Origin of the sequence: Winogradskyella sp. PG-2, assembly GCF_000828715.1 — a bacterium.
GTDB lineage: Bacteria > Bacteroidota > Bacteroidia > Flavobacteriales > Flavobacteriaceae > Winogradskyella.
The window spans coordinates 3,217,545-3,275,215 of record NZ_AP014583.1; the positions used below are offsets into that span (position 1 = coordinate 3,217,545).

The following is a 57,671-nucleotide window of genomic DNA, read 5'->3' on the forward strand; positions in this document are numbered from 1 at the left end:
CAGCAACAAAAAGAATTTGCAAAATCATCAGGAGAAGAGACGTATTGGACAAATAGTGCTTTTGGTGGTATGCCAACCTATCAATTAGGTGCAAAATACCCACATAACTATATTAAAAAGCTCGATTTAAGTTTGCGTTTTTTGCCAAGACCAGCAGATTACTTATTCCTTTATTTTATTGGCTTTTATATCTTATTATTATCCTTAAAAGTAGATTTTAAGCTCGCAGCATTAGGTTCACTGGCTTTTGGTTTTTCAACTTACATGATAATTATATTGGGAGTTGGTCATAACGCCAAGGCTCATGCAATCGCTTATATGCCTTTAGTTTTAGCAGGAATTATTCTCACTTTTAGAAAGAAATATATAGTTGGGTTCTTGTTGACTACTGTTGCTTTAGGCTTGGAAATTGTTGCGAATCATTTTCAAATGACCTACTATTTAATGCTACTTGTTATAGTTTTAGGTATAGCGTACTTGATTGATGCTTATCGTAAAAAACTAGTTCCTCATTTTTTTAAATCTGTTGGTTTATTATCTATTGCTGCTATCCTAGCTGTTGGATTAAATGCGACGAACATTATGGCTACACAAGAGTACGTCAAAGAAAGTTCGCGTGGTCAAAGTGATTTAACTATTAATGTAGATGGATCACCAAAAGAAGTGACATCTGGTTTGAGTAGAGATTATATTACAGAATATAGTTATGGAATTTTAGAGACTTTCAATCTTTATATTCCTAAGTTTATGGGAGGTGGAAATAGAGAAGATGTCGGAAAAGATTCGGAAACATATAAAGCCTATATAAATCTTGGAGCTTCACCTATTGAAGCATTAGATGCATCTAGGAATGCTCCAATGTATTGGGGCGATCAAACTATTGTTGAGGCACCAGCTTATGTAGGAGCCGTAATTATTTTTCTTTTTGTTCTTGGGTTATTTTTAGTTAAAGGAAGATTGAAGTGGTGGCTTGTTGGTGGAACGATTTTGTCTTTACTCTTGTCTTACGGCAAAAACTTTGGGTTTTTAACGGACTTATTTATTGACTATATACCACTTTATAACAAATTTAGAGCAGTAAGCTCTATACAAGTCATTTTAGAATTATGTATTCCTGTGCTAGGTATTTTTGCTTTAGTGCGCTTGTTCAATGATTTTGAAAAAGATGAAGAAAAATTTAAAGCTTTAAAGCATTCTGTCGCAATTACTGCAGGTTTGGCATTAATTTTTTTAGTATTTAAATCTACTTTATTCGATTTTGAAAGTTTCAGAGATGATCAATATATTCAAGCTTATGGACAGCCATTTATTGATGCTATAATTGAAGACAGGAAATCTCTTATGTCTGCTGATACACTTAGGACTCTGATATTAGTCCTACTTTCAGCTGGCACTATTTATTTATTCTTAAAAAAGAAATTGTCAGAAAAATTAGTAGTTATTGTATTTGCAGTTTTATTGCTTTTCGATTTAGTTAGTGTGGATAAAGAATATGTGAATAATGATAATTTTGTCTCTGCAATAAAGGTAGATAAACCTTACCAAGCCAATTCTGCCGATAAAGAAATTTTAAAGGACAAAGGCCATTACAGAGTCTTGGATATGTCGTCTGAAGGGCAAGGTAAACCAGGACGTGCAGCTTACTTTCATAATTCTTTATTTGGTTATAGTGCAGCACGAATGGGACGTTATAATGAGTTATTAGACTTCCATGTCTATAAGAATAACATGAATGTAATTAATATGCTTAACACTAAGTATATCATTGCTGAGGAGCAAGGACAGATTTTTCCATATACAAATACAGATGCAAATGGTAATGCTTGGTTTGTATCTAATACTAAAGTCGTAAATACTGCTAATGATGAGATAGTAGCTTTAGATAGTTTAAATACCAAAACTACTGCAGTATTAATACAATCAGTATTTTCAGAGAATGCATTAAAGTCTGCATATCAAGTTGATTCTACAGCATCAATTCAATTGAAAGAGCATAAACCAAATTATTTAAAATATGAATCGACTAATCCTAGTGATGGTCTTGCAGTATTTTCTGAGAACTATTACAAGCAAGGTTGGAATGCTTACATAGATGGAAAACTTGTACCTCATCTCAGAGTTAACTACGTTTTAAGAGCATTAGAAATCCCACAAGGAAAGCATACTATAGAATTTAAATTTGAAGCTCAAGTTGTTAAAACTGGAAGTAAAGTTGCTTTGGCAAGTTCAGTTATATTTGGGATTTTGCTATTGGTTGGGTTATTTTTTGAGGTTAAGAATAGTAGAACATGATCTTTGGCAAGATTTTTAACATGATTTTTGTCAATATTTTTTTGAATGAATAAATCTTCTGAAGACATATTAATCATAGAAAAAAAGATTTTTGAACTAAATAGTTTAGATAAAACTTTTAAAATTTTTGGCTCAGAGGATCATAAATATGAATTCAGTTCAAGTATTTCAGAAAATGAAGTTATTGAGTTTGAAAAAACACATAATATCATATTACCTAGTTCTTATCGTGAATTTATTTTGAAATTTGGAAATTCAGGTTGTGGACCGTATTATGGATTAATAAAGTTTAAATACGGTATTTTGAATATTCCTCATTCCCCTAAAGAATCTGAAATAATCAAACTTTCAAAAGAAATGAGATTTAATACATTTTGGAATCTTGAAGACTATTCAACAGAAAATTATCAAGAATGGGGGAATGAATATGATGATTCTAAATGGTCTGATGGAATGTTAAAAATTTGTCATGAAGGTTGTGGGTATTTTATAAATATAGTTATTACTGGAAAGGAGAGAGGTAATATGTGGTTAGATGCTAGAGTTTATGATGGAGGAATTTTTCCGGTTAATTATTACAAAGGGAAAGAAAAAACTAATTTCACGGTGTGGTATTTAGATTGGCTAAATCATTCTATAGATGAACTTTCTAGTAAAAAATAGATTCCTGATTTCTTAGGGATAAGAGAAATGAATAAAACAAAGGCTTTAATAATCTGTTACTATTGGCCACCAGCTGGTGGACCTGGTGTACAACGTTGGTTAAAATTTGTGAAGTACTTACCAGAGTTTGATGTTGAACCTATTGTATACTGTCCTGAAAAACCTAATTATCCTATTGTAGATGAGAGTTTAGTTGATGAAGTTCCTAAAAGCATAAAGATTTTAAAGCAACCAATTAGCGAGCCTTATGGTTTGGCAAGTTTATTTTCAAGAAAATCTTCTAAAAAAATTAGTTCTGGTGTGATTCCTAAAGTAAAAAGGCAATCTTTAATCGAAAAGATGATGCTATATGTTAGAGGAAATTATTTTATACCAGATGCTCGTAAAAATTGGATACAACCTTCAGTGGCTTTTCTTTTAAACTACATTAAAGACAATGAAATTGAAACAATTATAACTACTGGTCCACCTCATAGTTTACATTTAATAGGTTTGAGTTTAAAAGCACAATTAAATATAAAGTGGTTAGCAGACTTCAGAGATCCATGGACTACAATTGGTTATCATAAAGACTTAAGATTAACAGAATCATCTAAAAAAAAGCATAAAGAATTTGAGTTAAAGGTTTTGAGTACTGCAGATGAAATTATAGTGACGAGTAATCATACTAATTATGAGTTTCAGTCTAAAACAAAGCAGCCTATTACGGTTATAACCAACGGTTATGATTCGCAGAGTGTTGAAGTAGAAGGGAAGGATAAAAAATTCACACTATCTCACATAGGTTCTTTATTGTCCGAACGTAATCCTAAGGTGTTGTGGGAAGTTCTTTCAGAACTAATTAAAGAAAACGAAGAATTTTCAAAAATAATTCAATTGAATTTAGTTGGTGTGGTTAGTGATGATGTCTTAGAATCTATAAATGATAATGGCCTGCAAGACTATGCTAATGTTGTGGGTTATGTTAGCCATGATGAAGCTATTAAATTTCAAATAAAATCTCAATTGTTGCTACTAATCGAAATTGATTCAGAAAACACAAAAGCGATAATTCCTGGAAAAGTATTTGAGTATCTAATTTCTGAAACACCAATATTGGCAATTGGTCCTAAAGATGCTGATGTGGAACAAATTATAAGATCTACTAATACAGGAACTTACTTTAATTATAATGATAAGCAACTTATAAAACAGCAAATACTTAGTTATTATAAGGCATACCAAGATGGTGATTTAAAAACAGATGCAATTGGTTTACAAGCTTATAGCCGTAAAGCTTTAACAGAAAGGTTGGCTCAAATAATTAATAAATAATAATAGGTTGGCACCTTTTGGAATTTAATAGTTGTAATTTGTAACATCATGGGACTAGTATTAAACCAATCTTTTAAAAATACCATAACGACCTATTTGGGATTTGGTATAGGTGCTATTAATACACTTTTTCTCTACACCAATTTTTTATCAGACGAATACTTTGGCTTAGTAGCCTTTTTACTTTCAGCTGCTAATATTATGATGCCTTTTATGGCGTTTGGTGTACACAATGCTATTATCAAATTTTACACATCTTTTAAAACTAAAAACAGTACAAATAGCTTTTTGAGCTTTATGCTATTTTTGCCTTTGATATTTATTATTCCTGAAACTTTATTAGGATTTTTAGCTCATGACTCAATAACTCATTTACTTTCTAAAGAGAATTCTATAATCGAAAATTATGTATGGTATATCTTTATTCTTGCTATAGCCATGGCCTATTTTGAAATTTTCTTTGCTTGGTCAAAAGTACAGATGCAAACTGTTTTTGGTAACTTAATGAAAGAGATTTTTCATCGCGTTTGTATTATGGTAATGCTTTTTGCAGTTTATTTAAATTGGTTATCTGTGGACCTATTCATTTTAGCTTTAGTAATTATGTATGTTGCACGAACTTTTATAATGATGCTTTATGCATTTTCAATACGTTTTCCAAAGTTAAAGTTTCAGAAAGTTGAAACTGTTTCGTCTATAATAAAATATGCATTGCTAATGATTATTGCAGGTTCAGTAGCTACATTAATTCTTGATATTGATAAGTTTATGATTGGATTGATGCTTGAAGATATTGAGCAGGTTGCATATTACAGTGTTGCTATATTTATTGCAACAGTAATTGCTGTACCACAGCGTGCTATGCATCAAATAATGATGCCTTTAACTGCAAAATACCTTAATGAAAATGATAAACCAGCATTAGAGGATTTGTATAAGCGTAGCTCAATGAGTTTGTTAGTAATTAGCGGGTTTATTTGTTTACTTATTATTTTGAATATTAATCAGCTCTATCAGATAATTCCAGAAGAGTTTGCTGGAGGAATTTTTGTAGTGTTAATTGTAAGTTTAGCCAAGTTGTATGATAATAGTCTAGGAAACAATAATGCTATTTTGTTTAATAGCGACTACTATCGTATGGTTTTGTTTTTTGGAGTTTTATTAGCCATTATGGCTATTTTTTTGAATACTCTTTTTATTCCAATTTACGGTATTGAAGGCTCAGCATTTGCGACTTTCTTAGCAGTTTCGGTTTATAATACAATTAAAGTTTATTTTGTGAAGCGAAAATTTAATATGCAGCCATTTACTATGGCATCATTTAAAACAGTATTAGTTTTAATTGTTCTGTCACTCGTATTCTATTTTTGGGAATTTCCATTTCACCCGATTACTAATATTGTTTTAAAATCCTTGTTAATTGGTTTATGTTATTTTGGATTAATATATAAAATGAATATTTCTGAAGATATTACAACTCAGATTAAGAAGTATTTAAGGCTGAAATAATGTGAGATTATTGCATACGAGAAATCCCGCAAGGTGCTCTGAGGCATACATCATGCGGGATTTCTACTAACCAACCAAAAAAATCATTTTATTTTATCCTCTCGATCGTCTTGAGCTAGATCTTGTAGAACTTTGGTTACTTTTTCTACTTGTATTAGATCTTGTCGTTTTAGACGACGATTTTCTTTTATTTTGAACTGTACTACGTTGAGTTGACCTTTGCGATTTCGCTTTATTATATGTACGAGATTTAGTCGCGTTTGGTTTTCTTACTGATGTACTTCTCTTATTTGACACAGAAGGACGTGTTTTAGTCACATTTCTGGTACTATTTCTTGAAGGTGCTACAGTTCTAGTACGAGTTGTTCTTGTCGGAGACGTCGCTCTAGTATTTCTAGTCGGAGTTGATGTGCTCGTCGTATTACGAGGCGAAACAGATCTGCTATTAGTTCTAGTGCTCGTTCTCGTTGGAGTTGTAGTTCTTGTAGAACGTGTAGATGTTGCTGATTCAGAACCTCGTGTCGTACGCGTACTAGTAGCTCTTGTGCTTCTAGTTGGAGTATTACCTTCTAAACGTGTTGCTCTTGTTCTTGTTAATTCAGCATTTCTAGTTCTTACAGTTCTCTCAATTCTGCGCTCACTTCTAGTTCTAGGAGTCTGTGCATAGTTATTGTTGCGTCTTGTTGTTCTATTGTTTCTCACCGCATTTCTATTTCCACCTCTTCTGTTAATGTTATAATATCTAACATTATTCACATAAGGTCTGTAATAAATATGTCTAACTGGTGTGTAAAATTGTCTATATGGATTCACATTAACAATACAGAAGTTAACTGCTGGTATTGCATAAAATCTGTGCCATGGTCTGTATACATATGCTCTATTATAACTATTGATAAACCCATCATATCTCCAAAAAGCATTATTTCTGTAATAAATATTTAATCCTCCAAGTCTAGTTATTCTACCACGACTGTTATAGTTTATAAAAATGTCTCCAATTTGATTTACACGACCATAATAATCGTAAAATATTGGTGTGTTTTCTACTTGAATAATAGCTCCGTAGTTGTCATACTGAACATATGGGTTATAGTTATAACCCGAATTGAAACTCAAAGAGAATCCGGGTGAACCAAAACCAACGCTTACATCTGGTCCATAGTTTGGCATGTAAAAATCAAACTGACCATCTGCATATACCGAAAATTCGATACCAGCTTCAGTAAATATGAAAGAATTACCGTAACCTCTCACGTATTTATTAATTGAAGCTTCAGCTTCTGATATTGTCGTAGTGGTTGCAAATGCGGTAGTGCTCATAGCAACTAATCCAGCAAATAAAAATAGTATCCGTTTCATACTAAAGGGTTTTAAATATTAATTACTAACTACAAAACAAACAGCGTGCCAAAATTTTAAATTACTGATAATGAGTGGTTAATATTGATTTTACTAACTGTACGTAGATTTGAGCAAGAAAAATCCCGAAGTTTTGGGGAAAACTCTCGGGATTCTAGGGTCTCAATATTTAGTTAGGCTAAAAAGAGATGTTAAGATTTATTTTTTTTCTGTTTTTTTACTTTTCCATTCTTTCGATAGTAGTAATAATCGTCATCATCATTCCAATCGTCATTCCAATCGTCATGCCAGTTATCATTATCAGAATAATCTAAGGCAAAACCTCGATTCCTAGAGTTTACAAAACCTCTAGTTCCAATAACTCTACCACGTCTATTATATTGAATTTTTAGGCCTCCAACTTGCTTCAGTTGACCTCTTCTGTAACTCATATATACAGATCCAATACGTTTAATTCTGCCATTTCTGTCATAGTTCACAAAAACATTACCGACGCGTCGAACACGTCCAAGTCTATCATGGGTTATAATCACATCTCTATCTCTTTTGTGATAAGTATGACCAGGTGCTCCGTGAGTTCTATTGGTGCTTCTTAGTGTCCTAGTATTTGGACGTCTGTAGTAATGATGATCACCTCCTGGTTCCGTTGAAAATACATCTGTATTAAAATCGAAACTACCATCTGAAAAGATTAGAAATTCTACACCACGTTCTACAAACACAATTGGCTGTGCATAACGATAGTGTGCATTGTTAAAATCTTCCCCATTTAAAACAGCATCTCCTGCTGTTGTTTTTGCTGTGGCTGATGTTATTCCTAATAACACCACTGCCAAAAAAAGTACTTGCCTTTTCATAATTTATAGGTTTTTAGATTTGCCTAGTCACTAACTCGTTTAGGACTTTTGGGCTTACGCTATTTGATTTTTAGAAAACCAATTAACGTGCCAAGATTATTAAACTGCTGTTATTTAGGTGTTTATGTTGATTTTAAATGATGCGCTTGTAACAATATTCAAAACCAATCTTCTAATAAGTAACCAGCAGTATTATAAATTTCAGTATTTTTATTGAAGACTAACCATCAGTTATGAGTACCAATCAAGTTAATTGCCAAAATTGTGAAAAACCTTTTGAAGAAGGTTTTGAGTTTTGCCCACATTGTGGACAAAAGACTAATGAAGATTTGACTATTGGTGTACTTTTCTATAACACCATTAGTAATTATTTTTCATTTGATGCTCGCTTTTTAAAGAGCTTTATTCCTTTAATGTTTAGGCCAGGTTATTTGGCTAAAGAGTTTATCAGAGGAAAGCGATTGATGTATTTGCATCCTGCACAGATGTACCTTTTTATATCAGTTGTATTTTTCTTTTTGTCTTCTTTTACTATTGCAGAATGGGAAAAGGAAGCAAATAAGATTGATGAAAAAATATCTAATGCAATACCTGTAGTTGATAAGGATGAAAAATCTCATATTAGTTTAGATTCCATAAAGAAGAAAGAATTATTAAATAATTTAAAGCAGAATGGACCAAAGTTTGGTTTAAATGATGAAGATCTAAGAAAAGCTGATTCTATTATTCAATCAGATACAAATAATACCGATTTCACCTGGGATTTTAATAAAGTTAAAGTTGATTCTTTAATTGCTGTAGGTGCTAATGAGGATATTATTTATAAAGAAATGGGTATGGCTGATGATGCAAGCTATTTTAAACGCAATATTGTTTATAGAGGTTTATTAAATTTAATTAAAGGTTCTGATTCTGGTGTAGGAAATATGTTGAGACGTGCATTTGATGCAATACCGATAACTATGTTTATTCTACTTCCTCTTTTCGCTTTAATACTAAAACTGTTTTACTTTAAAAGAGGGAGATATTCTTACCATTTAGTATTTACATTCTATTTTTTCTCTTTCTTATTCACATTATTTGCAATATTAATGGCAATTAATAGATTTATAATACCCATTAATGGATTTATTATAGCATTAATTGTATTATCTACCTTTTTCTATTTCTATTTAGCGTTATTAAAGTTTTATGGACGTCATTGGCTAACCACTTTAATAAAAAGTGGTGTAATTACCTTTATATTCTCAATACTTGTAATGATTTCATCAATATTTTTAATACTCTTTGGGATAATGAATGCTTAGAGTTTTTTGTACTTTAACCTTCAAAATTTATTGAAATAGAATGTTTTGAAGATTTTTTATGCCAAAGAGGAACATTAAGATACTCACTTAATAGCTCAGCATCATCTAATATCCCTTACAAATTGTTATGATCTATAACATGAATCCGCTTTAGGTCTTTTAAGACTAAATTTAATTCAAAACTATTCCGCTTAGCTTTAGATTTTACTTCTATAAGTTCTTCACCTAATACTTGTATCGCTAATATACCATTCAATGCGCATTTTTTATAGGCTAGTTGATATGGGAATAAAGGGAAACCTTTATAGTAGTAATTTGTAACTTTACTAAAAGTGTAATACTTTAAATTACCAAATACACTTGCTATAAGAGTTAAACTAAAGTAAGCAAACACTAGATAAAAAATAGAGCTATTTAACAAAAATTTGAAGGAGCCTTTTGTACTGTACATGTAAATTATGAATGTAATGTATGCAAGCGGTATACCAAAAAGAATAACTGTTTCAAAACCAAGTCTAGAGCTCGTTTTAAAACATAAATTATTAGTTCTTGTTTTATCTAGAAAATGAGTTTCGTAGTTTGGTCCACCACGATTTAATAGATATGTTGATACTTTTTTTCTGGCATTTTCTCTAGCCTCAATCACTTCTTTATGAAATCCTTTTGGAAGTTCCATGTTATAGTTTTTCTAGAAGATATTTACCAGTAACAGATTTCTTATCCTTTACAATTTCTTCTGGAGTACCAGCTGCAACTAATTGCCCACCATTTTTGCCACCTTCTGGACCTAAATCTATAATATAATCAGCACATCTAATTAAATCAATATTGTGCTCAATAACTATAATAGAATGTCCTTTTGCAATTAATGCATGTAATGATTTTAATAACTTCTTAATATCATGAAAATGTAAACCAGTAGTTGGTTCATCAAAAATAAAAAGTGCATTATTATTTTTACTTCCTTTTCCTAAAAATGTTGCCAACTTTATACGTTGTGCTTCACCACCAGAAAGGGTAGAAGAGGACTGACCTAAGGTGACATAACCTAAACCTACATCTTGTAATGGTTGTAGTTTGTTTTCAATTTTAGTTTGCCCATTTATTTTAAAGAAGTCTATAGCATCATCTATAGTTAAATTAAGAATATCATCTATGGATTTACCTTCAAAATTAACTTCAAGAACTTCTTTCTTAAAGCGTTTCCCACCACAAGTATCGCAAGTTAAATGCACATCTGCCATAAACTGCATTTCTATAGTAACTTCGCCTTCACCTTTACAAGTCTCACAACGTCCACCATCTACATTGAAGCTAAAATGCTTAGCAGCATAATTTCTTATTTTGCTTAATTTTTGAGAGGCAAATAAAGCTCTAATATCATCATAGGCCTTTATGTATGTCACAGGGTTTGAGCGTGATGACCGTCCAATAGGATTTTGATCCACAAATTCTACATGCTGCACAATACTGTGATTACCTTTCATTTCGGTAAACTGACCAGCTTTATCACTAAATCCAGTTAACTTTTTTTGTATTGCAGGGAATAATATTTTCTTCACTAAAGTACTTTTTCCACTACCAGATACACCAGTAATAACGGTAAGCATCTCTAATGGAAATGTTACATCAATATTTTTCAGATTGTTTTCACGAGCACCAACAATATCGATTTGATACTTGGAAGTTCGTCGTTTTTTAGGCACTTCAATTTCTAACTGACCATTTAAGTATTTCGCCGTTAAAGTATCCGAAACTAAAATGTCTTTAAAATCACCAACGGCAACAACGTTGCCTCCAAAAGTTCCTGCTTCTGGTCCAATATCAATAATCTCATCTGCCGCTTTCATAATGTCTTCATCATGCTCAACAACAATAACCGTATTGCCTAAATCTCGTAATGACTTTAAAACATTGATTAAACGCTCAGTATCTTTTGGATGAAGGCCAATACTTGGCTCGTCTAATATATACATTGAGCCAACGAGACTACTACCAAGAGAAGTTGCTAAGTTTATACGTTGACTTTCACCACCAGATAAGGTGTTAGATTTACGGTTTAAGGTTAAATAATTTAAACCAACATTAGATAAAAATTCTAAACGTGTATTAATTTCTGTAAGAAGACGTTTTGCGATTTTAGTATCATATGCATTGAGTTTTAAATTATTGAAGAACTGAGATAATTCATCTAAAGGTAAATCTACTAAATCAGTAATAGTAGCATCATTTATCTTAACATAGCTAGCTTCTTCTCTTAACCTTTTTCCTTTACAAACATTGCATTTTGTTTTACCACGATAGCGCGAAAGCATTACACGATTTTGAATCTTGTATGCTTTAGATTCTAATTCTGAAAAGAAACTATCTAGACCTTCAAAATACTGATTGCCTTTCCAGATAAGTGCTTTATGCTCATCATTTAGTTCAAAAAAAGGTTTGTGAATAGGGAAATCAAATTTATGAGAGTTATTGACCAGTTGATCTCTATACCAGCTCATACTTTCACCTCTCCATGGAAAAATTGCGTTCTCGTATACTGATAAAGCTGTATTTGGTATTACCAAATCCTCATCTATACCTATAACATCACCATAACCTTCACATTTAGGACAAGCTCCATAAGGATTATTAAAGCTAAATAGGTGTGCGTTTGGCTCTAGAAACACCATATTGTCTAACTCAAACTTATTATTGAATACACGTTGTTTATTATCTGATAACGATTCTATAATACAAGTGCCAACACCTTCAAAAAATGCTGTTTCTATGGCATCTGCCAAACGGTTAATAAAATCTTCATCATTTTTAAATACAATTCTATCGACAACAATGAAAAGATTTTTGTCAGATTTTATCTTTGTTTTTAGGGCATCATCAATTCTTAAAACCTCATTTTTTATTTTAATACGTGCATAACCCTGTTGTTGTAGTGTTTGTAATTTATTTTCTACACTCCTACCTTCTTCTAAGATAATTGGAGATAATAATAAGAGCTTAGAACCTTCTTCAAAATTTGTGATATGCTCAAGAACATCTTTGGTTCTATGCTTTTTTACTAAATCTCCAGAAATAGGAGAGTAGGTTTTGCCGATTCTAGCGAATAATAATTTTAGATAATCATAAATTTCTGTAGTTGTACCAACAGTTGAACGTGGATTTGTGGAATTCACTTTTTGTTCAATAGCAATAGCTGGTGCAATACCTTTAATATAATCTACTTTTGGTTTATTAAGTCGTCCTAAAAACTGACGTGCATAACTCGAAAGGCTTTCTACATAACGCCTCTGGCCCTCTGCATATAAGGTGTCAAAGGCTAAACTAGACTTCCCTGAACCAGATAAACCAGTAATAACTACTAATTTATTTCTAGGAATTACAACATCAATATTTTTTAGGTTGTGCAATTTCGCACCTTTAATAATGATGTTTTCCTTTGGGTTAACGTCTAAAACAGTAGTACTCATGGGTTATTGTAGATATCTAAGTTTGCAAAGATACTATATCTATTTTATCTATTAAAGGAACATTTTATCCGATTAAATGTTAAATTTTTGCATTAAATGTTGTTTTTGTGGAATGATTGTTGTTATATTTACCACATAATCATTTAAAAAACAACCGCGTATAGCATAATATTACTTTAGAAAATTTAACCCCTTGTTAAGAAGTCCGCTTCTTACTACTAAGAGTAATATTATGAAAAAAGAACTTATCCAAGATGCAGAGTTGGTTAGCAACTACATTAAAGGAGACGAAGGATCACTTTCAATCCTAATTAAAAGGCACAAGCAAAGAATCTACAGCTTTATTTATTCTAAAGTTTATGATAGAGATATTACTGAAGACGTATTTCAGGATACTTTTATTAAAGTGATTAGAACACTAAAAAGAGGTAAATATAATGAAGAAGGTAAATTTTTACCTTGGGTAATGCGTATTGCACATAACCTAGTTATAGATCATTTTAGAAAGAACAGTCGCATGCCTAAGTTTGATAATGCAGGTGAATTTAGTATTTTTTCTGTGCTAAGTGACTCAAGTCTTAATGCAGAGAAGAGTATGATTAAAGATCAAGTAGAATCTGATGTTAGACGCGTTATAGAAGAGTTACCTGAAGATCAAAAACAAGTCTTGTTAATGCGTATGTACCAAGATATGAGTTTTAAAGAAATCTCTGAGCGTACAGGTGTAAGTATCAATACAGCATTAGGACGCATGCGTTATGCACTTATTAATATGCGTAAGGTTATTGAGCAAAATAATATCGTTTTAACAAATTGATACAATAAAATGTATTGAGTTACGTTAAAGTCTTAGAAATAATTATAAATTGTTAATATGGCAAAAATTTACTCTAAGAAAACCCCAAAAAATGACAACCTAATACCAAAAGATGAAACTGTGAGTTTCCTTTTGAATTATTCTAAGGCTTTAAGTGTTATAAATTATAATAAATTGAAGTTTGAAGCACTTCTAAATTAGTTTTAAAGAATCCTGATGTAAAAGCATCAGGATTTTTTTGCTAATAATAATTCTTCATAATTCTGAGTGCTTAAATACTCTTGCTTTAGGTCTTTTAAATATTGAATAATTGATGATTTCTTTGGATGATTGTCTAATAAACAATTTCTTACATCTTCATCGTATACAGTTATAATAAGATACCAATGCCCTTTTCTAGAACTGTAATTATCTTCAAACACTGTTAACCCAGCTTTTTCACTTAAAACTAAATCGACTAAGGCTAGACCAATATTTGCCGTTTCATCATCTTTTCCAACTTCATGATACGATAAGTAAAAGGTTTCTCCATTTAGTTGAAATGGTGTGTTTAATCCAACATCATTATTATTTAGATCATATTTCTTATTGATGTAATAGTAGAATTCATCAGCGTTTTTTGGGTCTTTAAAAATGAAAGATGTTTCTCTTGGAAGTTTTCTTTGAAACTTCTTGGCGACCATTATTTTATAATCTTGCTTCTTAAATTTTGGAGCAACTTTTACAGGAATGCACGATGTAATTGCAAAAAAAACAAGTAAAACGGTTAGTTTTTTCATTGTTGATAGGTTTCTTTCCTATGTAACAATAATCAAGCCAAAACCCTTTAATTCTTTTTTTTATAATAATCATCTAAGACTGATTTCCTTCCTATAGTTTTAGTGATAATGTCCTTTTCTAAATCCCAACCACGAGCAGGTGAATATTCTCTTCCATACCAAATAATTTGAAGGTGTAAATCGTTCCATAGCTGTTCTGGAAATAAACGCTTGGCATCTTTTTCGGTTTGAACTACATTTTTACCATTGGTAAGGTTCCAACGATACATTAGACGATGAATATGAGTATCTACTGGAAATGCAGGAATACCAAAAGCTTGTGATAACACCACAGCAGCTGTTTTATGTCCTACCGCTGGTAATTCTTCTAAGTCCTCATAAGTTTTTGGGACCTCACCATTGTGTTTATCAATTAATATGTGAGATAAACCATGAATCCCTTTGCTTTTCATTGGAGATAATCCAACAGGTTTGATGATTTCTCTAATTTCTTCAACGCTTAGTTTAATCATGTCGTAAGGGTTATCAGCACGTTCAAATAATAAGGGTGTAATTTGATTAACTCTTACATCGGTACTTTGGGCAGACATTAGTACAGCTATTAATAAAGTATATGGATCTTTATGCTCTAAAGGAATAGGGATTTCTGGATATAATTGATTTAACGTATTTATAACAAACTTAACCTTTTCTTGCTTAGTCATTTCGTTGTATTTTTACAAAAACAAATTTAAGCAATTATGACGCATTTAAAAGTAGGTGATAAGGCACCAAATTTTTCAGCAAAGGACCAAGATGGAAATGCTATTTCATTATTAGATTATAAAGGAAAAAAATTAGTGGTTTTCTTTTATCCTAAAGCAAGTACACCTGGATGTACTGTAGAGGCTTGTAACTTAAACGATAATTACGATAGATTTAAAGCCCAAGGCTATGAAATCTTAGGAGTTAGTGCTGATAGTGCTAAGCGACAGTCTAATTTTAAAAATAAATATGGATTTCAATATCCTTTATTAGCTGATGAAGATAAAGCCGTTATTGAAGCTTTTGGAGTTTGGGGACCTAAAAAGTTTATGGGTAAAGAATATGATGGTATTCATAGAACAACCTTTATCATTGATGAGAATGGTGTTTTAGAGGATGTTATTACTAAGGTAAAAACTAAAACGCATACAGATCAAATTCTTACGGATTAGAAATTTATAAAAATAAAAAATGCGACTAACTAGGTCGCATTTTTTATTTTTCTTTTTTAGTTTAAATTTTTATGCATTACCTCTTCAGATTCACAACCAAATAAACTTTTCTCTTTAATTAATTTAGCAACACCTTCAGGCAACATTGTTTCCCAACCAGTCTCACCATTTGCAATCATTTTCAATACTGTTCTTGAGAATACAGATAGGTTTGATGTGTCAAAATCAGTAATATCGACAACTTTACCGTTGTATTTAAAGAACTTATATAGCTCTTTCATTCGTGGATGCACTTTAAGATTTTCACTTGTTGTTAAGCTACCATCTTTATTTTCCATTGGGTAAAGGTAAACACGTAAATCTTTATAGAATAGTTTTCCAAAGGCTTCAAGAATTCCACCACTTAAATGGCGATAGTACTTCTCATCAAAAATATCAATTAAGTTATTTACACCCATCGCAAGTCCCATTCTTGCTCTAGAATATTGAGAGAAGTATTCCACAAGTTTGTAATACTCTTGGAAATTTGAGATTAATACAGTTTGACCTAAAGAACATAGTAATTTTGCACGATCCATAAAATCTTGCTCATCAATTTCACCTTCCGCTCTTAGGTTAGATAAGGTAATTTCAAAAATTACTTGCGTCTTTTCTTTATCAACTTTATTCTCTTTTATGAACATTTCGTAAGATTTCTCAAACATGTCCATATTCACTTTAGTAACAGGTCTAAAACTTCCTCTAAGTGTTAAGATATTTCTTTTGTAAAGCACACGAGCAGGTAAAACATTATTACCATCTGGTGCAAACATAACAGCGTCTGTCATTCCGTTTTTAACCAGTTGTAAACTCATCAAACGGTTGTCTACGTCTTTAAATACTGGTCCAGAAAAATTAATAGTATCAATTTCTAACTGATCTTGGTCTAAATGATCGTATAAATAACGCAATAATTTTCTTGGTTGATTGTATTTGTAAAAAGCACCATAAATAAGATTAGTACCTAATTTACCTAAAGTTTCTTGCTGTAATCGCGCATCAGTCTCTTTAAAACGAATGTGTAATACAATATCGTTATACTCTTGACCTGGTGCTACTTGATATTTAATACCAACCCAACCATGACCTTTGTATTTTTTTGCAAAATCTATAGTAGCAACTGTATTTGCATAAGAGAAGAACATTTTATTAGGATGTTTGTCTCTTGTAATACGATGCTCTATTAAATTGACTTCGTGATTTAACATTTTACGAAGTCTAGCTTCAGTTACATAGCGTTTATCATCTTCAATGCCATAGATAGCATCACTAAAATCCTTATCATAAGCCGACATAGCTTTTGCTATGGTTCCAGAACCACCACCAGCTCTAAAAAATTGACGAACCGTTTCTTGTCCTGCACCAATTTCGGCAAAAGTTCCATAGATATCAGCATTAAGATTAATACGTAAGGCTTTATCTTTTAATGAGGGAATATTTTCAATATCCGCATCTCCTTTATACGTTATGTCCTTCATAGGATCTGGGTTTATAGCATTTAAGCAAAGGTATCAAATTACTATTGCAAACAAAAAAATAAGCTTATTTTTGTTTGAAAGGAAATTCGTTTGAAAATTACATTTTTAGGTACTGGGACATCGCAAGGAATTCCAATTATTGGAAGTGAACATCCTGTATGTTTAAGTGACAATTCAAAGGATAAAAGACTACGTGTTTCTATATTGGTAGAATGGGATGATTACACTTTTGTTGTGGATTGCGGCCCAGATTTTAGGCAGCAAATGCTAAGAGCAAAAGTTGAAAAACTTGATGGAGTAATTTTTACACATGAGCACGCTGATCACACCATGGGTTTGGATGACATAAGACCTTTTTTCTTTAAACAAGGTGACATTCCACTTTTTGCACACAGACGGGTTTTTAAGGCGCTAGCAAAGCGATTTGACTATATTTTTACAACTGCAGATAAGTATCCAGGTGTACCAAGTGTTATAGAGCATGAGGTTATAAACCAACCTTTTAAAGCTGGTAACTTGAACATTACGCCTATTGATGGTCTACATCATAAGCTTCAAGTATTTGGTTATCGCTTCAAAGATTTTGCTTATCTCACAGATATGAAGACGATAGCTGATGAAGAGATGGTGAAATTGAAAGATCTCGACGTTTTAGTTGTAAATGCTTTGCGTGTGAAACCACATATCTCACATTTTAATCTAGAAGAGGCTCTAGCTTTTATAGAAAAAGTACAGCCAAAACGTGCGTACTTAACGCATATTAGTCATCATTTAGGATTTCATGACGAGGTGCAACAAAAATTACCAAAAAACGTTTTTTTAGCATACGATAACTTACAAATTACCATTTAGATATGAAGAGTAGAATTTTTATGTACTTGTTTATTTTTTCAATATTGCTTGTTATTTTTCAATATGTAAATTCTAAAAACATTATCGATAAATATGAAGAAGACATCACAAAGTATAAATCTAAATTTGCAGAAAGTGAAAAGACTATTGCTGCTTTAGAAGAGCAAAATTTTGATTTGAATTACTTCAATATAGATCGTAATGATAATGCCTTAGATTACTTTGTTGCTCAAGGCTATAATACAGATGAGTTGATTTCAGCAATCACCGAAGGCCTTTATAACATGAATAACTATGAAGGGGAAGATCATCCTATTGTACCTTATGTGTCTATGACAGGTTCTAAATTATTGATTAATAAAATTAGAATTATGAATCATAAATGGATTGCAGCTAATTTTACGGATGGTGAATTTTGGGGAGAAATATTTTTAACCTATTCTATTGATGAGAACAATGATTTAAAATATAAATTGGTGGAGTACTTTATGTATCCTAAGATTAATATTTAAATATTTTTAACCAACCAATCTTTTAAGTCGTAAAAATTTTGTGGAGCTACTCCGTGTCCAACGGGATACTCTTTATATATATGGTTAATCTCCATAGATTCTAAAAGATTAGGAGCTTTTCTTGCCCAATCCACAGGAATCACCTGATCTACTGAACCATGGGAACAAAAGAAATTGAGATGTAATACATCCTTATTATCAATACGTTCTGGTAAAATGTCTTCATTAATATAACCACTTAGTGCAATTATATTCTTTACTTTCTTGGGATATGTTAGAGCAACGATATAGCTCAAAATAGTACCTTGGCTAAACCCTAGAAGTGTAACGTTATTTGAGTCTATTGCATAGGTGTTACTCGCGTAATCAATAAATTCAGAAATTAAATCTACAGATTGTTTCGCTTGCACATTATCGTTCCACTTCCCTTTTTCAGAATCAAAATTTATAGCGTACCATGCATTTCCGTAGGGTTGCATTGGATAAGGAGCTCTTAATGAAATGATCATTAACTCTTCTGGTAATTCAGAAGCAAAAGAGAATAAGTCATTCTCGTCACTTCCATAACCATGGCACATAATTAAAAGTGGAGCATTTTCTTTTAAAGACGAAGGCCTAGTAATATAATGTAAATTGGTGGACATATTATTGACCTAGAGATTTAAACAACTTTTGGAACAAATCACCTAGCATAGGTATTTTATTTAATTTCCCAGTAATTGCACCAAAAATGCCATAAAGAAATAATACTGAAAAGAAGATCCAGAAAGACATACTTACCATCATACTATCCAAACTACTTACTATATAACCAATAGCAATATAAAGAAGTCCTAAGCCAAGTGCTTGTCTTACATGAAATGTGGTAAACGTGTTGCGTTTCTCCTGATTCATAAAAAAGGCTATCAATGTTCCAATAAGTGTCAAGTAGGCTACTAATGCCAGTGTTTTACCTTCTTCTACTGTATTTTGATTCATTATTTTAAAACAATTTTGTTGTTAGCGATTATACCATAAGTCTCGCCTTTCAATGTTCTATTTAAAAATGCACTATTTTTAGATCTAGACGTAATATGAGATTTACTAAACTCGTATGTCGTCTCAGGGTTAAATAGACTTAAATCTGCATTTTCTCCTTCGTTAATTGAGGTCTCAACTATCCCGTATCTAGTTCTTCCTTGTGTTAAAAGACTAATTGCTTTTTTAGTTGTAAATATAGTTTGAAGCGCACCAAAAGCAGATTCAAATCCAATAGTTCCGTACTTAGCATAATCAAATTCTATCTTTTTGTCTTCAATGTCTATTGGATTATGATCAGTGGTCACCATGTCGATAGTGCCATCTTTTAGCCCTTCAATTAGTGCATTACAATCGTTTTGAGTTCGTAATGGTGGAAGTACTTTGTATCTAGTATCAAAACCTTCTAAGCTATCATCAGTAAGGATTAAATTATGAATAGCTACACTACACGTTACATTTAGTTTATTCTTCTTAGCGGCTCTTATTAATTCAACAGATTTAGCTGTAGATATAGTAGGAATATGTAGTTTACCTTCCGTGTATTCTAATAAAAATAAATCTCTTGTAACTTGAAGTTCTTCAGCCAATGTTGGATTTCCTTTCAAGCCAAGTTTAGTGCTATTAATATGTTCATTTGCAACACCACTTCCAGATATTTTAGATTCTTGGGGAAATGAGCAAACCAAACCATCAAAATTGCTTGCATATTGTAAAGCAATTTTCATAAGATTAGGATTAGAAATAGGCTTTTGATAATCATAAAATGCAACAGCACCAGCATTCATCATATCGTATAACTCTGCCAAATCTTTACTATCACTTCCTTTTGTAAGTGCACCAATTGGGTATAAACTCACCGCATTATCATTAGCCTTAGATTTTACAAAAGTAATGTCAGCATAGCTGTCAATTACTGGGTTTGAGTTAGCATTAAGTGCTACAGCTGTAAAGCCAGAACAAGCAGCAGTTTTTAAGCCATTACTAATAATTTCTCTTTCCTCATAACCAGGTTCTCCCAAAGACACACTACTATCAAACCAACCTTGAGATACATGCAGGTTATCTAGCTTTATCTCTCTGTAATTTTTGGGATTAGAAATGCGCTTAGAAATCTTAGCAATACGACCTTTTTCAATTAAAATATCAACCGTTTCATTGTGAAAATCACTTTTAGAATCAACGATGGTTGCAGATTTTATGAGTGCGTTCATTTAAGATATTTTAGAAGTAGTATTTCAATAATTAAAAATACTAGGGCAAAAATAACAAACCATTTCCATAACGCATTAATAGTTGTGCTACTTTTTATAGTATTAATTGTTGCTTCTAAACTAGAGTCTGTTGTAACAGTATCTAAAGTGCTTAAATCATAATAATTTAGACGACTTTCATTTCGATTAAAATTAAAACTTAAATTCTGTAGAGCAGTATTCTTATTCATTACATTAAGAATACCAGCCGTATTGGGAAAATCTTCAGTTTCTAATACAACCGCTTTGCTATATGTTTTTTGCAAAGGAATTACCGATGTTGCTTCAGAGTTTAAAGTTAAGATATCATCTTGTCCTATTGATGTTTGAATAGCTATAGAATTAGGTTTGCCAATTGTATAATATAATTTTGAAAGCTTAAGACTTTGCAACCCAATATTATAAAGTACCGGAATTATTAATTGTGAATTTTTAAAGTTTGAATTAGTGTTGTTTAAAGCTGAAGAAAAAGCAAAAAACTTATCATTACCAACTAAAAAGGGAGTGCCATCTTCATAGGATAATACACTATTAGAATTTGAAGAAAAACGATAAGATATATCAACATTTGGGTATTGAAAATTAGTCACTTTAGAATAAAATGTATTTACTAAAAGTGGGTGGTCATAGTTGATAGAAGTTATACGTGTTTTAGAAGTAATAATAGTATTATATATCGATATTAAATTATTTTTAAATAGTTGATTATAAGATTCTAAAGATATTTTACTTGAAGGTATTATTAAGATGCTGCCACCATCTTTTTTAAATGTATTTAATGCAGTTTGAAGCGCAGAAGAGACTTCCTCAATTTCGTTGAGAACAATTAAATTTTGATTAGGAATTAAGTTGAAATTAAGTGTACTGAGATTAAAGCTTTTAAAATCAAATTCATCTTCAGTATAGATGCGTTTTAGAAACGAGTCGTCAGTGTTATTATTAATAGCTAAGACTTTAATTTTTAGTTTCTCATTAATATTAAAATAGAACGTATTATCATATTGTAAACCTGCATCGTCAATAATTAATTTCCCATTAATCACTGAATTATTTGGTATAGTAAAAGAAGCTTCAGTTTCCTTATTAACAGTGACAGAATTTTTAGCTAATAGCTCATCATTATTAAATAATGAAATGGATACATTGTCAATAGGTGCAGACTGATTAGATAAGGATACATTAATATCTAAAGTCTTGGCAGATGTATTAGAAATATAAAGACTATCAATACTAATATTAGATGATAAGTTTGATTTTGGCTGTACTAACCTTAATTGTAAGGTACTATCTGCTTCAAAACTTAAAGGATTTGAATTTTGCTGAAAGTCTGACACCAGAATTAAGTTCTTTGTAGAGCCACCATTTTTAGAGAATAATTGTTTGCCTTTTAAGTAAGCTGCTTCATAGTTTAATTGTGAAGGCGAATGAGATAATTGAATTAAATCATTCTTTAATGCTTTTACGGTTGTATTTCTGTAGGTATCGTCATTAGTAAAGAAACTAATGGTTTCGTCTTCTGGCAGTGTATTAATAATGTCTTGAATAGCTTCATTGAGTAATGTTCCATTACTTCCTTTAGCCTGCATGCTAAAGGAATTATCTAAATAAATCACAGTTTCCTGAACCTCATTAAAGTCATCAGTATTCGGAATAAAAGGTTGCGCAAATGCAATGATTGCACATGCAAGTAAGAGCATACGCGATATTAAAGTCAACCATTTTTTTAGTTGAGAACTTTTTCTTGTCTGTAGTTTTACAGATTTTAAAAATTTTACGTTGGTAAATTGAACCTTCTGAAAACGCCGTAACTGAAATAAATGAATGAGAATAGGAATGACCAGTAAAAATAAAGCGTAAAGTAATTCTGGGTGTTTAAACTGCATTCCTTTTTTGTAGACTTATAATTAAATCAAATATAGAAAATGCAAAGCGATAACTGCATTTTGGTTTTGAGAATTTTAACAGAAAAAGAAATAATCAATCATCGATCGCATGTTCTGATTCTTAAAGTAAAGCTTAATGTCTTCTTGTGCTTGCTCATTTGCAACAGTCACTATACTTTGCGGATGATTGAGTTCTGTTAAATAATCGAAATTTAATAGCTCTTGGTCATAGATGTGCTTCCCAATTTTCTTTGGGTTGTCACAGATCCAATAAAAAGGGATTTCTAACTGAATCAAAATTTTGGAGAGCGTTTTCCCTTTAGTTCCAGCTCCCCAAATAGCTAATGGACGAGATGCATCATAATTTAAATCTAGAAAGTAATGCACTTTTAAATCTAAAAATGAATTTTCTGCATAATGCACATGAGTTCTTGAAGTTCTTGTATTATAATCGCGCCAATGGACTAGAACATCATTGCAAGGAATACAAGTATAACCAGCTTTGTAAAACCGAAACGCTAAGTCGTAATCTTCAGGATAACGAGCAGGATTAAAGCCATCACAAGCTTCAAAATCATCACGATGGAGCATCCAACATGGCGAAGGAATTACACATTCTTTATAGATTTCAGAATAGTTGCTTCCTGTTTTTGTCAATCGGTTGAGCCATTTTTCATAACGTGCAAAGCCATCACTCAAACCATCAGCTCTAAAATATTTAACCTGTCCAACGGCAAGACGCATTTTGCCATGTTTCTTAAGATTATTAAGCATCAATTTTAATCGGTTAGGTGTCATAATATCATCACTATCCATTCTAGTAATGTATTCACCTTTGCAACGCTTGTATGCCGTTTGCAACGCGCTAATAATTCCAGAGTTATTGTTTTTAAGAGGTTTTATACGATTATCTTGTTTAGAAAAGGTTTTAACAATGGTATAGGAGGTGTCATCAGAATTATCATCAACAAAAATAGCTTCCCAATTTGTATAGCTCTGTTTTAAAATAGATTCCATACATTCGGCAATATATTCTTCTGTGTTCTTAAAAGGCACTAAAATGCTAATGAGAGGTTGTGACATGGTGCGAATTTAACAAAACCTTTAGATTTTAAGGGGTAACACATTGTAGATTTGCAAGACTAGTAAAAAAACTAAAATTTTAAACATGAAAAATTATATAGCCATTCTAGGCTTGAGCGTAATTTTGGTAGGTTGTGGACCAACAAAACCAAAAGTGGATGATTTGGCAATTAGTAACCCAATTGAAACAGCGATAGATTTAACAGCAGTAGTAGATGATAAAGTGCCAGTAACTATCAATCCTGGTCGTTTTACTTTAGAAACTCTAACCTACAGATTACCAAGAATTGTCCAAGGAACTTATTCTATAAGCGATTTTGGAAAATATATAGATGATTTTAAAGCTTTGGATTATGATGGAAATGAAATGGCTTTCACTAAAATTGATAGCAATACATGGACAGTTCCTAATGGAACTAAATTAGATAAGATTCAATACTATGTAAATGATACGTTTGATATTGAATCTACTGGTGGAATAGGTGGCGAGCAACCATTTTCTCCGGCAGGAACTAACATAGAAGAAGATAACTATGTTTTAAATCTACATGGATTTATTGGTTATTTCGATTCTTTAAAGAACAACCAATACGCTTTAGATGTTACTGCACCAGCTGCATTTATTAGAACTTCAGCTTTAGAGGATAAGGGAATGAAGGCAAGTGAAGATGGAACAACGATTACTAGCAGTTATTTTGCACAGCGTTACTTCGATATTACTGATAACCCAATGATGTATGGTAAATTAGATGTTGAAGAATTTATGGTTGGTGATATTAAAATTGTGTTGAGTGTATACTCACCAAATAAAGTGCATACAGCTGCAAGTCAAAAAGAGACTGTTTATAAAATGATGCAAGCCCAGAAAGAATATTTAGGTGATGTAAACACAACACCAAGGTATGATATTTACTTATACTTATCTGATGGTTCTGAGACTGCGCCTAAGGGAATGGGTGCTTTAGAGCACCATACTTCTACGGTAGTTGTATTGCCTGAATCTTCTAGTAAAGAAGGTTTGGCCGCATCAATTGTAGATGTCGTAGCGCATGAGTTTTTTCATATAGTAACACCGCTTTCTGTACATTCTGAAGATGTGCATTACTTTGACTATAACAAACCAACATTCTCAAAACATTTATGGATGTATGAAGGTGTAACAGAGTATTTTGCACAACATTTTCAAGTGTATGAAGGTTTAGTAGATAATCAAGCTTTTTATAATACTATAATGTCTAAAATAGCGACTTCTAAAAATTTAGATGATGCGATGAGTTTCACTATAATGAGTGAAAATGTATTAGATGATCCATATGATAAGCAATATTATAATGTTTATATGAAAGGTGCTTTGATAGGCATGTGTATTGATATTTTAATGAGAAAAGAAAGTGATGGCAACAGAAGTATGTTGTCTTTAATGAAAGAGCTATCTGCAAAATATGGAAAAGAAAAGCCCTTTGTAGATGATAATCTCATTGCTGAAATTACTGCAATGACATACCCAAGTGTAGGAGAGTTTTTAATGACACATGTAGAAGGAGATATACCAATTAATTATAACAATTTCTTTACAATGGCAGGTTTAACTTTAGGAGAATCTGAAGTGGCTACTAACTATATCTTCGCTGGTGGACAAAATATTATTTTTGATGCAGACCAAGAAAAGGGTTTAATTAAGTTTTCGCCTATGGCAATAAAGAATTCGTTTTGGAAATCTCAAGGTATCCAAGCGGGTGATATTATTAAAAAGGTAAATGGTGCTGATTTAACATTAGCAAATGCACAGCAGGTTGTTGGTGGTATGTTTGGATGGCAAGAAGGTCAGGAAATTACTATGGATATAGAACGTAATGGTGAGCCAATGAAAATTGAAACTAAATTAACCAAAGCCACTGCGTTGAGTGAATCTTTAGTTGAATCCGAATATGCTACTGATGCTCAAAAGGCTACTAGAAGAGCTTGGTTAAAAGGGTAAAATTTTCTTAGTTTATTATAAAATATGAGGCTTCCAATTAGGAAGCCTTATTTATTTTCTTAGGTAATTAGTGTCTCTATAAGCTTATTAATACTTTGCTGATTTTCCTTTAGGAAGAGAGCTTTCAATAAAATCTCTTAAATCATCATTAGCTTTAATAAGGTCTTCATTTCTTAAGTACATCATGTGTCCACTTCTGTAACCTTTAAAAGACATGCGATCTTTCATTTTGCCACTAGGATCTATTTGCCATTGTGAGTATTTAGCAGAGAAATAAGTAGTTGCTCCATCGTAATAACCAGATTGTGTCATTATTTTTAAGTATGGGTTCTGTGCCATGGCTTGTCTAAGGTTTTCTCTAGTATTGTCATTAGTTCTGTCCCAATTACCAACATTACCAAACACATTATACTTTACATCAGTTTTAAAGCCTAATTCGTTTCTTACATAATAGTTAATAGCGGGCGTAAAGGAATGTAACCAAGAAGTCAATTCTGCACTATAGTCTGGACTTGTACCAGTTTCTACCTTGTCTATACCAATATATCTTGAATCTAAACGACCAATAGTCTCACCAGTTGAGTCGCGTAGAAGTTCTTTCCAGAAGAAACGATTTGGAACATCTAAATTTTGTTGTGCAATTACTTTTTCAGACAAGCCAGAATAATAGCTCATTTTACTCACAAGACCTTCTTTTTCATAATCTGAAATAGAACCTCCTTTAGCAAGTGCAGGCATTAATCTGTTGATAGCAAAATCCTCGGCTTCAGGCAGTATCTCTAATAAGTCTTTAGATTGTAATCGCGGAGGTAACATCTTGTGATACCAAGCAGCTGCAGTATAGTATGGTAAATTTAAACTCGATGATAATGGTCCACCAACACGTAATACTTTATAATCAGCTGGTGATACCATAATAACTCCATTAAGGTACATCCATTGTCTGTTCTGAAGCTCTAGAGATAAACCCATAACACGCGTTCCACCATAGCTCTCACCAATAATATATTTTGGTGATTCCCATCGGTTATGACGTGTGGTAAAGGTATTCATCCAACTTGCTAAATATTTAATGTCTGCATTAACACCAAAGAACAATTTGTCATCTGGCATTTTACCATCAGCACCTGCAACCTTTCTAGAGAAACCTGTATTTACGGGGTTTATAAATACAATATCTGCAACATCTAAAATAGAATTAGGATTATCCTTTACACCATAAGGTTGCACAGGATATCCTTCATCATCAATTTTTAAAATCTTAGGACCAGTGTAAGCAATATGCATCCATACGGAAGCAGAACCGGGTCCACCATTAAACGAATAGATGATAGGTCTGTTATTTCCTTTAGCATCATTAGTGCGTTTGTAATATGTGTAATATAAAGAGGCAATCATTTTACCTTCTGCATCCCAAACCGGTTGAAAACCAGTTTCTGCTTTATAATTCACTTGTTTTCCCTTTATAGTTACAGAACCATTAGTAATATAAGTTGTATCCACAGGAATTTTTAGATCTTGTGAAAAACTAAAGGCAAAGCAAAGTGTAAGGAGTAGTGTGAAACGAAATTTCATATTGTATATATTAAGTTAGGTGTTATATTGTTTCTTGTTGCGCTTTCCATTCTTCGTAGGAAAGAATAGTTTTTACGGGTTTTGATTCTCCTTCTAAAAGACCTATAAACTCTAGGTCGTGTCCATCAGGATCGCTAAAATAAATTGCTATAGCTGGCATCCAAGCAAATACCATTGGTCTTTCTGTGCCATCGTTTAAGAAATTCCAGAAGTTTAATTTTTTGTCTTTTAAAAAGTTAACAGACTCGTTGAGTATCCAATCAGGATCACATTGAAAAGCAAAATGTCTAATATCTATTTCATCTTTAGGTTTTTCCCATAAACCAAGCATTTGTTGCTTAGGTTGACCTATCCAAAAAAAGGCTGTGCGTCTATCGTCGCGTTTACGGCAAAGTTCTAAACCCAATACATTAGAATAAAAGTCTATTGAGCGCTCAAGGTTCTCTACAAATAAGTGCGTTTCATAAAGTCCTTTAATCATGTTATGGTCTTAATTTATAATCTGTTTACCGATGCTTAAAGATACAGAATTGAAACGTAATTTTAGAAGCCTTCAAAAACACCTAAACCAAATAAAGCAAAATCATACTTTACAGGATCATTTGGGTCTAATCGTCGCAATGCTTTATCTAATTCTACTAAGGCTTTGCCGTCATTTTGTTTACGTTTTAGAAGTCCAAGTTTGCGTGCAACGTTTCCAGAATGCACATCTAATGGGCAACTCAATTGAGAAGGCGAGAGGCTTTTCCAAATGCCAAAATCTACACCATTTTTATCGTTACGTACCATCCAACGGAGATACATGTTAATACGTTTGGCTGCAGAGTTTTTAAGCGGATCACTTACATGTTTTTTGGTACGCTCTAAATGAGGTACTTCAAAGAAAATGGTTTTAAACTCATGGATACTTTGTTGAAGTGAAGCTGTCTTAGCATGCATAGAAAATACAGCTTCTAGTCCATTATGTGTTTTATAAATATGTTGCAAGCTTTTAATAAACTGCATAAAATCGTCACTGTTAAACGTGCGATGTACAAAACCTTGTAAACGCTCTAAATCAGAGTCTTGATGCTGTGTAATAAACTCAAAAGGGGAGTGGTCTAATAGCTCCATCATTTTATTAGCATTATTAATAATGCTTTTACGATTTCCCCAAGCTATAGTAGCGGTTAAAAAGCCAGCAATTTCTATATCTTCTTTTTTAGAAAACTGATGTGGTATTTGTATCGGATCACTCTCAATAAATTTTGGATTATTATAGAGTTCTACTTTAGAGTCTAAGAAGTCTTTTAGTTCTGCTTTTTTGAGTTTCAAGGTAAAAAATAGTTTAGTAAGTAAAAATAAGAGAACTTTTCTTTAAAATTACGTAGTTCTACGTATTGACTTTCTAACTTAGAAAAACGAACTTCGCTTAACATACGATATCTTCAATTCTAACTGACCATATCTAAGTGTTGGTATTTAATTGCCTACGGCACGTAGAATCGCGTTTTCCAAACGCTGCCCTTCTACTAATTACATACCAACGCCCACTGTTTGTCGCACCTCGCCAATTTTATGTATATTTAGTCGAGTCTACGAGAACTCCGAAGGATACTACACACAACAGCGTGTATAGCTAATGAGGCGCAACAATGGCTTTCCGTGAGGCGCGCCTCACTGCGCCATACACAGTGGGCGTAAAGCGCAATACCTACCAAAAGTATATCATCACATTTTTTTAAAATTAATTTAGTTTTCATTTAGGAGAATTAAGACTTCAGTTGTTATATATATAACATGTGAAACTTAATATGATTCTATTTGCTCAAAATCTTGTTAGTCTTGATTTAGTCGAGAGAATTGCTATGAAAAAGAGCTATTAAGTTTTAGGGTTGATTAAATGTTAGTTAGTATAGTGGTTTGTGAAAACAAGCCACTATTTTTTGTTTAAAATATGATGAGTTTTAAGGAGAATTAAAAGCTGGGTTGTTCTATATAAAAACACAATAACGATCCTTTTATGAAACAATTACTCCAATTTACACTAATTAGCTTAGCTGCCGTATTATTTATAAACTGTTCTGATGATACTGATGATAATAGTCAACAGCAGCTAAGAACAGTTACAGATATAGATGGTAATGTTTATAATACTATAGTGATTGGTAACCAAACCTGGATGTTAGAAAATTTAAAGGTTACTACTTTCAAAGACGGTACACCAATTACACAATTCACATTTGCCGAGCATGGCAATAATTGGGGAAGTTTAAATAACCAAGACGCATTTTATCAATATGCAAATACAGACGATTTAAATAATGCTGTAGATTTTGATATGCCTTTCGAATATTATGGTGCTATGTATAATCATTTTGCAATAGAAAGCGGGAAATTAGCACCAGAAGGTTGGAGAATTCCTTCGGCACAAGACTTTATGGAACTGGAAAACTATTTTGCCACTAATGGTTTTTCGGGTAATGAAGCTACAGCATTAAAATCTACTACTGGTTGGTTTGCTTCTAGTGGAAATGGTACTGATGCTATTGGCTTTAATGGTTTGCCAAACGGTTATGTGAGTACACCTGGAACACCAACATTTGCTGAAGGTATTTGTACTTGGGCCACTTCAGATTTTAATGCTACAAACGCGACAAGAACTGCGGTACAATTATTTGATCAAGAGACTATTTTGTATAGTAATAATGCGATACAAATAGGTGCTGGCGTTCGCTGTATAAAAAATTAACTATGTTTTTAGGGTTGATTGGTTGGTAAAAGGCGGCTTGTTCAAGACCAAGTCGCTTTTTCATTTTATATAAATATTACTTTACAGCAATCATACTAATCTCAACATTTACAAACTTTGGTAAGTTAGCAACTTCTACAGTTTCTCTTGCTGGTGCAGTATCTTCATTAAAATATTGCCCATACACTTCATTAATTTGCGAGAAATTATTCATATCGCTAATAAAGATTGAAGTTTTAAAAACATTTTCAAACGTCATATCTGCAGCAGCTAAAACGGCTTTCATGTTTTCCATTACTTGCTTGGTTTCGGTTTTTATATCATCTAAAACCAATTCCATAGTGTCTGGATGTAAAGCGATTTGACCAGACGTATATAAAGTATTACCTACCAAAACTGCTTGATTGTATGGTCCTATTGGTGCAGGTGCTTTTGAAGTGTTGATTATTTTTTTCACGTGTGCTGAATTTATTTCAGTATCTCATCCTGCAACAGCAGAAATATTAATAAGATTATAGTTCAAATTTAGTTTATTTTTTCAAAAGAAAAGAGTGTATCTATTGCATAGAGAAATTAATTTCCAACAGAACGATCTGGCTGAAGACGTTGATCGTATTTTAAATCTTTTAATAAATTAGAGGAGATACCAATAAAGAAATTCCAAGACGAACGATCACTGAAAGGAACCCAAGTAAAATTCATACGCCAACTTAATAAATCGCGTTCAAAACGTAATTGTGTAAAAGTGAAACCTTGGTTTAAAAAGTCGTATCCAGAAGATGCACCAACGCTCCATTTTGGAGATAGTTCTACATCGCCAGAAAACATTAAAGAATGTGATGATATTTGATCTTCTCGTTTGGTATTTGTATAATTTGCTGCATAGGCCAGACGCACATTCCATGGCATTTTATAATTATACCATTCATTGTTATCTTCCTTATCATCTTTCTTTTTATCCTTATCTGTAAGTCGCCGATCAGCAAAGTCTTGCGTTTTTCCAAAAAGCCCATCGGTTCGTCCACCAGACCTTGCTGCTTCTTGAGCAGAGGATTTGTCATCATCAGATTCTTCACCAGAAAAACTCTCGTTAGATAGGGTATAACTCATATTAATATTAGCTGAAGTTAAACGAAATAAACTTCCTCCATTATCTATATTAAATGTATTTATGATATTGTTATTGCTGTCTAATGCGTATGGATTCAGCGTCATACCAAAATTTATGCTCATCTTTTTATTAAGAATCTGCGTACCACCATTAATACGAACAGGACTCCAGTTTAAAGAATCTGCAGCAATATCATAGGCTGTTGAAAAGTTGAGGTTGTTTAGTATAAATATTTTTTCAGATTCGGTTTTTGTAGAATCTTTAGAGCGCACTTTTGCTTCAATATTATTTCCAATAGAAAGACCAACACTACTCGAATAACGATTACCTGGTCTTCCGAATAGAGAGTTTTCAAATCGTGTATACTCTTCAGTAGTTGTGCCATCTGCATCTATGACATCGTAGGTTTCGTAATATTGATCAAAAGATGGATTTATAGAATAACTTATCGAAGGTCGCATCACATGACGTATAGCTTGTATTTTTGGGTCTTTTCCTTCTTTCTCAAAGTTAAACATTCCGTACAAGGTAGTACCAAGACTCGCACTCATATTATAGGTTAGAAAACGGTCAAAACCATTTTGGTTGAGTGTAACCACTTCGTCATTAGCTTGGTCATAGAAACGACGAATGGTTTTTAAGGTCCAAGTTTCTTCAAAATTGGCACTAACACTAGCACTAAAATGATCAAATACTTTAAAATTAGTTGTTACAGGTATACTATGGCGCATTCCGGCTATAGCATCATCAAACATTTCACTTTTTCCGAATAATGAATCTGTAGTTTGAATGCGATATTCTCCTCTTGTATTTACTTGAAAGTTAACATTCTGAATGGCTCCTTTTTTGGCACCAGATTTTGGAGCAAAAGGATACACTCTAGTCATGGACGCTTGCATGGTTGGCAAGGTTAAATTAATCGCTTCCGTATTTGTATTTTGGTTATGAGTAGCTGTAAGGCTTAAGTTAACAGAAGGTTCTCCTTGAAAAGTTTTAGAATACGATACAGAAGAGGCTAAAGTGTTATTTAGGAAATTAGCCTGATTCAATTGATTAACCGATTGCTGATAATAATTACTACTACCTAAGTTAACAGAAGCAGAGAATCTAGAGTTAGGATTTGCTTTTGCATCTTGGCTATGCGACCATCTAAGGTTATAAATTGTACTCTGGGCAAAGTCAGGGAAACCACGTTCGCTATTTAATAAATTTTCATATCTAAAGCTCAGATTACCTCTAAAACTGTAACGCTTTGCATAATTACTTTCTAATCGTAACCCATAACTTCCGTTGGTGTAATAATCACCAAGTACTGCTAAATCCAAATAATCGCTAATGGCAAAGTAATAACCACCATTTTGCAAAAAGTAACCTCTATCATTTCCTGTGTCTTCACCAAAAGATGGAAATATAATACCAGAGGTTTGCTTATCGGACATTGGGAAAAATGCAAATGGAAGTGCGATAGGAGTGGGCACACCATAGATTTCCATATAGGTAGGACCAACAATGACTTTTTTACCTGGAACTAATTTCATTTTAGAAGTGATGAACTGATATTCTGGATCATCCTCATCCTCAGCAGTGGTAAAACGCCCTTTTCTCATAAAGTAAACCGAGTCGTTTTCTTTTTTTGTTAGTGGCGCACGTACTTTAAAACCCGATTGTTCTGTTCTAGAATTGTAGACTAAAGCCTTTTTACTATCCGTGTTAAAAATGATTGAATCTGGTTCAATAACATTAGCACCTTGTTTAAATACAGGACGTTGTGAATAGCCAGTAGAATCTTTTAATCGACCTGCATATACTAAGTTCTTACTATAGTCTATCACAATTACACCTGCTTTAATTTCCATGTCTTGGTATAAGACTTCTGCTTCGTTGTATAAATATATTTTTTGTTTTTTCTGATTTATAGAAACATAATCTGTTGCTTTATATGTTACTATATCTTGAAGAAACTCATTCTTTTTAATAGAATCTTGTTTTGTAGAGTCAACTACTTTTGTGCTTAAGGGTCTATTAAGAAGTGTATTTGAGGAAATTGTTTTAGTATCCTTTATTGGTTTTATAGGAATTGAACCTTCCTTTTTAGGTAATTCTTGTGCTAAGCTAAACGTGTTGATAAGCACTGTAAAACTCAAGGCAAAAAGTATGTGTAAGCTGTTTGTACGCAATGCTTTTAAATGTATTTTTGTAAAAGTATGGCTCGGTTTTTGAAACGCCAAAAGTACAGTTATTTTTTTGTGAATAATTTATTAATACAATAAAGTTAAAAAATACTGTTTAACTAATAAAGGCTTGTAATAATGTGAGCTTATAAATCGTTAAATTAAATATGCAAACGAAGTCTAAATATATAATAGTATGCTTGTTAGTTACATTTATAACTACTTTAACATCTTATGGAACTTTATATGCACAAGATGATAACTTTGTTGTGGTTTTAGATGCTGGTCATGGAGGTAAAGATCCTGGAGCAATGAAAAATGGATATAAAGAAAAAAAGATAGCTTTAGATGTTGTTTTGAAATTGGGTAAAACTCTAGAAGAAATAGATGATATAAAAGTAATCTATACTCGTAAAACAGATAAGTTTATTGAATTATGGAGACGTGCTGATATCGCTAATAAAGCTGATGCCGATTTGTTTATTTCTATTCATTGTAATTCAGTTAATAATTCAAAACCTTTTGGAACTGAAACATGGGTGTTAGGTGAAAAAAATACAACTCGTAATTTTGAAGTTGCCAAACGTGAGAATGAAGTTATTTTTTTAGAGGACAATTATGAAGAAAACTATGAAGGTTTTAATCCTAGTTCACCTGAGTCTACTATCGCGATAGGTATTGAGCAAGAGGTATATATTGAGCAAAGTATAACTCTTGCAGGAAAGATTGAAAATAATTTTGTTAATAAAGCAAAAAGAAAAAGCCGCGGATTAAAACAGCATAGCCTTTTAGTAATTAGAAATACTTATATGCCAAGTATACTTGTTGAACTTGGTTTTATTAGTAATAAAAAGGAAGGAGCATTTTTGAATTCTAAACCGGGACAATCAAAAATGTCTAATGCACTTAAAGATGCAATTTTAGATTATAAAAAGGAACTAGATCAAAACGTAGGAACTCATATTTTAGGTGAAGATCTTGAAAGCCCATCAATAGAGGTAGAAGAACCAAAAATTATTGAAGATGTTATTTTTAAAGTACAGATTGCTGCAAGTAAAAATGATTTAGCTCCAAAATCATATAATTTCAAAGGATTATCTGATATATCTAAGAATAAAGTAGGTGATAGGTACAGGTATTACTATGGAAATACGTTAGATTATACAAAGGCACAAGAATTAAAAGAAGAAGCCAAGGCAAAAGGCTATTCAACTAGTTTTATTGTTGCTTACAAAGATGGAAAACAAATCGATGTCTCAGATGCATTGAAATCTGCGAGCAATTAGGTATATTATTCATATATTTATTCCTAATTTTGTTTATAACCAAATTGCAACACATTGAAAATTTCTCGAGAAGTTAAAACAGCTATATTAGTCCTATCTGGTATTGCTCTTTTTATATATTTATTTTCATACTTAAAAGGTGAAGACCTATTTTCTAACACACAGACTTATTATACAGAGTTTGATTATAATTCGTTAAGTCCGTCTTCTGCAGTTACCATTAGAGGTAATAAAATTGGAAAAATTGAAGATATTATATATGATTTTGAAACAGGTAAAACACGCGTTGAGTTTTCGGTTAACCCAAAATTAAAGTTTTCTAAAAACAGTAAAATACAACTATACCAAACTGGTTTAATGGGAGGCAATGCTTTGGCTATTTTAGATGCTAAAGATGGTGTTATGGCCCAACCAGGTGATTTTATTTCTTCAGATATTAAACAAAATTTAATGACTTCTCTAGAAAGTGACTTGCCAAAAGTAACTAATGATCTAGACGGAACATTGCGATCGGCTGATACTTTGGTAAATAGCTTAAATGCCTTAGTTGTTGACGAATCTAATGAAGGTTTAAAGGCTACCATTTCTGAATTAAATGGTACTTTAAAATCATTTAAAGATTTATCTTATTCAATACAAAATGTGGTTAAGAAAAATGATGAAAAAATTTCTTCTATTTTAGATAACTTCGATAAGACAAGTAAAGATTTAAGTGAATTGTCTGCCGAATTAAAAGGAGCTGGATTGTCTACTACTATCGAAGATTTAAATAAAACGCTTGTTAGTATGCAAAGTCTTTTAGTTAGTATAGATAATGGCGAAGGCACTATTGGAAAGCTACTAAAGGATGATAAGCTCTATAAAAATCTAGAAGGTGCTTCTAAAGAGATGGAGTTATTATTATTAGATATAAAACTGCATCCAGCAAGATACAGACGTATTCTATCTAAAAAAGAGATTCCTTACCAAGCACCAACTGAAGACCAAAAGAATTAGATTATTTCACTTATGGAATATTTACCAAATATTATTTTCGCCATTATTTTTATACTAGGTATTGGCTACTTTACACGAAACATCAAAAAATTGATCCGTAACATTAAATTAGGACAAGATGTTGATGCAAGTGATAACAAATCTGAACGTTGGTCTAATATGGTGCGTATTGCACTTGGCCAAAGTAAAATGGTAAAACGGCCAGTTTCTGGGTTTTTACATATCATAGTATATGTTGGTTTTATTATTATTAATATAGAAGTTCTTGAAATTATTATTGATGGTCTGTTTGGGACACATCGTATAGGAGCTGAATACTTACCTAATTCTCTTTATGGGTTTTTAATAGGTTCCTTTGAAGTCTTAGCTATTTTGGTTTTGGTATCGGTTATTGTATTCTGGATACGTAGAAATGTCATTAAGATTAAGCGCTTTCTAAGTGCGGAGATGAAAGGTTGGCCCAAAAGCGATGGTAATATCATTTTATATTTTGAAGTTGTTCTAATGTGTTTGTTTTTAGTGATGAATGCAACTGATACATCATTTCAGAGTATGGCGTCTGGAAATGTCGTTTCTCAATTTATAGCACCATGGTTTGAAGGGTTTTCGGCAGAAATGCTTCATACGTTTGAGCGTGTAGCTTGGTGGCTTCATATTGTAGGCATTCTTATATTCTTAAATTATCTATATTTTTCTAAGCATTTGCATATACTATTAGCATTTCCAAATGTGTATTTAGGTAGTGTAGAACCAAAAGGAAAATTCAATAATCTTGAGGCTGTAACAAATGAAGTAAAATTGATGATGGATCCAAATGCAGATCCATTTGCGGCACCTGCAGAAGGAGCTGAAGATGAAGTGCCTGCGAAGTTTGGTGCTAGTGATGTTATGGATTTAAATCAAATTCAACTACTTAATTCATACACGTGTACAGAATGTGGTCGTTGTACGTCTGCTTGTCCTGCAAATCTTACTGGTAAGAAATTATCACCTCGAAAGATTATGATGGACACAAGAGATCGTTTAGAGGAAGTTGGTAAAAATATTGATGCTAATAATGGGGAGTTTAAAGACGATGGAAAACAACTTCTTGGTGATTATATTACTAACGAAGAGTTATGGGCTTGTACAACCTGTAATGCCTGTGTAGAAGAATGTCCTGTGAGTATTAATCCATTATCTATAATATTAGAAATGCGTCGTTATTTAGTGATGGAGCAAAGTGCTGCACCTATGGAACTGAATAATATGATGACCAATATAGAAAACAATGGTGCTCCTTGGCCTTACAATCAAATGGACCGTTTAAATTGGAAAGATGAGCACTAGAAAAATAGTAATAATTGTAGGAGTAATTCTAATGATTCTCGGTTCTGTGTTAATGGGATTATTAAGAGACTATAAATATGGTCACCTAATTGCAGGCTTAGTTATTGGTGCTGATGGAGGGAGTCTATCAGTTTTATTTGCACCTAAAAAAGACGAGCCTAAAAATTAATAGAAATGAGTGAGCAACTTAAAGTGCCAACTATGGCAGAGTTTATGGCAGAAGGCAAACAACCAGAAATTTTATTTTGGGTTGGTTCTGCTGGTAGCTATGATGATAGAGCTAAGAAAATAACAAAGGCTTTTGTTAAGATTTTAAATAAGGCAAATGTAGATTTTGCAGTATTAGGAACTGAAGAAAGTAATACTGGAGATGTTGCAAAACGTGCTGGTAATGAATTCTTATTTCAGATGCAAGCTGTTATGAATATTGAAGTGCTCAATGCTTACGAAGTAAAGCGCATTGTTACGTGTGACCCGCATTCGTTTAATTGCATAAAGAATGAGTATCCTAGTCTAGGTGGTAATTATGATGTTATTCACCATACTGAATATATAGAAGAGTTGATGAAAGAAGGACGCTTAGCAGTAGAGGGTAATACCTATAAAGGAAAGCGAATCACATTTCATGACCCTTGTTATTTAGGTAGAGCTAATAGTGTTTATGACGCACCAAGGGATGTTCTTAAAAGGACCAATGCAACTTTAGTTGAAATGAAACGACATAAAGGAACTGCATTATGTTGTGGTGCAGGTGGTGCACAAATGTTTAAGGATGCAGAACCAGGAAATAAGGAAATCAATGTACTTAGAACTGAAGATGCTATAGAAACAAAACCAGAAATTATTGCTACTGGTTGTCCATACTGTAATACAATGATGACAGATGGTGTAAAATTCAAAGAAAAAGAAAGTGAAATTAAAGTAATGGATATTGCTGAATTAATTGCAAATGCATAATTCTACAACCAATCCTAAGTCAATTTTATGTTAGTAGATTTCGATACATTACCTGAAGAATCTCGTGTTTGGATATACCAAGCTAACCGTTCGTTTTCAGAATCAGAGTTAACAGAGCTTTCAGAAAAACTAAACGTGTTCATTGAAGCATGGACAGCACATGGTAAAGATTTACAAGCAGGCTATAAGGTTGTTTATAAAAGATTTATAGTGATTGCTTTAAATCAAAACTTGAATACTGCTACTGGTTGTTCAATTGATGCTTCGGTTCACTTTATACAAGAATTAGAGAGTTATTATAACGTCGATTTAATGGATAAAATGAATGTGTCTTACAAGCAAGGTGAATTCATTGCATATAAATCTTTAGTAGATTTTAAAAAGATGGCTAAAGATAAAGCAGTTTCTAGAAAGACGATAGTTTTTAATAATTTGGTTACAAATATTGCAGAATTTAAAGATAACTGGGAAGTGCCAGCCAGTGAAAGTTGGCATAGTCGTTTTCTTTAATAGCGTTTTCGCATTACATATTTTTTAGTGTTTTTAGGATATTATTGTAAAATTCGCATCTTCATTCACTTTCATATATCAATTAGAATATTCATTTTTACAGCTATAAATTAATTAGTTTGGCTACAGACATTTTCTTATTAAATATTTCAGGACAAGATAAGCCTGGATTAACTTCTGGTTTAACAAGTGTATTAGCACAATATGGTGCTAAAGTTCTAGATATTGGTCAAGCTAATATCCATGATACCTTATCTCTAGGTATATTGTTTGAGATTGCATCTGGTGAAGAATCATCAGCAGTTCAAAAGGATTTGTTGTTTAAAGCTTATGAACTCGGAATAAAAGCAAAATTTAAGCCCATAACACATGAGGATTACGAAAAATGGGTAAACCTTCAAGGGAAGGATCGTTATATCATTACCATTCTTGGTGAAAAACTAGCTGCAGAACAAATTTCTGAAGTTACTAAAGTGATATCTGAAAAAAACTTAAATATAGATTCTATTAAGCGACTTACTGGTCGTATATCTCTAGTTAAAACAGAAGACTATCCTAGAGCCTCTATACAGTTATCAATTAGAGGTAAGATTGATGATAAGTCAGATTTCACAAGTAAAATGATGGAGATATCAAGAGAGTTAGATGTAGATATTGCGTTTCAAGAAGATAATATATTTAGACGAAATAGACGTTTAGTTTGTTTTGATATGGATTCAACTTTAATTCAAACAGAAGTTATAGACGAATTAGCAGAGTTGGCTGGAGTTGGTGAGGAGGTTAAAGCAATTACTGAATCTGCAATGCAAGGTGAAATTGATTTTAATGAAAGCTTTAAAAGACGTATGAATCTTTTAAAAGGTCTGAAAGAAGATGTTTTGCAAGAAGTTGCAGAACGATTACCAATTACCAAAGGTGCTAGAAGACTTATAGACACTCTGCATAATTACGGATTTAAAACCGCAATACTATCTGGAGGTTTTACATATTTTGGTCATTATTTACAAAAGAAATTGGATATCGACTACGTCTATGCCAATCAGTTGGAAATTAAAGACGGCGCCTTAACAGGTGGTTACATTGGCGAGATTGTAGATGGTAATAAAAAGGCTGAATACCTCAAAGAAATTGCAGAAAAAGAAAGTATTGATATTGGCCAAACTATTGCAGTAGGAGATGGGGCTAATGATTTACAAATGCTTAATCTTGCTGGTTTAGGAATTGCTTTTCATGCCAAACCAAAAGTGAAAGATAATGCACAAAGTTCTATCTCTAGTATTGGATTAGATGGTGTATTGTATTTATTAGGGTATCACGACCGTCATATCGATTTACTCGAATAACTTCACTAAGACTGTTAATTACCTAGTTTATAAAAGTATACTAAAGTCTTTTGACTTCTTATTAATTATGCTATTTTGGCATAGTATTCGTTAATTAACCTATAAACGAAAAAAATATAGTATATGCGTTATTTGTCCCCTATCCTTATATGCGTCTTTGTTCAATTTAGTATTGCTCAAGAGGTCGTTGATCATCCCTTAATTTCAGAAGATTCTGTTGCCCAAAAAAAATGGGTTGATAGTTTGTATAATTCCATGTCTGTAGAAGAACGTGTAGGTCAACTATATATGGTGCAAGTAATGTCTGAGAATAGTAGTAAGGTCAATGATGCTATTGCAATTAATCTTATTAAAAAACAGCATATAGGTGGAATTATTTATTCTAATGGAGGACCATACAGACAAGCAAAATTAAATAATACACTACAATCGGTTTCTAAGATTCCGTTATTAATTGGTATGGATGCTGAATGGGGTTTAAGTATGCGTTTAGACTCCACTTATGCTTTTCCGTGGAATATGACACTTGGTGCTATTTCAGACAACAAACTTGTTGAACAAGTAGGTAAGCATATTGGGGAACACTGTAAACGTTTAGGTGTACATTTCAATTTTGCACCAGTTGTGGATATTAATACAAATCCAAAAAACCCAATCATTGGTAATCGTTCTTTTGGGGAAGATAGAGATAATGTTACCGAAAAAGGGTTAGCATTTATGAAAGGGATGCAAGGAGCTGGAACATTGGCAAATGCAAAGCATTTTCCAGGTCATGGTGATACTGAAGCTGATTCTCATAAAACTTTACCAACCGTTTCGTTTAGTGAACAGCGTATAGATTCTATTGAGCTTTATCCCTATAAAAAGCTTATTGATGAAGGATTATCTAGTGTTATGATTGCTCATTTAAATGTACCAAGTTTAGAAGCCAGAAGAGGATTTCCTTCTTCTTTATCTAGGCATATAGTGACAGATATACTAAAAGAACGTCTAGGTTTTAAAGGATTAATTTTTACAGATGCACTTACGATGAAAGGTGCTGCAGATTATATAGAAAAAAGTGTTGACGGTATCACACCTAATACTTTAAACAAAGGTGGTGAAATTGATTTAATGGCTTTTCTGGCTGGTAATGATGTTATGTTAATGTCTGAAAATCCTAAAAAAGGAATTAAGAAACTAATTGAGGCTTATGATAAAGGCGTAATTACTGAAGACCGTTTGGCACATTCTGTAAAGAAAATATTAATGGCTAAATATAAAGTTGGTTTAAACAATTACTCGCCAATTGGCATTTCTAATTTAGGAAAAGAACTCAATAGGCTAGAGGATGACTTATTGTATGAAAACTTAATGGAAAGTGCCATTACAGTTGTAAAAAATACAAATTCATTATTACCGTTAAGAGATTTAGAAACGAAAAAAATAGCTTATGTATCTCTAGGTGATTCTGAAGGCTCACCATTTTTCAATGAGTTAAAAAAATATACTAAAGTCCATCAGATAAAAGCAAATCAATTAGATGGTGTAATTTCAAAGCTTCAAAATTACAATACTGTAGTTGTTGGGTTTCATAAATCTAATGACAACCCATGGAAAGGCTATAAATTCTCTCAGAAAGAAATGGCATGGCTTTATGAAATTGCTAGAACTAATACAGTTATTTTAGATGTATTTGCTAGACCTTATGCCTTAAATGATCTATTGTCTATTGAAAATATTGAAGGCATTATAATGAGTTATCAGAATAGTGAAATAGCACAAGAGAAATCAGCCCAACTTATTTTTGGTGCCATAGGAGCAAAAGGAAAATTACCAGTTAGTACAGGCGAGTTTTTTGCTGTTGGAACAGGTGAAACTTATAATGCTATTTCAAGTTTAAGTTATGGTTTACCAGAACGCGTAGGTATGGATTCTGAGAAACTTAGTAAAATTGATTCTATCGCTAATCATGCGGTTAAAAATAGAATGACACCGGGTATTCAGTTATTAGTTGCTCGAAAAGGAAAAGTAATTTACAATAAAAACTTTGGTTATCATACATACTCAAAAAAGAACAAAGTAGATTTTGATGACATGTATGATGTAGCATCATTGACAAAAATTTTAGCCACCATTCCTATTGTGATGGAGCTAGAGCAACAAGGTTCAATAGGTCTCAATTCTAAATTGGGCAATTTAGTGCCAGAATGGAAGAATTCAAACAAAAAGAATGTTACGTTAAAAAAAATGTTGTCACATTACGCACAATTACGACCTTGGATTCCGTTCTACTATGCAACTTTAGACTCAATAACTAAAAAGCCAGACCCTAAATACTACAGATCTAAGCGACAAAAAGGATTTAATATTGAAGTTACGAATACATTGTTTTTGCGCAATGATTATAAAGACTCTATACAAGATATTATAAAGGAAAGTGAATTACTATCAAGATTGCGATACCGTTACAGCGATTTGCCTTATTATATTCTTAAAGATTATCTAGAAGGTTTTTATAATAAATCCTTACATGAGATAACTCAGGATCGATTTTATAAATCACTTGGGGCTAATTATACAACGTATAACCCTAGAAAAAATTTCAGCCTGAAAGATATTGTACCAACTGAAGTTGATAATTATTTCCGTTACAAAAAAGTACATGGTTATGTACATGATATGGGTGCTGCAATGCAAGGTGGTATTGGTGGTCATGCAGGGGTTTTTAGTAATGCTAATGATGTTGCTAAGATTATGCAGATGTACTTACAAAAAGGGTTTTATGGTGGTAGACGTTATTTTAAAAATGAAACTATAGATAAGTTCACTAAATGTCATTATTGCCATGCTGATAATAGACGTGGTGTTGGCTTTGATAAACCTCAATTAGGAGAAGAAGGACCAACTTGTGGCTGTTTGTCTATGACAAGCTTTGGACATTCTGGCTTTACAGGAACTTACGCTTGGGCAGATCCTGAAGAAGAAATTCTCTATATCTTTTTAGCTAATAGAACGTATCCTGAAGCAGGTAAAAATCTATTACTTCGCGAAAACATTCGAACTGAAATTCAGCGTTTAATTTACGAGGCAATTATTGATTAAACTTATTGCCGAAAGTTGTAAGTTAAAAAGTACTTAAAGTCTTAGTCCATTTTAATAAAACCCATAACTTTATAAATTCATAAATCTTTGTAAGTCTCATAAATAATTTGGGACTTTACTGTGACTGATTTTAATCAATTTAAACTTTTGAATTCATAACCATTTATGAAAATAGGAATAGTTTGTTACCCAACTTTTGGAGGTAGTGGAGTAGTAGCCACAGAATTAGGTTTAGAGCTTTCTAAGCGTGGTCATCAGATTCACTTTATAACCTATAATCAGCCTGTACGTTTAGAGTTACTGAGTAACAATGTTCATTTTCACGAAGTACATGTACCAGAATATCCTCTATTTCAATATCAGCCATATGAATTAGCCTTGTCTAGTAAATTGGTAGATATGGTAAAACTTCATGGTATTCAACTTTTGCATGTGCATTATGCTATTCCACATGCTTATGCAGCTTATATGGCACAGCAAATGCTTTTAGATGAAGGAATTCTTGTTCCTATAGTTACGACCTTGCATGGTACAGATATTACGTTAGTTGGTAGTCATCCTTTTTATAAACCAGCTGTTACATTTAGTATCAACAAGTCCGACGCAGTAACTTCAGTATCAGCAAGTTTAAAGGAAGATACGATGCGCCTTTTTGATATTAAAAAAGATATACATGTGGTTCCGAATTTTATTGATTTAGAGAAGCATCTTCATAATTTTACAGATTGTCAACGTGAAATGATGGCAGATGATGATGAACGTATTGTTACGCACATTAGTAACATGCGTGAAGTGAAACAAATACCAGATGTCATTAAAATCTTTTATAATATTCAAAAAGAATTACCTGCAAAATTAATGATGGTTGGTGAAGGTCCAGAAAAAGAAGGTGCAGAACAAATGGTTGAAGAACTAGGGATTTCAGATCGCGTAATATTCTTTGGTAATAGTAATGAAATTGATAGAATTTTGTGCTTTAGTGATTTATTTTTGTTGCCATCTCAAACAGAAAGTTTTGGTTTAGCTGCATTAGAAGCTATGGCAAGTAGTGTACCAGTTATATCTACTAATACAGGAGGATTAGCAGAGGTAAATGAAGATGGTTTTTCAGGTTATTTAAGTGATGTAAATGCTGTTGAAGATATGTCCAAAAATGCTATTAGAATTTTGTCTGACTTAATTATATTAAATAAATTTAAAGCAAATGCTAAAGCCCAATCTCAAAAATTTGATTTACGTAATATTGTGCCGAAGTATGAAGCGATTTATGAGGAAACATTAAAGCAGTTTTTGGTAGCTAATTAGACCAAACAGCATATCGTTCTCTTCGCAATTCTAAAGTAATTATTTTTTCTGCAATCAGTGCTTCTTCTCTCGTAAAGAAAGGGTCAATATGATTATAAAGACTTGGGCGCAAATACAATCCGTATTTTTCTACAATATTAGATGAAATTTTATGCCCTTTTTTATTTCTATAACCTGTTTTATGCTGCTCAAAACGTTCCTTAGGCGTTTTACTTGTCATACCAACATAGAGGCACTCTAATACTCCATTAAACTGTGGATTTGCATTTCTGAATTTTTCATCTTCAGTATATACACGTTTAGATAATTCTATAACATAAATACGATATAGTGTTTTTGCCATATTTTGAATTAGTAGCTATGGGATTGACGAGATTACATGTTATAGACACCTCCATTGATATCTAGCGTAGCTCCAGTAAAAAATCCATCATATTCTGATGCTAGATACAAAACTGCACGTGCCACATCATCCGCATTGCCTGCGCGCTGTATAGGAATACCAGCTGTTGTTGCATCAGCAGATTCTTTTGTAGTATGTGTGTCGTGAAATGAAGTTCCAAGTATAAGGCCAGGTGCTACAGCATTAACCCTTGTACCTTGAGGTCCAAATTCTGTTGATAGTGCTCTTGTATAAGTTAAAATAGCACCTTTACTTGTTGCATAAGCTAAAGAACCTGGATGACCACCTTTTCGCCCAGCAAGTGATGCTAAATTTACAATACTACTATTGCTATTTTTTGCTAAATGTGCAGATGCAGCTCTTGTCACAAACATCATCGATGTGAGGTTAATATCCATTACCTTGTTCCAAAAATCAGTCTTCATTTCACTTAGCATTTTTCTTGCGACTAGTGAACCTGCATTATTGATTAATATGTCTAATCCACCTAATGCTTCCATGGTTTTTTCTACCATAGCATTTGCATCCTCTTCTTTTGTTAAGTCACCACTTATAGACACAGCTTTTTACCCTTTACTAGTTGCGTATGCTTTCAATTCGTTTGCAGTAGTAGCACTAGAAAAATAGTGTATGGCAACGTGAGCACCACAATCAATGAAATCCTTTGTGATAGATTCTCCAATACCTTGAGCACCAGAAGTTATAAGTACATTTTTTCCAGATAATTTATTGTTTTTCATATGATTAATTATATAAGTTTTGGCTGTGGTTTATTTTTGGAGATAAAAAGAAATGCAATTTAATACTATGGGTTGTTATATTTAAGTCATGTCGTTATTGGATAAGCTTTTGACAAACAAATATCTGTTTGTCTGATTTGTCATTGAAAGGATCATCGTCAAAGCTACCAAACTTATTGATAATATTAAAGCCATTCCATTTTAAGTATGCATCTAATTCTTGGGGAAAGAAAAGTCTCATATCTAAATTTTGTATTGAATCAAACACACCATTTATATAATAATGCCATTCTATGCGATTAATCTGAGTTTTATTTTCATAGGTCATGATTTCCTTTATCAATACATTTCTTCCATCTTTGGTTGTATAATCAGCAATTTCTTTTTGTTCCTTCTCTCTTTCAATTATAAATTTAATATTAGGATTAAAGCAATCTAAAAGAAAAAGACCTTCGTTTTTAAGATGATTCTTAACAACACTTAATGCTTTAAATAAGTCTTCATTCTTGTATAGGTGGTGTATTGAGTTAAAGGGAATAAAAATTAGATCGTATTTATCAGGTAAATCTAAAGTTCTAATATCTGCTTCAATATACTTAATGTCTAATTTCTCTTCTGCAGCTTTTGCTTTTGCTTGTTCTAACATTGAAGCGGTATAATCTACACCACAAATAGCATAGCCATCTTTAGCAATAGGTAGTGTAAGTCTACCTGTGCCACAACAAAGCTCAAGTATACGTGCATCCTTATTTTTTGGAAGCCAACGCTTATAAAATTGCAAATCATTTAGATTAGTATTCATACCATCATAAATGTCTACGTCATATATTAAATCACCAACGTTATAATTAGTATTCATTTTGCCCTTAAAATCTATTAATTAAACTGCTATGTTTTCTATTTTAAATTTAATTGCCATGACACACCAAATTGGTCAACAACCCAGCCAAATCTATAGCTGAATCCATAATTATTTAATGGCATTGTTACATTACCATTTTTAGATAGTTTTGAAAATAGTTGTTCAAGTTCGTTCTCATTTACACAATCAATAAAGTTAGAAACGGCAGGTGAAAAATCCCAATCGTTAATCGGTGGACTATCACTGCACATAAATAAGCTTCCATTTAAATTAAATTTGGCTGTCATAATTTTTCCTTCCTCAACTGGACCACCTTTTTCCCATCGTTGAATGCTGATAATCTTGGAATTATCAAATAATTCGACATAAAAATCCATTGCTTTTTCCGCGTTATTATCCTGAAAAGTTAAAAAAGTTGCTATTTGTTCTTTTGTTTCTTTTTTTGATTTTTTTAGACTATCAATTTTAGTTTGTAACGCTGTTAACTCTACATTAGCATCATTATTAGCCTTATAATTAGTACAACTAAATATTAGTAGTGTTATGATAAGTATTGGTACAATTTTTCTCATAGTTTTTCTATAGAATTTCTACAATTTGAATATTATTACCACAGGTATCATTAAAAACTGCAAATTTAACAGGACCCATCGTAGTTGGCTTTACACTAAATTCAACATCTAGTTTCGTTAATCTAACGTATTCAGCATCAACATTACCAACATCAAATTGTGTGTATGGATATCCTGCTTCCATCAATGCATCCTGAAAGACCTTACATGGCTCAAAATGATTTGGCGCAGGCTCTAACAGCAATTCTGGTCCATCTTGCCATTCTGGTGAAACTAATGTTAGCCAACGATTACCAACACCTAGTGGAGAATCTTTCTTCTTAATAAATCCTAATTTTTTTGTGTAAAAATTTAAAGCTTTCTCTTGGTCTCTAACGGGAATACTAATTAGTGTTACTTTCATCCTAGATTAATTTATTCTTTTTCAAAGTTCAGAATTCTGATTTTAATGTACTTCTTGAAAGTTGCTTTTTTTGAAACTCTGATGGTGATTTACCTGTTTTAGTTTTAAATAAAGTGCTAAATGAACCTATACTTTCAAATCCAACAGCATAAAAGGTTTCAGTGACCGACATACCATTTTTAAGTTGTTCTTTTGATTTAGAGATTCTTTTATCTATTAAATATTGTCTAGGTGTAAGACCATAGTATTTTTTGAATAGTCGTAACATATGATATTTAGAAACAAATCGAATACGAGATAAATAATTTAAATTAAGGTCATTTTCATAGTTGTTATCTATATAGTTTTTAATACTAATGACAGTCTCTAATTGCTCTTGTTTTGAATACACAATTGCATTAATCTTTTTAAGCTTTTTTTCGTAAAGTGTCATTTTATTTAAGTTATAACAACTGACAAATTTTGGGTTAGGTGTTTGTGTATGAATTTGTTGGCTGATTATGCACTAAAGTTAGCACACAAATCGTAGATAGAAAATTCTATCAAAATTTTCGTAAGCTATAAGTAATCAAAAAGATAATTATATGCCTTGTTGTAATTAGAACAATTTACTTCTAAAGATATTTTTGCAAATTTTTTATAAAATAATCTGCACTAAAAGCGGCACTTTTTATTGAGCTTTCGGTATAATTCCCTCCTTGTTCGATATAAAAATATTCTAATCCAGATTTTTCAGGACTTGGTAATATTTTATTATAGTCTATTGAGCCATTTCCTAACTCAGTATAGTCACGAGAATCTTTGTGCATATCTTTAATATGCCACATTACAAATCTTCCTGGATACTTATTTATTCAGGCAGTAGGTGTTGTTTTACCTTCATGTGCAATCCAATACATATCTAATTGTAATTTAACCAAATCAGAATCAGTCTCGTTGGTTATAATTTCGTAACCTGAAGCTCCTTGAGAATTGTCAAATTCATAACCTTGATTATGATAGGCAAAGCCTAATCCAGCCTAATTGATTTGCTCACCCATTAGGTTCAGTTTTTTACTAAGCTTCTTAAAACCGTCTATATTTCTATCTTCAGGTGCTATCCATGGCCATACTATGTATTTGCTTTTCATGGTTAAAGCACCTTGAATACATTGGTCTACATATTTAGAAAGTTCGTCTAATGGTTTATTAAAATAATTAGCAAAAGGGTAATGACCGCTAGTTATACTTAGGTTGAGATCATTAAGAATATTTTTGAATTCGGAAGTTTTATATCCATAATAAGTCCCGTATTCGGCTTTAAATCCATAATGCTCAAAGTGTTGGTAACCCATTTTTTTTAGAATTTTTAATGTTGCAACAGGATCATTTGCCATTTCATCTCGGATTGAAAATAGCTGGTAGCCAAGCTTAAATCTTGAGGAATGAAATCTATTTAAACAAGAATAAGGTAATACACTAATTGCGCTTAAAGCGACACTTGCTTTCAAAAATTCCATTCGATTCACATAACAATAATTTTTTGAGTTCACTTAGGAGGTTAGTAAGGTATAACGAGCAACTAATTTAGTAATTACAGATCAAATAGAAAATCTGCGAGAACTTGTAATGAACTATAAACGGTGTTGTGGTTAGTTTTTTATTCGTTTAAATTGATAATTGCTAATTCCTCCATAATCTCCAGCAAAAAAAAGAAACCAAGCTCCATTTTTATATCCACGAGTCAAATTCAGATTTCCGTTTTCATTATTCCCAACAATAGTTTTCCTTTCTCTATGAAAGTACAAAGCCGGAATAGGAATTAAAACTAACTTTTTATTTATTGAGAAATAATTGTCAACTATTTTACCTTTAAACTCCATACTCTTTATAATCAAACTACTTTCGATTAAGCTTACTTTTAATTCCGTTTCGGACATAAGTTCGAATTGAACAAATGAGTTTTCAGTAACTAATGTGGTATCTCCTTTAATTGATTTGTTATCAGCTAGTAAGTTCCAAAGTCCGATTCTTTCATTATTTTCAATATGATTTTGATAAACTCCGTTTATTTTTTCAGTAGAAAATTCAGTCGTTTTATTTTTACTTTCAGCAATCAATTTCTTTGTTGAAAAGCAACTCGTGAGTGTCAAAAAAGTTGTCAGAAATATGAATTTTAATATTTTCAGGATATTTGTTTTAAATTAACCACAACGCCCACTGTGTATGGCGCAGTGAGGCGCGCCTCACGGAAAGCCATTGTTGCGCCTGATTAGCTATACACGCTATTGTGTGTAGTATCGTTCGGAGTTCTCGTAGACTCGACTAAATATACATAAAATTGGCGAGGTGCGACAAACAGTGGGCGTTGGTATGTAATTAGTAGAAGGGCAGCGTTTGGAAAACGCGATTCTACGTGCCGTAGGCAATTACATACCAACGTGTTTGTACATGGTTTGTTGTGTGTTTTAAGCACCTAATTTAGCAAATAAAAACCGAATAGAAAATCCGTAAGGATTTTCGTAAGTAGGCTAGAACTAGCAATAAATTATATACGTTGTTGGCAATAGTTTTTTTATTTTTTCTTTTTCGTTTTAGTAGGATTTGTTCTAAAGATATAGACAAAAAGAATCGCAAAAATCACATATACCAGAGTTAGCGAAATAACTATTTCTAAATGCGTCTTGATATTAGAAACAACTTTAACTAGTGTAATTGCTCCAACGCAAAAATGCATTAGGTTTCCAAATGCAATTGGTTTATTATAAATCCCACCAATAAGCGTTTCTTTTGCCATCCAATTTAAAATTCCAAACCCCAAGTATAATGCACTCATTATTTTCAAAAAGAGTATTGTAATAATATTAGACTCAACATTTAGATACCCAGCTATTTCATTTGGTAAAAATGAAAAAAGAATTCCAATAACTCCATAGAATAAGGCGCTTGAAGTCATTACTATTTTTGTATTCATAATCTTATTTTTAACTAGTTAATTGTTCGTTTAAATCTTTTAATTGAGCGATTAGCTGATTCAATTTAGTCTGTTGTTTCTTGATTATTTTTGGCCTAAAGTAGAAGGCATTTATTGCGATCCAAAATAGGACGATACCGTATGAAAAAATAGCCCATGGCAATGTCATTCTAATGATATACTCATACATATAAAGACCTAGTCCCAAAGAAAGTAAAATGAAGTAGCCATTCAGTAGAGTTGTTTGTTGAAACCGTTGCTTTTCTTTTAGTAATATTAATTGTTTTAGCTGAGCTTTAGTATCTAGCTCAAGGCTCTGATTTAATAAGAGCGGCGCTAATGTATTGTGAAAGGCCAGGTATACCAACATAGCTATTATACATAATACAATTCCAAGTTTTGTGGTCAAAAACTCAGGTTGATAATAGAACCAAACAAAACTTATAAAAATGCAAGTTGCGAGCAATGCAAGATTGGCCGCAATCAGTTTAAATCGGGCCTTCCTTTTATACTCATTGGCTTTTTTTATTATTTCTTTGGGTGCTGGGGTTTCAATTTTCTTCTTATTCCAGTACTTTTTAAAGTCTATATTATCTGTCATGATGCTGGAATTTTTTGGTTAACTTTCCTTTTATACGGTGTATTTTCACTCTAACGTTACTTTCTGATAGGCCAACAATTTTTGCTATTTCTTTCTGTTTCAAATCTTCCAGTTCTAATGATATTATGATACGTTCAATTTCAGGAAGTTCGGAAATACATTGATATAAAAACTGTACTTCTGGTTCTTTGTCTATGGATACTTCTTCAGCCATTCTCATTGGTAATTCAGATTTCGGCATTTTTTTATCTTTTCTAATTTGTCCTAGGCACGTATTTACTGCAATTCGAAATATCCAAGTCCCTATGGAAGATTCATTTCGGAATTTGGGCAGTTGCTGCCAAACTTTTATAAACGTTTCTTGAGCTAAGTCTTTGGCAATGTCAGAATCATTCATGTATCCTATGCACTGACGATATACCTTTGGCCAATAAGTTTCATGAATTTCTTCAAATTTCATTACTTGATCCAAGTTGTTAAAGCTGATATAAATTGATCTTGTTGATCAATAAAAACGTTGTGAGAACAGTTGTCTATATACTTAAAATTATTTAAGGGTATTATTTTTTTAAGTTTCATTATTTGTTCTTCTGAGTATAGACCATCTTCAGTACCGTAGAGTCCAAAAACTCGAGTTTTATTTTCTAGGATACTTTTTAAGTTTTGTGTTAGATCTATTGAAGTGTAATTCTCATTTTTCCAAAATCCTTTTGGTGCTTCGTAGGTCATTGTAGCTCCATCATTTACAAATGTGGGACTTGTTTTCAATTTTGTGTAAATCGTTATAGCTTCTTCAGATGGTGCTTTTGGAGTATAAAAACCATTCTGCATTGCATATCCAAAACTATATGAACTATATTCTAAGGATTTTTTATCCATTTTCTCAAGCATTTTAATGTACTTTAAATTGGTGCTGTCTTTATTTTTCTCGTATATATTTTTGGACTTTTTTATGATAGTGAGAAAAGTTTCTTGCATAGATATTGGTGCTGCTACCAATATTAGAGATTTTGTTTTATTTGGATATTTCTCTGCGTAAAGAGTTCCAACCACTCCTCCAAAGCTATGTCCCATAAGGGTAGCATCTTTTAAATTGAAGTTTGTATATATGGAGTCCAAATCATCAAACGTTTCTTGAAATGTAAATTTTGCGTTTTTATCAGAGGATCGACCCTCTCCACGTCGATCATAAACAATAACAAAAAATCCGTTTTCGCTAAGTTCTTTGGCCGTTGCTAATTCAAAACCTATTGAATTATATCCAGGACCGCCATGAAGATAAATAATTGGTTCATTGTTTGGGTTACCATATGCTTTGGAATAGATTGATTGAGAACTAACTGAGATTGTGGTTAATATAAATACAAATAATGTTATTGTTTTTTTCATTTTGTTTCCTTTATTTTTCATTTAGATACAAAGAATGTCAAAATGTTACAAATTATTTTTTTTAATGTTCGTTAAGGGACATCGTTTACACAAGTTAAAGATTAGGGTTTACCCTAAATTAGTTTCTAACCTTGTTGATTGTTCCTTCTTTCTTAATTGTTTTTCATTAAAGTACCCTAAAAGTACATTTCTATAAAATACTTTCCAAATTCCATTACCAAGCTCTTCAATTGCTACATATTTACCTTTAAGCGCAGCAGTTAAATATACCCAATAATATGATTTCCATCTTATGGCTCCATTTTTAGTTACCTTAAGAACTTTATATGTTGCATCGTAATCAAAATGAGGTATTCTTTCTGTAAAAGCTCTTGTAGAAAAGTCATGTATATCTGCAGGTGTTTTCATGTTTAAAGCTTCATGTGGTCTTACATGATTATATTCTTTTACAAAGTGATTTAATCTTCTTTGTTGTGCTTTTAAATCATATGCTGAAGGTTTAGCACAAGCGGCTTTTAAATCTCTATGCATACATTCGTATCTTCCGTTTTGTTCTGGGTGAGCAGGGTCAGAAAATACAGGGCTAATTCCAAGCTCAATAAACCAATAGGAAAGTTGTGTAAAACGTTGGATAGCTCTTACCGAACCAAATGGACTACCATTGTCTGTGTGTATTTGTTTAGGGACTCCATATTTCCTAAAAACCTTTGTAAACTCTGCTTTGGCAGACTTTAGATTTTCTTTATAATGTCCTTTAGCAGTAAATAGAAATCTGCTTTTAGAGTCTGCAATAGTTAGTGGGTGGCAGTATATTTTATTGCCCATTAAAAACTTTCCTTTATAGTCAGCACTCCATACTTCGTTACAGTTTTTAGGATCAAAAATAGGGTATACTGGTTTGATTCTTCTCATCCTTTTTTTAGCACATACTAAACCGTTTTTCTTAAGAATATTATGGACCGTAACCACAGATGGGATTTGTTTTTCTGTAAATTCTTTAAACAATAATATTCTTATTTTTTTTGCTCCCCAACGAGGATATTTTTCTTTTAGCTTTAAGATACCTTCTACGATATTTAGAGGTGTTGCATTAGGATGCTTTGAAGGGGCTCTAGAGTGTTCTCTAAGACCTTCATAACCTTGATTTTCGAACCTATTAATTAACTTATAAGCAGTAGGACGAGAGATTTCAAAGTTTTTGCATAATTCTGTAATGGTATACTTGCCTGTTCTCCATTCACAGATAAATTCAATTTTTTGTTCCATAGTTGTCGTTTCTTTCCAAGGCATAATTTCCGATTTTAATCAGAAATTTAGTCTTTAAAAAGTGTAAACGATGTCCCTTTAACTTTGTAAACGATGTCTCTTTACCATACCAAATTACATACCAACGCCCACTGTGTATGGCGTAGTGAGGCGCGCCTCACGGAAAGCTATTGTTGCGCCTGATTAGCTATACACGCTGTTGTGTGTAGTATCGTTCGGAGTTCTCGTAGACTCGACTAAATATACATAAAATTAGCGAGGTGCGACAAACAGTGGGCGTTGGTATGTAATTAGTAGAAGGGCAGCGTTTGGAAAACGCGATTCTACGTGCCGTAGGCAATTACATACCAACGGTTTTGTGTATGATTAGTTGCGTGTTTGAGCAACTAATTTAGCAAACATTCACGAACAAGAGGAATTTCCAAAGGAAATTCCGAGTAGACCTGAACCAAGTAATTAATTATACACGGTGTTATATGCAGGCTTTTTATTCTGTATTAAATCAGATATAGCATTCCAAAGTTCAATTCGTTTTTCTAATGATTGTTTCGCTACATTTAGTGTTTCATCCCATTTTTGTTTATCATCTTTACATAATTCAGAAATCATCATAAGAGATAAAGGACCGTGTTCATCTCCGTCAAGTTCAATATGTCGTTCGAGATAGTAATTTATTTTACTATATAATTTTTTTTCAGAATCTGAATTTTTAAGAATTTCGATAAACATATCTGGAATAAGGTCTTCTCTCCCAAATGTAAATGCAGAGGCTACGAGGTGCGGCTTATTTGTTTCAACAATCGAAAATGTGAATTTAACAAAATCAGCTACTCTGTTATCGACATTAACTTGACTAAAACAGTAGTCAACTGAATATCCCAATTCAATAAGCTTAATAAAATCATTGATTTCATTCGTATTTCCATTTACTTGGAACATTGCATCTAAATACATCTCAAAATGACTCTTTGGTTCTCCTAATTCATTAATGTCACTTTCCTCGCCGTGAACAATTTCATTTATAAATCTTGATATTTTTGGGTTTTTTGGCGGTGTCCAAGGTGTTTGAACTTTAGTAAGGTTTATTTGAAGATTTTTTAAAAGAGACATAAAATCCCATACTGCAAATATGTGATTTTCCATAAAAATTTTTACGTCATTAATGTTATGTAAATTTTCATAAAGTTTATGATTTTTCAATTCATTTCTTAATTCAGAAATCTCATTTTCTATATACTCTATTTTATTCATTTTTTAATTTATCTATTAACTGTAAATGGTGTATATCGCAAATTTAATGCTATAAAATGAAAATGTATTTAATCATAAATAAATATAATAAATGATTAAATAGCTAAAAGTTTTAGTAATCAAGAAAAGTATTTAGCTCTCGGTTGGTTGTTAGTGGGCGTTGGTATGTAATTAGTAGAAGGGCAGCGTTTGGAAAACGCGATTCTACGTGCCGCAGGCAATTACATACCAACGTTTAGTATATGAAGCGTAGCATCCCGAAGGGTGCTATGATTTTATATACAGTGTTGGCAATAGTTTATTTTTTTGCTTCCAAACTTATAAGCTGAGCGGTAGAATTGTCACACCAAAAGCAATCATCATTTTCGGGCTTGAACTCCAATGCCTTTTTGTAGCTGTCTTTTGCCTTTTCATTTTGCTTTGCAGCAAAATATACATCTCCCATAGTATCCCAGATATTGCCATTATCTGGAAACAATTGGGTGTTGAGCTCTGTAATGACAATAGCTTTTTCAATGTCGTCCCCTCGTAAATAAATTCCGCTTAAGCGGTTTAAATAAACAGGGTCATCCAACATCACTTCAAATTTTTGCTTTAACTCTTTCCCTAAATTTCTCACATTTCCCGAATAGTTTTCGATAAATGTTAGCAATTCAGTCACCTTATTTTTTGAGATAGGTTTAGCTTTGTAATTCTCATTAAAGAGCATTTTTTCTAATTCAAACGGTATTCTTGAAGATTCGCGAGTTGACGAATTGGTTGAAAATAGAATAAGAGCATCTTCTTCAGGAAACCAAATAAACTCATAATAAGAAACACCATTAAAACCATTATGAGTAATTACTTTAGTACCTCTATCTGACTGAAATGTTGCCCAACCATAACCATAATAACTCGATTCACCTTCATATTCGAGAATGTGAGGTGATGTTAATTTTTCTGTAGATTCTTTATTTAATACTGTGTTGTTTTTTAATGCTAAATACCATTTGTACATATCTTCTTGAGTCGAGTTAATACCTCCATTTGCTTTCAAAGGCCAAGCAATTTTTCCATCCTGCTGGTACTTGGAAACGTGATTCTCTTTATTTATGACATTGTACAAATATTCATTAGCCACTAAATCGCTACTCCATTTAGGCAAGAGATAGCCAGTTTGGGCCATTCCTGCCGGTTCAAATAATTGTTCTCTTAGGTAGCTTTCATAACTTTTACCTGATATGATTTCTATAATTCGCCCCAGAATACTGTAACCAGAGTTAGAGTACTCGTATTTTTCTCCTGGAGTGAAGAGTAAGTCTGTATCAAACAATTGCTGGAAATATTCGTTTTCAGGAATATGGTCAAAATCACTCTCGCCTATATCATGCCCAAAACCACCTGAATGAGTGAGTAATTGGTGAATGGTGATGTTCTGTTTATCAAAAGGCAAATCCTTAAAATATGCACTTAAAGAATCGGTTAGCTCTAGTTTTCCGTTCTCAGCTAACTTCAATATTGCCGTTCCTGTAAACTGCTTTGTTACGGAACAGATATCAAATACAGTTTTTGGGGTATTCGCAAAAGACTTTTCCTTATTGGCAAATCCATAACCTTTGTTAAGAATAATACGGTCTCCTTTTGCAACTAAAACAGCTCCGTTGAACCCATTTGACTCACATGCTATCAGATAGTCATTTAATGGTGAGCTTACTACGTCCGTATTAACGCTTTCGCTCTTTTTTTGATCACATGCAGTGAAGCAAATTGCAGTTAATAGTAAAATAGGTAGTTTAAGGTTTATCATATTGTTTAATCGTAATTATTGCCAACGTGTTTGTATATGGTTTGTTGCGTGGTTTAGCCAACTAGTTTAGTAAATAATTACGAGCCCCAGAAAATTCCGCAGGAATTTTCCAAATAATCACTTGCCAAAGCAATTAATTATACACGGTGTTGTAACCAGTATTTCTTATTCTAATTTCTGTTCGTTCGTAATTTTTAAAGAGATATGTTATGTCAGGATTTATTTCACGGATATTTTTTCCATTTCTTATTTCACGCAATGCAATTTGTCAATCAAATTTTAATTAGCAATCTAGTTACTTTCTTAATTCCAATTCCTTTTTTATCTTTTTCATATTTCCATAATTTAATGGAATAATTGCACTTAAAGCTAAAGGAACTACAATTAAAGCCATAAAAGTGCTGCTATCTTCTTTTGTTATCAATCCGTAAACACATACAATAAATAATAAGGACAAAACACCTATCAATGCTCCATTAATTATTTTTAGCCCTTTCAATTCTCCGTTCAATTTTTCTGTAGTTTTATCTTTTAAATCCATATTTTATTTTTCGGTTTTATTTCGTTTTGAGATTGGTTACAACGCCCACTGCGTATGGCGTAGTGAGGCGCGCCTCACGGAAAGCCATTGTTGCGCCTGATTAGCTATACACGCTGTTGTGTGTAGTATCGTTCGGAGTTCTCGTAGACTCGACTAAATATACATAAAATTGGCGAGGTGCGACAAACAGTGGGCGTTGGTATGTAATTAGTAGAAGGGCAGCGTTTGTAAAACGCGATTCTACGTGCCGCAGGCAATTACATACCAACGGTATCGGCTATGATTTCGTTGTGGAATCATCCGCAGGATTATTCCGCCGAAATCCAGCCGTTTGATTTATACTTTAACTTTGGTGTGGCAAAAACCACAATGAATTATAGCCATTGTTATGCGCTGGTTTTATTTATTAGATTTATTGGAATTAATGCTTCTAATTATCAATCTAAATTTGTACTTAAGAAGCTTTTTAATTTTTCTGATGTAATATTTTTTTCTATTATTTCACCTTCGTTATTAACTAAAAATGTAGTGGGAAAACTGATTACATTCATTTTTTTTGATTCTACTCGGTTTTCATCTAAATAGTGAATCCAGTTAAATCCCTTTTCATTGATAACAGTCCGCCAATTCTCTATTTTAGTTGTTTTATCAACTGAGATACTTACGATTTCAAAACCTAATTCTTTATATTTTTCGTAAATCGGAATGTAATTTGGCATTTCCTGAAGACATGGTGCACAATTAGAGTACCAAAAATCGAGTAGAATATAGTTACTATAGTTATGATTGCTTATTTTAAATTGAATATCTTTCAAATCTAGGTTTTTAAGAGGTAACTCTTTATTTTG

General features: G+C 32.4%; 57 protein-coding genes (2 of these 57 cut by a window edge). 21 read left to right on the top strand and 36 right to left on the bottom strand.

Annotated features, from left to right (window positions below):
* The 4 genes in view from WPG_RS14495 to WPG_RS14510 are tightly spaced (at most 48 nt apart) and all read left to right on the top strand, a layout consistent with a single transcriptional unit that may run on beyond the window.
* A protein-coding gene (locus tag WPG_RS14495) for a YfhO family protein (protein ID WP_045473987.1) crosses the window boundary here: on the top strand, positions 1 to 2,292 show its 3' portion. The gene continues 141 nt to the left of window position 1, outside the view; only the last 2,292 of its 2,433 coding nucleotides appear in the window; its start codon lies off the left edge, out of view; it ends in the stop codon at positions 2,290 to 2,292.
* 45 nt (positions 2,293 to 2,337) lie between these two features.
* Positions 2,338 to 2,955, top strand: coding sequence for an SMI1/KNR4 family protein (locus tag WPG_RS17610; protein ID WP_052471290.1), 618 nt, complete (start codon positions 2,338 to 2,340; stop codon positions 2,953 to 2,955).
* A 27-nt stretch (positions 2,956 to 2,982) separates the two neighbouring features.
* The gene (locus tag WPG_RS14505) at positions 2,983 to 4,269 is read left to right on the top strand and encodes a glycosyl transferase family 1 (RefSeq protein ID WP_045473989.1); all 1,287 of its coding nucleotides are present in this window, start codon (positions 2,983 to 2,985) and stop codon (positions 4,267 to 4,269) included.
* 48 nt (positions 4,270 to 4,317) lie between these two features.
* On the top strand, positions 4,318 to 5,778 hold the full coding sequence (locus tag WPG_RS14510; RefSeq protein WP_045473990.1) for a lipopolysaccharide biosynthesis protein: 1,461 nt from the start codon (positions 4,318 to 4,320) through the stop codon (positions 5,776 to 5,778).
* Positions 5,779 to 5,871: 93 nt separating this feature from the next.
* Here WPG_RS14510 and WPG_RS14515 read toward each other — a convergent pair whose 3' ends face one another.
* The gene (locus WPG_RS14515) at positions 5,872 to 7,140 is read right to left on the bottom strand and encodes a hypothetical protein (protein WP_045473992.1); all 1,269 of its coding nucleotides are present in this window, start codon (positions 7,138 to 7,140) and stop codon (positions 5,872 to 5,874) included.
* A gap of 191 nt (positions 7,141 to 7,331) precedes the next feature.
* A complete protein-coding gene (locus WPG_RS14520) occupies positions 7,332 to 7,997 on the bottom strand; it encodes a hypothetical protein (RefSeq protein WP_144374489.1) in 666 nt (221 codons plus the stop codon).
* Between the two features lie 233 nt (positions 7,998 to 8,230).
* Here WPG_RS14520 and WPG_RS14525 point away from each other — a divergent pair, with 233 nt between their 5' ends.
* Complete coding sequence (locus tag WPG_RS14525) at positions 8,231 to 9,304, top strand: DUF3667 domain-containing protein (protein ID WP_045473996.1); 1,074 nt, start codon at positions 8,231 to 8,233, stop codon at positions 9,302 to 9,304.
* 115 nt (positions 9,305 to 9,419) lie between these two features.
* On the opposite strand, the gene WPG_RS14530 is transcribed toward WPG_RS14525, so the two are convergent.
* Positions 9,420 to 9,980: a hypothetical protein gene (locus WPG_RS14530; RefSeq protein WP_045473998.1), complete on the bottom strand. Its 561-nt coding sequence runs from the start codon at positions 9,978 to 9,980 to the stop codon at positions 9,420 to 9,422.
* A 1-nt stretch (position 9,981) separates the two neighbouring features.
* The gene (gene uvrA, locus WPG_RS14535) at positions 9,982 to 12,771 is read right to left on the bottom strand and encodes an excinuclease ABC subunit UvrA (RefSeq protein ID WP_045474000.1); all 2,790 of its coding nucleotides are present in this window, start codon (positions 12,769 to 12,771) and stop codon (positions 9,982 to 9,984) included.
* Positions 12,772 to 13,003: 232 nt separating this feature from the next.
* Between uvrA and WPG_RS14540 the strand changes: the two genes are divergently transcribed.
* Complete coding sequence (locus WPG_RS14540) at positions 13,004 to 13,588, top strand: RNA polymerase sigma factor (protein WP_045474002.1); 585 nt, start codon at positions 13,004 to 13,006, stop codon at positions 13,586 to 13,588.
* A gap of 57 nt (positions 13,589 to 13,645) precedes the next feature.
* On the top strand, positions 13,646 to 13,789 hold the full coding sequence (locus WPG_RS18255; RefSeq protein WP_171817192.1) for a hypothetical protein: 144 nt from the start codon (positions 13,646 to 13,648) through the stop codon (positions 13,787 to 13,789).
* A 26-nt stretch (positions 13,790 to 13,815) separates the two neighbouring features.
* Here WPG_RS18255 and WPG_RS14545 read toward each other — a convergent pair whose 3' ends face one another.
* Both WPG_RS14545 and WPG_RS14550 read right to left on the bottom strand, forming a co-directional pair.
* The gene (locus tag WPG_RS14545; protein ID WP_045474004.1) at positions 13,816 to 14,367 is read right to left on the bottom strand and encodes a hypothetical protein; all 552 of its coding nucleotides are present in this window, start codon (positions 14,365 to 14,367) and stop codon (positions 13,816 to 13,818) included.
* A 47-nt stretch (positions 14,368 to 14,414) separates the two neighbouring features.
* Positions 14,415 to 15,071, bottom strand: coding sequence for an endonuclease III domain-containing protein (locus WPG_RS14550; RefSeq protein WP_045474006.1), 657 nt, complete (start codon positions 15,069 to 15,071; stop codon positions 14,415 to 14,417).
* Positions 15,072 to 15,107: 36 nt separating this feature from the next.
* Between WPG_RS14550 and bcp the strand changes: the two genes are divergently transcribed.
* Complete coding sequence (gene bcp, locus WPG_RS14555) at positions 15,108 to 15,563, top strand: thioredoxin-dependent thiol peroxidase (protein ID WP_045474011.1); 456 nt, start codon at positions 15,108 to 15,110, stop codon at positions 15,561 to 15,563.
* Between the two features lie 56 nt (positions 15,564 to 15,619).
* Here bcp and WPG_RS14560 read toward each other — a convergent pair whose 3' ends face one another.
* The gene (locus WPG_RS14560; protein ID WP_045474012.1) at positions 15,620 to 17,080 is read right to left on the bottom strand and encodes a hypothetical protein; all 1,461 of its coding nucleotides are present in this window, start codon (positions 17,078 to 17,080) and stop codon (positions 15,620 to 15,622) included.
* A 90-nt stretch (positions 17,081 to 17,170) separates the two neighbouring features.
* On the opposite strand from WPG_RS14560, the gene WPG_RS14565 reads away from it, so the two are divergent.
* Both WPG_RS14565 and WPG_RS14570 read left to right on the top strand, forming a co-directional pair.
* Complete coding sequence (locus WPG_RS14565) at positions 17,171 to 17,932, top strand: MBL fold metallo-hydrolase (RefSeq protein WP_045474013.1); 762 nt, start codon at positions 17,171 to 17,173, stop codon at positions 17,930 to 17,932.
* A 2-nt stretch (positions 17,933 to 17,934) separates the two neighbouring features.
* The gene (locus tag WPG_RS14570; RefSeq protein ID WP_045474014.1) at positions 17,935 to 18,444 is read left to right on the top strand and encodes a hydrolase; all 510 of its coding nucleotides are present in this window, start codon (positions 17,935 to 17,937) and stop codon (positions 18,442 to 18,444) included.
* Here the strand turns inward: WPG_RS14570 and WPG_RS14575 are convergent.
* The 5 genes from WPG_RS14575 to WPG_RS14595 all read right to left on the bottom strand — a co-directional run bounded on the left by WPG_RS14575 (position 18,441) and on the right by WPG_RS14595 (position 23,680).
* Positions 18,441 to 19,088, bottom strand: coding sequence for an alpha/beta hydrolase (locus WPG_RS14575; protein WP_045474015.1), 648 nt, complete (start codon positions 19,086 to 19,088; stop codon positions 18,441 to 18,443). The two genes, WPG_RS14570 and WPG_RS14575, sit on opposite strands and share 4 nt — an antisense overlap.
* Position 19,089: 1 nt before the next feature.
* Positions 19,090 to 19,422: a membrane protein gene (locus WPG_RS14580; protein ID WP_045474017.1), complete on the bottom strand. Its 333-nt coding sequence runs from the start codon at positions 19,420 to 19,422 to the stop codon at positions 19,090 to 19,092.
* Positions 19,422 to 20,675: a dihydroorotase gene (locus WPG_RS14585; protein ID WP_045474019.1), complete on the bottom strand. Its 1,254-nt coding sequence runs from the start codon at positions 20,673 to 20,675 to the stop codon at positions 19,422 to 19,424. Before WPG_RS14585 ends, WPG_RS14580 begins: the two co-directional genes overlap by 1 nt.
* Complete coding sequence (locus tag WPG_RS14590) at positions 20,672 to 22,597, bottom strand: BatA domain-containing protein (RefSeq protein ID WP_045474021.1); 1,926 nt, start codon at positions 22,595 to 22,597, stop codon at positions 20,672 to 20,674. The genes WPG_RS14585 and WPG_RS14590 overlap by 4 nt, the downstream gene beginning before the upstream one ends.
* 75 nt (positions 22,598 to 22,672) lie before the next feature.
* Positions 22,673 to 23,680 (bottom strand): glycosyltransferase family 2 protein, encoded by a 1,008-nt coding sequence (locus tag WPG_RS14595; protein WP_045474023.1) that lies wholly within the window; start codon positions 23,678 to 23,680, stop codon positions 22,673 to 22,675.
* Between the two features lie 85 nt (positions 23,681 to 23,765).
* Between WPG_RS14595 and WPG_RS14600 the strand changes: the two genes are divergently transcribed.
* Entirely contained in the window at positions 23,766 to 25,658 is a 1,893-nt protein-coding gene (locus WPG_RS14600; RefSeq protein ID WP_045474025.1) for a peptidase M61, read from the top strand.
* An 87-nt stretch (positions 25,659 to 25,745) separates the two neighbouring features.
* On the opposite strand, the gene WPG_RS14605 is transcribed toward WPG_RS14600, so the two are convergent.
* The 3 genes from WPG_RS14605 to WPG_RS14615 all read right to left on the bottom strand — a co-directional run bounded on the left by WPG_RS14605 (position 25,746) and on the right by WPG_RS14615 (position 28,547).
* Positions 25,746 to 27,233: a S10 family peptidase gene (locus tag WPG_RS14605; protein ID WP_045474027.1), complete on the bottom strand. Its 1,488-nt coding sequence runs from the start codon at positions 27,231 to 27,233 to the stop codon at positions 25,746 to 25,748.
* A 22-nt stretch (positions 27,234 to 27,255) separates the two neighbouring features.
* A complete protein-coding gene (locus tag WPG_RS14610) occupies positions 27,256 to 27,714 on the bottom strand; it encodes a VOC family protein (RefSeq protein ID WP_045474029.1) in 459 nt (152 codons plus the stop codon).
* Between the two features lie 62 nt (positions 27,715 to 27,776).
* A complete protein-coding gene (locus WPG_RS14615; RefSeq protein WP_045474031.1) occupies positions 27,777 to 28,547 on the bottom strand; it encodes a TIGR02757 family protein in 771 nt (256 codons plus the stop codon).
* 688 nt (positions 28,548 to 29,235) lie between these two features.
* Between WPG_RS14615 and WPG_RS14620 the strand changes: the two genes are divergently transcribed.
* The gene (locus WPG_RS14620; protein ID WP_045474033.1) at positions 29,236 to 29,964 is read left to right on the top strand and encodes a fibrobacter succinogenes major paralogous domain-containing protein; all 729 of its coding nucleotides are present in this window, start codon (positions 29,236 to 29,238) and stop codon (positions 29,962 to 29,964) included.
* A 76-nt stretch (positions 29,965 to 30,040) separates the two neighbouring features.
* Here WPG_RS14620 and WPG_RS14625 read toward each other — a convergent pair whose 3' ends face one another.
* Positions 30,041 to 30,421 (bottom strand): RidA family protein, encoded by a 381-nt coding sequence (locus WPG_RS14625; RefSeq protein WP_045474035.1) that lies wholly within the window; start codon positions 30,419 to 30,421, stop codon positions 30,041 to 30,043.
* 116 nt (positions 30,422 to 30,537) lie between these two features.
* Entirely contained in the window at positions 30,538 to 33,303 is a 2,766-nt protein-coding gene (locus tag WPG_RS14630; RefSeq protein WP_045474037.1) for a putative LPS assembly protein LptD, read from the bottom strand.
* 110 nt (positions 33,304 to 33,413) lie between these two features.
* On the opposite strand from WPG_RS14630, the gene WPG_RS14635 reads away from it, so the two are divergent.
* The 9 genes from WPG_RS14635 (at position 33,414) to bshA (ending at position 44,056) form a co-directional block, all read left to right on the top strand.
* The gene (locus tag WPG_RS14635; protein WP_045474039.1) at positions 33,414 to 34,532 is read left to right on the top strand and encodes an N-acetylmuramoyl-L-alanine amidase; all 1,119 of its coding nucleotides are present in this window, start codon (positions 33,414 to 33,416) and stop codon (positions 34,530 to 34,532) included.
* Between the two features lie 54 nt (positions 34,533 to 34,586).
* Complete coding sequence (locus WPG_RS14640; protein ID WP_045474041.1) at positions 34,587 to 35,528, top strand: MlaD family protein; 942 nt, start codon at positions 34,587 to 34,589, stop codon at positions 35,526 to 35,528.
* A 12-nt stretch (positions 35,529 to 35,540) separates the two neighbouring features.
* Positions 35,541 to 36,857, top strand: a complete 1,317-nt coding sequence (locus WPG_RS14645; protein WP_045474043.1) for a (Fe-S)-binding protein — start codon at positions 35,541 to 35,543, stop codon at positions 36,855 to 36,857.
* A complete protein-coding gene (locus WPG_RS14650) occupies positions 36,847 to 37,026 on the top strand; it encodes a hypothetical protein (RefSeq protein ID WP_045474045.1) in 180 nt (59 codons plus the stop codon). Before WPG_RS14645 ends, WPG_RS14650 begins: the two co-directional genes overlap by 11 nt.
* Before the next feature lie 5 nt (positions 37,027 to 37,031).
* Positions 37,032 to 37,814 carry a (Fe-S)-binding protein gene (locus WPG_RS14655; RefSeq protein WP_045474047.1) on the top strand — a complete coding sequence of 261 codons (783 nt, stop codon included), beginning with the start codon at positions 37,032 to 37,034 and terminating at the stop codon, positions 37,812 to 37,814.
* Between the two features lie 27 nt (positions 37,815 to 37,841).
* Positions 37,842 to 38,324 carry a hypothetical protein gene (locus WPG_RS14660; RefSeq protein WP_045474049.1) on the top strand — a complete coding sequence of 161 codons (483 nt, stop codon included), beginning with the start codon at positions 37,842 to 37,844 and terminating at the stop codon, positions 38,322 to 38,324.
* A gap of 119 nt (positions 38,325 to 38,443) precedes the next feature.
* Positions 38,444 to 39,667 carry a phosphoserine phosphatase SerB gene (serB, locus tag WPG_RS14665; protein WP_045474051.1) on the top strand — a complete coding sequence of 408 codons (1,224 nt, stop codon included), beginning with the start codon at positions 38,444 to 38,446 and terminating at the stop codon, positions 39,665 to 39,667.
* A 123-nt stretch (positions 39,668 to 39,790) separates the two neighbouring features.
* Complete coding sequence (locus tag WPG_RS14670) at positions 39,791 to 42,751, top strand: glycoside hydrolase family 3 N-terminal domain-containing protein (RefSeq protein ID WP_045474053.1); 2,961 nt, start codon at positions 39,791 to 39,793, stop codon at positions 42,749 to 42,751.
* Positions 42,752 to 42,916: 165 nt separating this feature from the next.
* Positions 42,917 to 44,056: an N-acetyl-alpha-D-glucosaminyl L-malate synthase BshA gene (gene bshA, locus WPG_RS14675; RefSeq protein ID WP_045474055.1), complete on the top strand. Its 1,140-nt coding sequence runs from the start codon at positions 42,917 to 42,919 to the stop codon at positions 44,054 to 44,056.
* On the opposite strand, the gene WPG_RS14680 is transcribed toward bshA, so the two are convergent.
* The 19 genes from WPG_RS14680 to WPG_RS14760 all read right to left on the bottom strand — a co-directional run.
* Positions 44,049 to 44,399: a hypothetical protein gene (locus WPG_RS14680; protein ID WP_045474057.1), complete on the bottom strand. Its 351-nt coding sequence runs from the start codon at positions 44,397 to 44,399 to the stop codon at positions 44,049 to 44,051. The genes bshA and WPG_RS14680 overlap by 8 nt on opposite strands.
* Before the next feature lie 32 nt (positions 44,400 to 44,431).
* Complete coding sequence (locus tag WPG_RS14685) at positions 44,432 to 45,019, bottom strand: SDR family NAD(P)-dependent oxidoreductase (RefSeq protein ID WP_231850200.1); 588 nt, start codon at positions 45,017 to 45,019, stop codon at positions 44,432 to 44,434.
* Positions 45,020 to 45,025: 6 nt separating this feature from the next.
* Positions 45,026 to 45,199, bottom strand: coding sequence for a hypothetical protein (locus WPG_RS18690; protein WP_231850201.1), 174 nt, complete (start codon positions 45,197 to 45,199; stop codon positions 45,026 to 45,028).
* Positions 45,200 to 45,293: 94 nt separating this feature from the next.
* Entirely contained in the window at positions 45,294 to 46,058 is a 765-nt protein-coding gene (locus WPG_RS14690) for a class I SAM-dependent methyltransferase (RefSeq protein ID WP_045474059.1), read from the bottom strand.
* Positions 46,059 to 46,096: 38 nt separating this feature from the next.
* Positions 46,097 to 46,633, bottom strand: a complete 537-nt coding sequence (locus tag WPG_RS14695; RefSeq protein ID WP_084221597.1) for a VOC family protein — start codon at positions 46,631 to 46,633, stop codon at positions 46,097 to 46,099.
* 7 nt (positions 46,634 to 46,640) lie between these two features.
* Positions 46,641 to 47,036: a VOC family protein gene (locus WPG_RS14700; RefSeq protein ID WP_045474061.1), complete on the bottom strand. Its 396-nt coding sequence runs from the start codon at positions 47,034 to 47,036 to the stop codon at positions 46,641 to 46,643.
* A gap of 28 nt (positions 47,037 to 47,064) precedes the next feature.
* Positions 47,065 to 47,469 (bottom strand): helix-turn-helix domain-containing protein, encoded by a 405-nt coding sequence (locus WPG_RS14705; RefSeq protein ID WP_052471291.1) that lies wholly within the window; start codon positions 47,467 to 47,469, stop codon positions 47,065 to 47,067.
* A gap of 181 nt (positions 47,470 to 47,650) precedes the next feature.
* On the bottom strand, positions 47,651 to 47,863 hold the full coding sequence (locus tag WPG_RS18430) for a hypothetical protein (RefSeq protein WP_197539922.1): 213 nt from the start codon (positions 47,861 to 47,863) through the stop codon (positions 47,651 to 47,653).
* A gap of 192 nt (positions 47,864 to 48,055) precedes the next feature.
* The gene (locus WPG_RS18435) at positions 48,056 to 48,535 is read right to left on the bottom strand and encodes a hypothetical protein (RefSeq protein WP_197539923.1); all 480 of its coding nucleotides are present in this window, start codon (positions 48,533 to 48,535) and stop codon (positions 48,056 to 48,058) included.
* A gap of 132 nt (positions 48,536 to 48,667) precedes the next feature.
* Positions 48,668 to 49,168 carry a hypothetical protein gene (locus WPG_RS14715; RefSeq protein WP_144374490.1) on the bottom strand — a complete coding sequence of 167 codons (501 nt, stop codon included), beginning with the start codon at positions 49,166 to 49,168 and terminating at the stop codon, positions 48,668 to 48,670.
* A 422-nt stretch (positions 49,169 to 49,590) separates the two neighbouring features.
* Positions 49,591 to 49,989 carry a hypothetical protein gene (locus WPG_RS14720; protein ID WP_045474065.1) on the bottom strand — a complete coding sequence of 133 codons (399 nt, stop codon included), beginning with the start codon at positions 49,987 to 49,989 and terminating at the stop codon, positions 49,591 to 49,593.
* A 10-nt stretch (positions 49,990 to 49,999) separates the two neighbouring features.
* Positions 50,000 to 50,590, bottom strand: a complete 591-nt coding sequence (locus WPG_RS14725) for a hypothetical protein (protein WP_045474067.1) — start codon at positions 50,588 to 50,590, stop codon at positions 50,000 to 50,002.
* Positions 50,580 to 51,050, bottom strand: a complete 471-nt coding sequence (locus WPG_RS14730) for an RNA polymerase sigma factor (RefSeq protein WP_045474069.1) — start codon at positions 51,048 to 51,050, stop codon at positions 50,580 to 50,582. Before WPG_RS14730 ends, WPG_RS14725 begins: the two co-directional genes overlap by 11 nt.
* Positions 51,050 to 51,979 (bottom strand): alpha/beta fold hydrolase, encoded by a 930-nt coding sequence (locus tag WPG_RS14735; protein WP_045475632.1) that lies wholly within the window; start codon positions 51,977 to 51,979, stop codon positions 51,050 to 51,052. Before WPG_RS14735 ends, WPG_RS14730 begins: the two co-directional genes overlap by 1 nt.
* Before the next feature lie 108 nt (positions 51,980 to 52,087).
* Positions 52,088 to 53,269 carry an integrase core domain-containing protein gene (locus tag WPG_RS14740; protein ID WP_045472232.1) on the bottom strand — a complete coding sequence of 394 codons (1,182 nt, stop codon included), beginning with the start codon at positions 53,267 to 53,269 and terminating at the stop codon, positions 52,088 to 52,090.
* Positions 53,270 to 53,701: 432 nt separating this feature from the next.
* Complete coding sequence (locus WPG_RS14745) at positions 53,702 to 54,496, bottom strand: DUF3050 domain-containing protein (protein ID WP_045474071.1); 795 nt, start codon at positions 54,494 to 54,496, stop codon at positions 53,702 to 53,704.
* Positions 54,497 to 54,794: 298 nt separating this feature from the next.
* Positions 54,795 to 56,282, bottom strand: a complete 1,488-nt coding sequence (locus WPG_RS14750) for a serine hydrolase domain-containing protein (protein ID WP_052471292.1) — start codon at positions 56,280 to 56,282, stop codon at positions 54,795 to 54,797.
* A gap of 295 nt (positions 56,283 to 56,577) precedes the next feature.
* A complete protein-coding gene (locus WPG_RS14755) occupies positions 56,578 to 56,823 on the bottom strand; it encodes a hypothetical protein (RefSeq protein ID WP_045474073.1) in 246 nt (81 codons plus the stop codon).
* 437 nt (positions 56,824 to 57,260) lie between these two features.
* Positions 57,261 to 57,671, bottom strand: partial view of a TlpA family protein disulfide reductase gene (locus tag WPG_RS14760; RefSeq protein ID WP_045474075.1) — the final stretch only. 738 nt of this gene lie beyond the right edge of the window; 411 of the gene's 1,149 nt are visible here — the last part of the coding sequence; its start codon lies beyond the right edge, outside the window; its stop codon occupies positions 57,261 to 57,263.

Excerpts from the sequence above, each read along its gene's own strand:
- WPG_RS17610 (WP_052471290.1), top strand. The coding sequence starts at position 2,338 with ATGAATAAATCTTCTGAAGACATATTAATCATAGAAAAAAAGATTTTT.
- WPG_RS14505 (WP_045473989.1), top strand. The coding sequence starts at position 2,983 with ATGAATAAAACAAAGGCTTTAATAATCTGTTACTATTGGCCACCAGCT.
- WPG_RS14510 (WP_045473990.1), top strand. The coding sequence starts at position 4,318 with ATGGGACTAGTATTAAACCAATCTTTTAAAAATACCATAACGACCTAT.
- WPG_RS14515 (WP_045473992.1), bottom strand. The coding sequence starts at position 7,140 with ATGAAACGGATACTATTTTTATTTGCTGGATTAGTTGCTATGAGCACT.
- WPG_RS14520 (WP_144374489.1), bottom strand. The coding sequence starts at position 7,997 with ATGAAAAGGCAAGTACTTTTTTTGGCAGTGGTGTTATTAGGAATAACA.
- WPG_RS14525 (WP_045473996.1), top strand. The coding sequence starts at position 8,231 with ATGAGTACCAATCAAGTTAATTGCCAAAATTGTGAAAAACCTTTTGAA.
- WPG_RS14530 (WP_045473998.1), bottom strand. The coding sequence starts at position 9,980 with ATGGAACTTCCAAAAGGATTTCATAAAGAAGTGATTGAGGCTAGAGAA.
- uvrA (WP_045474000.1), bottom strand. The coding sequence starts at position 12,771 with ATGAGTACTACTGTTTTAGACGTTAACCCAAAGGAAAACATCATTATT.
- WPG_RS14540 (WP_045474002.1), top strand. The coding sequence starts at position 13,004 with ATGAAAAAAGAACTTATCCAAGATGCAGAGTTGGTTAGCAACTACATT.
- WPG_RS18255 (WP_171817192.1), top strand. The coding sequence starts at position 13,646 with ATGGCAAAAATTTACTCTAAGAAAACCCCAAAAAATGACAACCTAATA.
- WPG_RS14545 (WP_045474004.1), bottom strand. The coding sequence starts at position 14,367 with ATGAAAAAACTAACCGTTTTACTTGTTTTTTTTGCAATTACATCGTGC.
- WPG_RS14550 (WP_045474006.1), bottom strand. The coding sequence starts at position 15,071 with ATGACTAAGCAAGAAAAGGTTAAGTTTGTTATAAATACGTTAAATCAA.
- bcp (WP_045474011.1), top strand. The coding sequence starts at position 15,108 with ATGACGCATTTAAAAGTAGGTGATAAGGCACCAAATTTTTCAGCAAAG.
- WPG_RS14560 (WP_045474012.1), bottom strand. The coding sequence starts at position 17,080 with ATGAAGGACATAACGTATAAAGGAGATGCGGATATTGAAAATATTCCC.
- WPG_RS14570 (WP_045474014.1), top strand. The coding sequence starts at position 17,935 with ATGAAGAGTAGAATTTTTATGTACTTGTTTATTTTTTCAATATTGCTT.
- WPG_RS14575 (WP_045474015.1), bottom strand. The coding sequence starts at position 19,088 with ATGTCCACCAATTTACATTATATTACTAGGCCTTCGTCTTTAAAAGAA.
- WPG_RS14580 (WP_045474017.1), bottom strand. The coding sequence starts at position 19,422 with ATGAATCAAAATACAGTAGAAGAAGGTAAAACACTGGCATTAGTAGCC.
- WPG_RS14585 (WP_045474019.1), bottom strand. The coding sequence starts at position 20,675 with ATGAACGCACTCATAAAATCTGCAACCATCGTTGATTCTAAAAGTGAT.
- WPG_RS14590 (WP_045474021.1), bottom strand. The coding sequence starts at position 22,597 with ATGCAGTTTAAACACCCAGAATTACTTTACGCTTTATTTTTACTGGTC.
- WPG_RS14595 (WP_045474023.1), bottom strand. The coding sequence starts at position 23,680 with ATGTCACAACCTCTCATTAGCATTTTAGTGCCTTTTAAGAACACAGAA.
- WPG_RS14600 (WP_045474025.1), top strand. The coding sequence starts at position 23,766 with ATGAAAAATTATATAGCCATTCTAGGCTTGAGCGTAATTTTGGTAGGT.
- WPG_RS14605 (WP_045474027.1), bottom strand. The coding sequence starts at position 27,233 with ATGAAATTTCGTTTCACACTACTCCTTACACTTTGCTTTGCCTTTAGT.
- WPG_RS14610 (WP_045474029.1), bottom strand. The coding sequence starts at position 27,714 with ATGATTAAAGGACTTTATGAAACGCACTTATTTGTAGAGAACCTTGAG.
- WPG_RS14620 (WP_045474033.1), top strand. The coding sequence starts at position 29,236 with ATGAAACAATTACTCCAATTTACACTAATTAGCTTAGCTGCCGTATTA.
- WPG_RS14635 (WP_045474039.1), top strand. The coding sequence starts at position 33,414 with ATGCAAACGAAGTCTAAATATATAATAGTATGCTTGTTAGTTACATTT.
- WPG_RS14645 (WP_045474043.1), top strand. The coding sequence starts at position 35,541 with ATGGAATATTTACCAAATATTATTTTCGCCATTATTTTTATACTAGGT.
- WPG_RS14650 (WP_045474045.1), top strand. The coding sequence starts at position 36,847 with ATGAGCACTAGAAAAATAGTAATAATTGTAGGAGTAATTCTAATGATT.
- WPG_RS14655 (WP_045474047.1), top strand. The coding sequence starts at position 37,032 with ATGAGTGAGCAACTTAAAGTGCCAACTATGGCAGAGTTTATGGCAGAA.
- WPG_RS14660 (WP_045474049.1), top strand. The coding sequence starts at position 37,842 with ATGTTAGTAGATTTCGATACATTACCTGAAGAATCTCGTGTTTGGATA.
- WPG_RS14670 (WP_045474053.1), top strand. The coding sequence starts at position 39,791 with ATGCGTTATTTGTCCCCTATCCTTATATGCGTCTTTGTTCAATTTAGT.
- bshA (WP_045474055.1), top strand. The coding sequence starts at position 42,917 with ATGAAAATAGGAATAGTTTGTTACCCAACTTTTGGAGGTAGTGGAGTA.
- WPG_RS14680 (WP_045474057.1), bottom strand. The coding sequence starts at position 44,399 with ATGGCAAAAACACTATATCGTATTTATGTTATAGAATTATCTAAACGT.
- WPG_RS18690 (WP_231850201.1), bottom strand. The coding sequence starts at position 45,199 with ATGAAAAACAATAAATTATCTGGAAAAAATGTACTTATAACTTCTGGT.
- WPG_RS14690 (WP_045474059.1), bottom strand. The coding sequence starts at position 46,058 with ATGAATACTAATTATAACGTTGGTGATTTAATATATGACGTAGACATT.
- WPG_RS14695 (WP_084221597.1), bottom strand. The coding sequence starts at position 46,633 with ATGAGAAAAATTGTACCAATACTTATCATAACACTACTAATATTTAGT.
- WPG_RS14700 (WP_045474061.1), bottom strand. The coding sequence starts at position 47,036 with ATGAAAGTAACACTAATTAGTATTCCCGTTAGAGACCAAGAGAAAGCT.
- WPG_RS14705 (WP_052471291.1), bottom strand. The coding sequence starts at position 47,469 with ATGACACTTTACGAAAAAAAGCTTAAAAAGATTAATGCAATTGTGTAT.
- WPG_RS18430 (WP_197539922.1), bottom strand. The coding sequence starts at position 47,863 with ATGTGGCATATTAAAGATATGCACAAAGATTCTCGTGACTATACTGAG.
- WPG_RS18435 (WP_197539923.1), bottom strand. The coding sequence starts at position 48,535 with ATGGAATTTTTGAAAGCAAGTGTCGCTTTAAGCGCAATTAGTGTATTA.
- WPG_RS14720 (WP_045474065.1), bottom strand. The coding sequence starts at position 49,989 with ATGAATACAAAAATAGTAATGACTTCAAGCGCCTTATTCTATGGAGTT.
- WPG_RS14725 (WP_045474067.1), bottom strand. The coding sequence starts at position 50,590 with ATGACAGATAATATAGACTTTAAAAAGTACTGGAATAAGAAGAAAATT.
- WPG_RS14730 (WP_045474069.1), bottom strand. The coding sequence starts at position 51,050 with ATGAAATTTGAAGAAATTCATGAAACTTATTGGCCAAAGGTATATCGT.
- WPG_RS14735 (WP_045475632.1), bottom strand. The coding sequence starts at position 51,979 with ATGAAAAAAACAATAACATTATTTGTATTTATATTAACCACAATCTCA.
- WPG_RS14740 (WP_045472232.1), bottom strand. The coding sequence starts at position 53,269 with ATGCCTTGGAAAGAAACGACAACTATGGAACAAAAAATTGAATTTATC.
- WPG_RS14745 (WP_045474071.1), bottom strand. The coding sequence starts at position 54,496 with ATGAATAAAATAGAGTATATAGAAAATGAGATTTCTGAATTAAGAAAT.
- WPG_RS14750 (WP_052471292.1), bottom strand. The coding sequence starts at position 56,282 with ATGATAAACCTTAAACTACCTATTTTACTATTAACTGCAATTTGCTTC.
- WPG_RS14755 (WP_045474073.1), bottom strand. The coding sequence starts at position 56,823 with ATGGATTTAAAAGATAAAACTACAGAAAAATTGAACGGAGAATTGAAA.